The sequence below is a fragment of the Microvirga massiliensis genome (assembly GCF_001006805.1).
Classification (GTDB): Bacteria; Pseudomonadota; Alphaproteobacteria; order Rhizobiales; family Beijerinckiaceae; genus Microvirga; species Microvirga massiliensis.
This window is the reverse complement of sequence record NZ_LN811367.1, coordinates 39,426-95,857: the sequence shown is the minus strand read 5'-3', so window position 1 is coordinate 95,857 and position 56,432 is coordinate 39,426. Positions and strand designations below refer to the sequence as shown.

The window sequence follows — 56,432 nt, the reverse complement described above, 5'->3', positions numbered from 1 at the left end:
CAGCGGAACGGGCCCGGTCCGCTTCGATCTCGGCGGGGTCGGTTTCCGGGAATTCGAGATCCCTGAGAACCAGGGGCAGGCCGATGGTCGCCAGAACCAGCGACAGGATGATGACACCGGCCGCAAGGAAGATGGCGAGATCGCGCGCCGGGAACGGTGAGCCATCCGCCAGAGCCAGGGGAAGCGTCAGGATGCCGGCGAGCGTAATCGCACCCTTGACGCCGGCGAGCGAAGTCGCTCCGACGAGTTTCCAGCTTGGTCGTCGCTCGGGCTGGCTGGCTCGGAAGCTCGTGAACCGGAGCGATACCCACACCCAAGCGAAACGTGCGGCAGCGAGGGCAAAAGTGATTGCCGTGAGATAGACGGCGAGCCACAGCGGGTTGTCATGAGATCCGGTTTGCTGAATCGTCTCGACCGCTCCGGAAAAAATGCCGGGGAGCTGCTCGCCGAGGAGAACGAAGATTGTGCCCTTGGCGGCAAACTGGATCATATCCCACACGACAGTGCGCCTCATGCGGGTCGATGCCGGGGCGCGGAGTGGATCCTCGACGTAGCTCATGGTGATCCCCGCCGCGACCGCCGCAAGGATGCCCGAGCAGTCGAAGTGCTCGGCAAGGAGGTAAGCCCCGAACGGGATCAGCAGACTCGTCAGGATCGAGGAGCCTGCATCATCGCCGTATCGGTCGGCTACCCACTGCTGCAAACGGCCGGCGCACCACGCGACCGCAGCACCGATTGCGAGACCACCCAGGGCGAGCCAGAGGAAGGTTGCGACGGCTTCGGACAGCGAGAACGTTCCGGTGAGAACTGCAGCAATAGCAAAGCGCAGGCAAACGAGGCCGGACGCATCGTTCAGAAGCGACTCTCCTTCGAGAATGTGCATCAAACGCTTCGGTACCGGAACCCGCTTGGCGATCGCGGCGACTGCGATCGGGTCCGTCGGCGACAGGACCGCGGCCAGCGCGAAGGCGACCGCGAGCGGCATGGCGGGGATCAGCCAATGGATGAAAAAACCCATGCCGATGACGGTGAACACGACCAGGCCGACCGCCAACTCCACGACGGTACCGGCATCGTGGAACAGGCTGTCCTTCGGGATACGCCATCCATCCAGAAACAGAAGTGGCGGAAGGAACAGAAGGAAAAACACTTTCGGGTCGAGCTTGATGCCGATGTCCAACATCCAGGCGATGACGGCGCCAAAGGCGATCTGAACGAGCGGCAGGGGGAGAGGCAGCGGAATCATGCGGCCGACGGCGCGGCTCACCAGCACGGCCACGAGCAGCACGAGCACGATTGCTATGCTTTCCACCTGCAGTTGCTCCTTGTCCCGTTATACCCAGTGGCGCTCGCGCAAGCGCCGGAACCGCATTTCAAGGCGGCAAGCCGATCGGCGGAAAGTCTGGCAATCCATGCGATCCGCCGCTGGCGGAGCCGGCTTTCGGCCCTTCATGAGCTTCCGGCCGGATTCATCCGCCATCCTGCAGACATCCTGAATAGCGGTCCTGATGCGAACGCTCTTCTGTGACGAGGTTTCCCGGCTCGCAGGCTCGGAGGCCAACCTGTCATGCCGCGGTCGATGCATCGAATGATGTGACGCTCACATCAAACCTACCAATGGAAGCCCGTTCATCCGACAGGAGCGCCCCCGAAGGATACCCGGATCATATCTCCATCCACGAGACGCGATGAGGAGGTCGAGCGGCTCTCGCCAGGAGCGGATTCGACGTCCTGCATGCCCGACACGGCACCGCGACGAGGAGCCTTGAAAGCTGGACGACAGATTCCCGACCGGATGGCCATAGATCCGGCCGGGAACCCGGGCAGTGTTCGATGCTCAAAAGGTTCGCTGTTGCGAGCGGTGAGTGCCTCGCCCGTACGGAACCGGATCTCTGACGGCTAGAGTGGGCCTGAGCCAAGGTCCTCCATCAGATGCCGGCCGGAATATTGCGTCATAGCGGAGCCGTGCAGGCTTGCGGCCCATTCTGGTTCCGTACCCCTGTCGACGGAGACCTTGGCCCCTCTTGACGATCGGCGGATTCATTGCTTTTCCGCAACGCGTCTTACGACGTGCTGGCAGCCGTACTCTGGGGAGGCGCCGCACTCTGGGGAGTCGACGTCTGCTGCGAGATCGCAGCTTGAAGCTTGGCTTCCTGTTCGGGCGAGAGAGAGGTGCGCAGAATGCGCCCCTTGATCCCCTTCAGCTCGGCCAGGACCTTCTCGGGTTGGGCCTTGCGGACCAGCACGAACAGGGCCGACGTGTTCGGCTGCAGCGTATCGGCAAGCGACCGGATGAAGTTGTCGTCGATGCCATAGTCGACGAGCGACCCCGAAAGCGCTCCACTGCCGGCTCCTACTAGGCCTCCGACCGCCATGCCGGCAAGCGGGTTCAGGAACAACAGCCCGACGAGCGTGCCCCAGAAGGCTCCGGACAGGCCCCCGGAGGCTGCTCCTACTCCGATGAGATTGATGCTCTGCTTGAGTTGCACCTTGCCGTCCGGCTGACGGATGGCGACGACCGCATCCTCCAGATCGATCAGGTATTCCTTTTGCATACGAGCGAGCTCGGTGAGAACGTGATCCGCCTCGTGCGGATCGTCGAAAGCGACAGCCACCAGTTCCGACATGATGCTCCTCCAGTTCAATGGACAGGGAACAGGGAACTCACTCACGCAGCACACGGCTGCGCCGCCGCTCCCGGGATCCGGCCGCCCTTTGTTTACTCGCCCGGGAGCCTACTCTCGCTGGCAACCTAGCCGGCCTCCAGGCATTGTGATGCGCAGCATCGCGAATTCAATGCCCCGGCTATACAGATCCGGCCGGTACGCCGCACCACGGGAGCTCTTGCCGTTGCAATCCATCGAACAGCAGGATCCGTTTCTCGAACGTGCCTTTGCCCGAATCTCGGAAAGCGAGCGGCATCCAGGCAATGCAGTGCGGCTCCTGAAGGATGCAGCCGAGAACTATCCGGCCTGGCTCGATGCCATCCGGACAGCGGAATCCAGCATCCTCTTCGAGAACTACATCATCGCGGATGACGGGATCGGACGAGCCTTCGCCGAGGCGCTCGCCGAGCGAGCCCGCCAGGGAGTCCGCGTTCACTTCCTCCATGACTGGTTCGGCTGCCTGGGCCGAGCGTCCTCGCGCTTCTGGAGCGAGCTTGCCGAAGCCGGGGTCGAGATCCGGGTCTTCAATCCGCCGAGAATCGGCTCACCGTTGGCATGGCTGCGACGGGACCATCGCAAGGTTCTCGTCGTCGACAACCGCATCGGGTTCGTCTCGGGCCTGTGCATTGCCTGCGAATGGCAGGGCAATCCGGCGAAGGGGGTAGAAGCTTGGCGCGACACGGGCGTCGAGCTTCGAGGTCCGGTCCTTGCCGATCTGATCCGGGCCTTCGCGGATACCTGGGCCCTGACCGGGCCGCCCCTGCCCCCATCCGAGCTGCCGACGACAGGGGAGATCGCCGCCGCGGGAGAGGTGTCGGCGCGGATCATCGCGGGGCAGCCCGGGAGCCTCATCACCTATCGCCTCGACCAGTTCGTCGCTTCCGCGGCGCGCCGGTTCCTGTGGCTGACCGATGCCTATTTCGTGGCGACGACGGCCTATGTGCAAGCCTTGACCGGAGCGGCCCGCGACGGCGTCGATGTTCGGCTTCTCGTCCCCCGGACGAGCGACGTCCCGATCGTCAAGCCGGTGGCACGCGCCGGCTATCGTCCCCTTCTCGAAGCGGGCATTCGGATTTTCGAGTGGAACGGGCCGATGCTGCACGCCAAGACGGCGGTCGCGGACGGCATCTGGTCGCGCATCGGGTCGACCAATCTCAACCTGGCGAGCTGGCTCACGAACTGGGAGCTCGACGTCACGATTACCGACCGGGCGTTCGCCGAGCGCATGATGGAGACCTACATGAGCGATCTCCGGAACGCGACGGAGATCGTGCTGGACGTCGGCAAGGCCGTTCCGCTGGCCGTGCAGAAACGACGCAAGGTCGGACCGCGCAGGGGAAGCACGTCGAAGTTCGCGGCCGGGGCGGTCAGCCTCGGGAACACGGCGGGCGCTGCCATGATGGCCGCCCGCACATTGTCGTCGACGGAGGCTAAAGCCGTCGGGAGCATCGGGTTGGTTCTGGTCGCGCTCGCGGCTGTTGCGGCCATCTTCCCTCGCGTCTTCGTGCTGCCCTTCATCCTTATCATGGGCTGGATCGGGTTCGGCCTTCTGGCCCGGGCCTGGAGGCTGCGTCGGGAAGCACGGGACCGAAGGCGGAATGCATTGGATCGACCAGCCCCGCCGGCCGGCCTGTCCGATGGCGGGGTGTAGAAGCGGTGTACGAGGCGAAGCTCGGATCATCGGATCCCGCTGCATCGCACGCCCATTCGACCATGGTTCGTCATGGCGTCGGGCCGTCCACACCCTTTCGAAGCCGGAGGCGCATCTGGGCGAAGGGCAAGCTTGACGTCACTGCGCCAAAGTATTTTCAGGCGCGACGAAAACGACATGGCACTTGTGGAGCGCGATCGCGTTAACCAGTCCTGAGAGAATGGAGACGCCCTCCCAACCGGTCCGGGAGGCATCCGGTGCGCCCCTGCCGAGGCAGGCTGTCGGACAGGCTACGGACCACGCGCAGGCGATGTTCTCCTACCTGCCATGTGCGACGTAACACAGCTGAAATGCGCTTCCGGTACTAGATTAGGCGGACGAAGGATTTGACGATGCATGCCTCCCCCATTGCCCTGCTGCTCGGGGTCGCCGGGCTGTTTGCCACCTCCGGCGCATTCGGGGAAACGCTGCGCGCCCGCACCGCAACCTTGCCGTTCGACCAGTGCCTCGAGATCATCAACGAGGTGTCGGCGGAGTTCGACGCAAAGCCGTTTGGGCTCGTCAACACCGAGAATGAGCGCACCGTCCGCTTCAAGGCGGATGATGGCTATGTGACCGTGTCGTGCAACCGTGCCGACAACAAGATTGTGCTCTCTACAGGGTCGATCTCTGCCCAGGCCGGACTCCAACCGGCGCAGGACCGGGCCAAGGATCCACGGTAGCGATCCACGACCATGGGTTGGGAGCGTGCGCTTCAGGCACCGCTTGAAAGCGTGCCTCGCCGGCTGGCCTGATCACCCGATCTGTCGGTCGATCGAGAGCGGAACCGCCCGCCTCCGATGACGATTGCAACATCCACCGCAGAATCCTAAAGCCCGGACGGGAGATCCCTACCCCCATCGAACCGCTGATCCGAGCCAGCATTGCCGGTGAGCAAGGCGGCTGGTGTGCTCCTGCGGACGTTGCGATCGGTTCGGAGCCATCCTAATCGTCGGGACATCGAACTCGCCCGAACTCCTGCGCAACTAACGAGTGTTTCGTGCCTGAAATCTACCACATCGAGATCATCGGGGCCGAGGCGCAGGGAAGCACGATTCTTCAGAGGCTGTCGGTTCGGACGAATTCCTTCGAAGCCGCAAAAGAACGCGCCTTGCGCCTGTTCAGACGCGCCCGTGTTCCGCAGTCGCGTGGGTCCGACGTCGAAGCGGTCCGCGTGCTGAACGGCGCCGGCTACGAGCTCTTCTCGCTCAGCGTTCGGGATTGAGACTGCGCATCGCCTAGCGCATCGTGCGGAAAAGTGGGCCCACTTTTCCGCGTCGGACGATGCGCCGCAAGGACCGAAGCATCGGACCCAAAAGTGGAATCCACTTGCGGGTCCGATGCTATAGAGCGAGACGTCCATCATGGTCCGGTTACCCTTGAATCCGTGGTCAAGGCTACGCATGTGAATCCGGCTGGGGACTTTGCACGGAGACCATGGAGACCCTTATGTCATCGTCTGCCTCTACCGCCGCCTGGAACGCTGGCGCTTCGGAAAAGCGCTGCGGACCCTTCTCGCGCCGCGGTTGGGAGATCGTCGCGATCATCCTCGGTTTCATCTTCGCTTGGCCGGTGGCGCTTGCCTATGTGGTCTGGAAGATCGCGGGCTATCCCCTGCCGAATGAGTGGCGGTCCTATGCCGAAAGACATTTCGGCTGGACTTTCCCTTCCCGCAACGGAGCGCCTCGCTTCAGGAGCTCGTACAACACCGGAAATCTCGCCTTCGAGGAGTACCGTCGGAGCGAGCTGGAGCGGCTGGAGGCGGAGCGCCGTCGTCTCGACGAGGAGAGCCGGGCCTTTGCCGAGTTCGTCGAGGAATTGAAGCGCGCCAAGGATCGCGAGGAGTTCGACGCGTTCATGGCGAAGCGCCGCTCCGGCGGCCCGACGACCGCCTGATCTCTCATCCGGCTCGATGATGAATTCGCCCCACGGCCGTCGCGGCCGTGGGGTTTTTCATGCCCAGCCGGCGGGAATCGGTATCGCCACGCTGAAACGCTGAACGGACGACGCAGTTACCTCAGGCAAGCGACCGCGAGCAGCGGTCGCGCATCCGAAACGGACTGAGGAGTTTGACATGCGCAGCCTGAAGATCGCTTTCGCAGCGACCTTGCTGACCATTCCGACATTCGCCCTGGCGGAAACCGGTGGGGCCGCGGCCGGCGCCGCTGCGGGCGGCGCGGCTGGCGCCGTGGTCGGGGGACCCGTCGGAGCTGCGGTCGGCGCCGGCGTGGGTGGCGCGGCTGGCGATGCCGCGACAGGTCCCGACAGCCGGACCAACGTGATCATCGAGAAGAACGGGCCGGCCGCGACAGGCAGCACCGGCTGCTCTTCGACGACGACCCAGCGCACCGACATCACGGGCGAAACGACGACGAAGCAACGGACCGACTGCTGACCATGCGCTTCGACCGGCGGCGCCTGCGCCGCCGGTCTATGAGAGCCGCAGCATGGCCCTCCAGGCCCGCGGCACGACAATGTCCGTGAGACCGAGCCAGTTCGCCATTATGCGGAGTTCCTCCGCGAGTTCGGGCGCGATGAATTCCGGCGCGAACCCCGCTTCCGGATGGATCGCGTGCACGACCAAGCGGCCAGTCGCTCGGTCGGCCTTCAGGTCGGTGCGCGCGACGATCCTGTCACCGAGCAGAAACGGCAGACAATAATAGCCGAACTGCCGCTTGTCCGCGGGCGTGTAGATCTCGATGCGATAATGGAAGTCGAAGAGGCGCTCGGCCCGGCTTCTTTCCCACACGACCGGATCGAAGGGCGACAAGAGGGCGCGTGCCTCCACCCGGCGGGGAATTCGCGCCGACGGATCGAGATAGGCTGGGCTCGGCCAGCCTTCGACCGAAACGGGAAGCAGCTCCCCGGCCTCCACGAGTTCCGAAATGCGCGCCTTGGCGTCGGCGGAGTCGAGGCGGAAATAATCCCGCAGGCAGCGCTCTCCCGCGATGCCGAGCGCGCGGCTCGCAAAACGCAGGAGCTGGCGCTGCGCATCCTCCGGAGAGGGTGTGGGTGCACCCAGAATGTCCGGCGGAAGGACCCGTTCGGGGAGATCGTAGACCCGCTCGAAATTGCGCCGTGTCGCGGCCGTGACGAGGCCGGCCCAGAACAGCCATTCGAGAGCCCGCTTGCTATCGCTCCAGCCCCACCAGGAGCCTTGCCCGCGTGTGCCGTTGTCGAGTTCGCCGGCCGTGACTGCGCCTCGCTCGACCACGGCGCGATGGATGGCCTCGATGAAATTGCGGCGCTCCCGTCCGAAGCGCGTCAGGCCTCCATAGATCCCGATTCCTGCCGCAGCCCGCTCCATCCGCCACCGGAAGAGAGGCTGCAGATCGACCCGGATCAGGGAGGCCTCGTGGCCCCAATATTCGAACAGACGCTTTCTGGATCCCCAGGCGAGCTTCTCGAGAAGCTCGCGGTCGTAGGGCCCGAGCCTCGAAAAGAGCGGCATGTAGTGGGCGCGCACGAGCACATTGACCGAATCGATCTGGAGAAGCGCGGAGCGGTCGAGCACCCGCGTGAGTTGTCGTAGGCCAGGAGAGTTAGGGCGCGGCTCTGTGAAGCCCTGAGCGGCCAGCGCCACCCGCCGGGTCTCGGCCCTCGTAAGACGGGTGCGGGAAGCAGCCATGGCTGGCGAACCTTGCGGTAAGGCCGGCTTCGAGGCAAGCCGCGGGATACCCGTCATCCACCGGTGCAGGGTGGAACCCGGACAGGCTGTTGGGCCTTCGTCTACCCAAGCAGAGACATGGCTGCCCTGCATCCGAACGTGGGACGAGCTTCCAATTCGTGCGTTAGCGTCTCGCCACGGGGAGAACCATGGACCAATCGACCGGAGAGGCTCTGCGCGGGGCGAAAATGAGCCCGAAGGACATCAGGGTGGTGCTGGTTGGCACCCTGCTCGCGATGTTCCTGGCCGCGCTCGACCAGACGATCATCGCGACGGCTTTGCCGACGATCGGCCGCGAGCTCGGCGATGCCGAGCACCTGACCTGGATCGCAACGGTCTATCTCCTGACCGCGACGGCGGTGACGCCTCTCTACGGGAAGTTCAGCGACTCGCACGGGCGGCGGATCACGTTGCTCGTGGCGATCGTGATTTTCATCCTGGGCTCCGTCGCCTGTGCGCTCGCGCCCGGCATGATCGCGCTGATCGTGGCCCGCGCCGTTCAAGGCCTCGGTGGCGGCGGGCTGATCGCGCTCGGCCAGACCATCGCCGCCGACATGATGACGCCGCGCGAGCGGGCCCGCTATCAGGTGTATTTCGCGAGCATGTTCATGACCGCGAGCCTGCTCGGGCCGGTGCTCGGCGGCTTCTTCGCGGAGCACTTCCACTGGAGCCTGATCTTCTGGATCAACCTGCCGCTTGGTGTCCTGGCGTTCGTGATTTCCGCCAATGCGCTGCGCCGCCTTCCGCGATTCGAGCGCCCCCACCGGCCGGATCTCCTTGGGGCGGTGCTCCTCGTGGCCGCGACGGTCGCATCGCTGCTCCTCCTGAGCTGGGGTGGGACGCGGTTCCCGTGGCTGTCGATGCCGATGGGTGGGCTCTTCCTGCTAGCGCTTGCGCTCTGGTGGCTCTTCTCTTTTCGCCTCGGCCGGGCCGCAGAGCCGCTGATTCCACCCGGCGTTCTCCACAATCCGGTCGTGCGGATGGGAACGCTCGCGGCCTGTTTCGGGATGGGGACCTATATCGGGCTGACCATCTTTCTCCCCGTCTATTTCGAGACCGTGCGCGGCCTCTCGGCGACGGATTCGGGGCTCGCCCTGCTGCCCCTGATGGGCGGAACCGTCGTGGGCGCGACGCTGTCCGGGCGCGTACTGATCCATGTGCGCCACTACAAGCGGCTTCCCCTGGCCGGGCTGCTCATGGCGAGCGTCGCGATCGCGATCCTCGCCCTCGAGATCCGGAGCTTGGCCATGCCATTCGTCGAGATTCTCCTTGCCCTGGTTTCGATCGGCCTCGGCACGCTCCTCCCGGTCTCGACGCTCTCGATTCAGAATGCCGTCGCGCCCCACGAGCTCGGAACCGCCACGGCGGTAGCGAACTTCTTCCGTTCTCTCGGAGGGGCCCTCATCGTCGCGGTTTTCGGAGCGATCCTTCTCGGAGCGACCGGGCTCGGCGGCGAGGGGATGCTTACGGAGAATCTGGCGTCGAGCGCTGCCCGAAACGGCGTGGATCTCGCGAACGCCTTCCGGCTCGTCTTCGCGGCAGCCTCGCTGGGCTTCCTGGCGGCCTGGAGCTTCCTGTGGCGCATGGAAGAGAGGCCCCTCACCGGGAGAGCGCCGCCTGCGACGAGCCATGGCGAATAGGAGTCTGCGGTCCCTCGACGCGGCTCGAATCTGTGGAGCACGGCGGACCAGCGGTCCAAGTGCCTTCCGGGCCATGTTAGTACCCAACCAATGACCACGAGGGCGCTGACGGACGCGGTCACTTGCGAGGTCTCGGCGCGGCGGCCCCACCACCGCGATCACCGGGAGCCATGATGACCGGCCTGTCCAGTGCCGCCCTGCCTCTTGAATGCACCGTCACCTTGTTGAGCCGGGAGGGCCGATGACGATCGGCATCGAGATGGGCCTCGGCCCGGATGGAACGCCGGTGCTTCTCGACCTTGAGGAGCTGCTCGCCACGCGTCTGCTCGTCCAGGGCAATTCCGGCTCCGGAAAGTCGCATCTCCTGCGCCGGCTCCTCGAGCAGAGTGCCGGGCAGGTTCAGCAGGTAGTGGTCGATCCCGAGGGCGATTTCGTTACGCTCGCGGACGCCTTCGGGCACGTGGTCGTGGATGCCGCCCGGAGCGATGTCGACCTGCAGCTGATCGCCCAACGGGTGCGCCAGCATCGCGTGTCGGTGGTCCTCGACCTTGAAGGGCTCGATGCCGAGGGGCAGATGCGGGCCGCGGCGGCATTCCTCGGCGGGCTCTTCGATGCTGAGCGTGACCTCTGGTATCCGGTGCTCGTCGTCGTCGACGAGGCGCAGCTCTTCGCGCCCACGGCCGCGGGAGAGGTCTCCGATGAGGCCCGGAAGGTCTCCCTCGGCGCGATGACGAACCTGATGTGCCGCGGGCGCAAGCGCGGGCTCGCGGGCGTGATCGCGACGCAGCGCCTCGCGAAGCTCGCCAAGAACGTCGCCGCGGAGGCCTCAAACTTCCTGATGGGACGCACCTTTCTCGACATCGACATGGCGCGCGCTGCGGATCTCCTCGGGATGGAGCGCCGCCAGGCGGAGATGTTCCGCGACCTCGGCCGAGGCCAGTTCGTGGCGCTCGGGCCGGCGCTCTCCCGGCGGCCGCTTCCGTTGAAGATCGGCGCCGTTGCCACGGCCGGGCGCGGCGCCGGGCCGAAGCTCCTGCCATTGCCACCTGCGCCCGAGGCGGCGCGGGACCTCATCCTGGCACCGGGCCCCGAGCTGGCCGCGCCTCCGGCGCGACGGACACCCGTCCCGCCGCCGCCGGACATCCTCGCCGCCCTGGCGCGAGCGCGTCCGCCCGCTCCGGAGAGCCCTGCCATGCCTGAAATGAGCGAGGCGGAGCTGGAGGCCTGCCTCGAGGAGGCGCTCAGCGAGATCCTCGAGGATCCCGAGGCACCCTTTCGGAACGTTGCGGTTCTCTACCAGGATTTCGTGGTCCGCTGCCGCATGAAGCGGGTCGGCGCCGCGATCCCCGCGCTTCCCGAGTTCCGGCGGCGCCTAGCGGTCGCCCGGGCCGGCGGAGATCCATCGACCTCGGGTCCCACATGGGACAGGGCGATGGCGCTCGCCGCGGACCTGCCCGAAGAGCTGTCCGGGGTGTTTCTGCTCCTTGCCCGCGCCGCGATCGAGGGGACGCCCTGTCCGGACGACCTCGAACTCGCGAAGGCCTGTGGGAGCCGCTCACCTGGGCGTGCGCGACGGCTCCTTGCCTATCTTGAGAGCCGCGACGTGGTCGTGGTTCGGCAGGATCGAGCGGGCGGGCGCATCGTGGCGGTGCCGGATCTCTCCTGTGAGACGGCGCCCGGGGAGGTTGCTCACGAGGCCCGCAGAATGGGGGCCGGTCTCTTCGCGGCGAGCTGATTTCCGCGATCTCAGCTCTCTGCCGCCGGAAGCCAGCGGCCCAGCGCGGTGAGGAGCTCGGCGCGACGGAACGGCTTGCCGATGTGATCGTTCATGCCGGCTTCCCGACAGGCCTGCACCTGGGCGGGCAGCACGTTGGCGGTCATCGCGACGATCGGGAGCCGACCGGCGCGACCAGGCAGTTCCCGGATCCGGCGGGTCGCGGTCAGCCCGTCCATGCCGGGCATCTGCATGTCCATGAGAATGAGACCGAAGGCATCCGGTTCGGCCTCGAGCGCCTCGAGCGCCTCGTGGCCTCCGGACGCCACCACCACGTTGAAGCCGGCTCGGCGCAGCACGGCCGACGCGATCTCCTGATTGATATCGTTATCCTCCACGAGAAGGATGGTCGATTGGGTCGGCAAGGGTGAGGCTGGTGCCTCGGCCGAGGCACCAGCCTCACCCTTGCCGGCCGGTGGCATCACGATACTGAACGAGAAGATAGTCCCCTGGCCGGGAGTGCTCTCGACTGCGATCGCGCCGCCCATCAACTCGACGAGTCGCCTGGAAATCGCGAGACCGAGGCCCGTCCCGCCGAATTCCCGGCTCGTCGTGGAATCCACCTGGCTGAAACGATCGAAGATCAGTGCCTGCTTGTCCACGGGAATGCCGATCCCGGTATCCTCCACCCGGAATGCGATGCGGTCCGGGTCGTCGTCCGATCCTGCCCAGTTTACCGAGAGGGAGACCCGTCCCGCGGGAGTGAACTTGATGGCGTTGTTGAGCAGGTTGAGGAGAATCTGGCGCAGGCGGCTTTCGTCCCCGACGACGCGGGCTGGCGCCCGCTCGTCGATGGTGAAGTCGAGCAGCAATCCCTTGCGTTCGGCAAGCTGCCGGACGATCGCGAAGACATTGTCGACGAGGTGGTGGATCGCAAAGGGACGTGGCTCCAGATCGACGCGCCCGGCCTCGATGCGGGACAGGTCGAGGATATCGTTCACGATCGTGAGGAGCGCGTCCCCTGCACTCTGAATGCGCTCGAGGTGCCGACGCTGGGCCGGCGCCAGCGTCCTGTCCTCGAGGAGAAGATCGGCGTGGCCGAGCACGCCGTTCAGGGGAGTCCGGATCTCGTGGGACATGGTGGCGAGGAACTGCGTCTTGGCCTCGCTGGCCTGCTCGGCGGCGTCCTTGGCGGCCTTGAGCTCCTCTGCCTGGCGCTGCCGCTCGGTGACGTCACGCCCGGATGCGATCACGATCGGCGAACCGTCCTTCGCCCTCGTCCACCGATAGAGCACCTCGACCCAGACCTCGTGGCCCTTCGCATGCATCATGCGATGGAGGCTCAGGCCGGTCGGGTTTTCGGGGCCGAGCGTCTCGAAGAGGGCCTCCACCCGCGGCCGGTCCTCCGGGTGGATGAGCTCGGCGATGGACCGGTTTGCGAATTGCATGGGCGAATAGCCGAGAATCTGCTGCACGGCCGGGGAGATGTAGGTCTGTTCTTGCGGTCCCCGTTGCAGCATGATCATGTCGGAGGTGCTCTCAGCGAGGAGCCGGTAACGGGCCTCGCTTGCCTGCAGGGCGTCCTCCACGGCCTTTCGGACGGAGATGTCACGAACGACGGACACGATTTCGAGGGGCTCTCCATCGGGGCGGCGGATGAGCCGGCGGCGGGACTCCAGCCAGATGTCATGGCCGTCCTTGCGGCGAAACCTGTAGGTTGCGATCTGCCGCTCGATCTCGCCTCGACTGATCCGCGTGAGGGCCTCCTGCGCCGCCGCGCGGTCGTCGGGGTGCACGGAGTCGATGACGCGGGCACCTACGAGCTCTTCCTGCTCGTAGCCCGTGATCTCGCGTGACGCGGGAGAGACATAACGCCTGATGCCGTCGAGGCCAGTCCGCACGATCATGTCGGTCGCGTTCTCCGCGAGGAGACGGTAGAGTGCCTCACTCTCGCGCACGGCGTGCTCGGCCTCCCGTCGCGCCGTGATGTCGGTGTAGATCCGGACCGTCCCGCCCTCGGCCGTGGTGACCGTCTGCACCTCGATGACCTGACCATTGGGCCGGCGCCGTTCGTAGACGGGCTTGTCGGGGGAGAGGCCTCCGGAGGAGACCCACTCGCGAAATTCCTCGCTGGCGCTCGCGTATTCGCCCTGATCGAGCAAGCGACGCCTGACATCGGTGTAATGGGGGCGTGACGCGAGGTATTCGGCGGGAAGGCCGAGGATTTCCTCGGCGCGGCGATTGGCAACGACGACCGTGCCATCGATGTCGATCATCACGAGGCCCTGGTCGATGCTCTCGAGGGTCGAATCGAGCAAGGCTTTCTGCCGCAAGAGAGTGCCCCCATCCTGCTGCACATCCTGGCTGCGCTCGGGAAGCCGCAGGCATCCGGCGATGAGTGCCGCGAAGTCGGAGAGCCGAAGCCGCTCGTCCGGCGTGTAGAAACGCGGATTTGTTCCAAGAATGCAGAGCACGCCTGCTGCACCGGGAATGGCCGAGCTCGGAAGCAGCACTGCGAGACCGGCGGCACGCGCAGACGGATCGCGCCCGTCCTCAATGGCCGGCGAGAGGATCGGGAGGGGTTCGCAGGGTCGGGGATCTCCATATGGAAGTGCCGCCAGGATTGTCGGATCCGGGGCCGCACCCGCCAGGGCGGCAATCTCCAGCCATCCTCTGCCCTCGACGGCGACAAAGGCCGAAGCGGCACCGAACACTTCGCGGATCAGGGTGAGCGTGCGGAGCAGCAGGCCATCGGCCGAGGGCTCGCGGGAATCGGGGCCGCTCTGCGAGGGACGGCGAGGCCGGAGCGGATACATCGAGGCGCAGGGCCCATCGGGCTCGTTCCCTGCCAGGAAACGGGCTCGCGCAAGGGAAGGTCTGGAATCCGTCATGTCGGCCGTTTATCGAGCGCCACCTTATCAGAATACCAGATCGTTGCCGCTGGTGTTCCATCGAGGCCGAGTTTGCGGGTTGGATCCCCGGCTCCGGGCAGTGCGCGCCGACGAGGCCCGCCCGGAATCGAAGGCTCAGGATCTCAGCTCCTTGCCGTGCAGCCGCTGATAGCCTTCCTTCCGGCCGGCCGGCCTCCGGCCCTCAATCCCGGAACAGGCTATCGCCCTGCTCGTCGATGATCTGTTTCGCCTTGATGACGGCGAAACTCGCGGCCGCATCGATGCTCGGATGGGTTTCCGCGCGAATGAAACGGTGCTCTCGCGCCGGTTCCGCCAGGCTCCGGATCACACCTGCGGTCTGGTATTGCCCATTCGACGGGTAGGGGCTCGGCGTGATCCGATAGCCCTTGTACTCGACGCTCGGTTGCTCGACGGGACCGGACGGTTCCGCCTTGCCGAAGAGGCGGGATAAAAGGCCTTTCACCATGCGGAACCTTCCGTCACCTTCGCTTCCATAGTGAACCGCGTTGCCTCAGACCGACATTGCCGTCAACTCCACGGCGCGGGCCAGGGTGAGCGCCGGCTGGCAATGGTCGCTCGACCCCAGTAGGTATCGGAACCTCAGCCGGAATGGCGCGCCGGTGGCCCGCGAGCTACGATCCGGAGTCCACATCGGGCGAGAGAACCGCTAAGACGCAGAGGCTGCGCCGGACCGTTTTCCCGGCCATCCCGAAGGATCATGCAGATCAGCCCCTCCGAAAATCTCGCCATCGACGAGGTCTCGCCGCTCGCGCTCCTGCTCGACGCGGCCACGGACTTTGCAATCTTCATGCTCGACGTCGATGGCCGGATTGTCCGCGCAAACCTGGGAGCCGAGCGGATCACGGGCTGGCGGCGGGACGAAATCGTTGGGCAGAACATCTCGATCCTCTACACGCCGGAGGACGTCGCTGCCGGAAAGCCCGAGGAAGTGCTCGAGACCGTCCGGGGCACCGGCCGGCGCGAGGAGCAGGGCGATCGCCTGCGGAAGGACGGCAGCCGCTTCGTGGCCCATGCCAAGACGACGCTCCTGACCGAACCCGGCGGCCGCCTACTGGGCTTTGCAAAAGTCACACAGGACGTGACTGACCGGGTTGCGGCTGAAGACGCGCTCAGGGCGAGCGAGGCGCATCTGCGCTCGATCCTCGAGACGGTGCCGGACGCGATGATCGTCATCGACGAGCAGGCGTCCATTCAATCCTTCAGTGCGACGGCCGAGCGTCTCTTCGGCTACGGAGCGTCGGAAGTGATCGGGCGCAACGTCGCTATGCTGATGCCCTCGCCCTATCGCGAGCAGCACGACGGATATTTGGCGCGCTATCTAGCAACGGGAGAGCGCCGCATCATCGGCATCGGACGGGTCGTCGTCGGGCAGCGCAAGGACGGTTCGACCTTCCCGATGGAGCTTTCCGTCGGAGAGATGCATTCGCGCGACACGCGCTACTTCACGGGTTTCATCCGGGATCTCACGGAGCGGCAGCGGACCGAGGCGCGGCTTCAGGATCTGCAATCCGAGCTCGTGCATATGTCACGCTTCACGGCTCTCGGCGAAATGGCATCCGCGCTCGCGCACGAGATCAATCAACCGCTCACCGCAATCGCAAATTACCTCAAGGGGTGCCGCCGCATCCTGGAGCGCATGCAGGGCGAGTCCGTGCCGATGCTATCGGACGCTGTCGGCCAAGCGGCCGAGCAGGCCTTGCGGGCAGGCCGCATCATCCGCCACCTGCGTGAATTCGTGGCGCGCGGCGAGAGCGAGCGCCACATCGAAAACCTTCCGAAGCTCATCGAGGAGGCGAGCGCGCTTGCTCTCGTCGGCGCCAAGGAGAAAGGAATCAGAGTCGTCTATCGTCTTGACTCCAACGCCGAACATGTCCTCGCCGACCGGATTCAGGTTCAGCAGGTGCTGCTCAATCTCGTTCGCAATGCCATCGAGGCGATGCTGGACACCGAGAACCGGAATCTGGTCATCGGCACGACTGCTCGCGACGATGGAATGGTCGAGATTACCGTTACCGACACGGGCACGGGCCTCGCACCCGAGGTCACGGCGCAACTCTTTCAGCCCTTCGTGACGACGAAGCCGCACGGCATGGGGGTAGGCCTCTCCATCTGCCGCACGATCGTCGAATCTCACGGCGGGAAGATCTGGGTCGAGTCGCAACCGGACGTCGGAACGATCTTCCATTTCACCCTGCGCACCGTATCGGACGAAGAGATCGAAATCGGATGAGCGACACGGTTCATCATGTCTATGAGCTTATGCAGCAGCGCAGCAAGGTTGTCGCATGGCGCCCGGTCGGAGCGGCACGGCGGGTCGATCGAAAACCGGTTTCGGGATCATTGCGCAATTCGGGCGATGCCGCTGGACAGGGGGGATGTCGCATATGAGCCATGAGCAGGTCGTCCATATCGTCGATGACGACATGGCGGTTCGTCAGTCGCTCGCTTTCCTGCTGGGTTCGGCCGGCCTCTCGGTCAGGCTCTACGACTCGGCGCTCTCTTTCCTGTCAGCACTTCCGAGCTTGGCCCATGGGTGCATCGTCACCGACATCCGTATGCCGGAAATGGACGGTCTCGAACTGCAACGGCATCTGCATAACCGGGGCATCGATCTTCCCGTGATCGTCATCACCGGACACGCCGATGTCCCGATGGCGGTCGAGGCCATGAAGGCCGGCGCCGTCGACTTCATCGAGAAGCCCTTCGATGACGAAGCATTGCTGTCGGCAATTCGTACCGCCCTCGATACGCAAGTCCGCGATGCCCAGAAGGGATCGCGAAACACGGAAATCGTCCGTCGCATTGCTTCCCTTTCGGAACGGGAGCGCCAAGTGCTCGATGGGCTCGTCGCAGGCAAAGCCAACAAGGTCATTGCCTATGATCTCGGCATTTCGCCACGCACGGTCGAGATCTATCGGGCCAATGTCATGACGAAGATGCAGGCCGCGAGTCTGTCCGAACTCGTCCGCATGGCTCTCATGGCAGGACACTCGCCGGTCTGACCGGGCGCAGGTCGCGGCTCACAGCCGATCATCGCCGAAGCGCAGCGGTATTGCTCCGTGACCCGATCCTCCAGACCTTCGGGACGGGCGGGTTTTGAGATGGATCAAAATCCGGCCAAGCGGGATCGGCTAAGAACGGGCATTGCCAGTGGGAAAACGGTTCGATGCCCGTTTCGTCCGGACCGGTGCTCGTCGTCGACGATGACGCTGCCGTCCGTCAGTCGTTGAAATTTGCCCTCGGTCTCGAGGGGCTGGATGTGCGCGTCTACGCGAGTGCTCAGGATCTCCTGGCGGAGTCCGAGATCCCACTTCATGCGTGCCTCGTGGTCGACTACGAAATGCCGACGATGAACGGGCTCGAGCTCGTCAGCGAACTGCGAAGCCGGCATGTCGCGTTTCCGGCTATCCTGATCGCCGGCGGCCTCAATCAGAATCTGCGCCGCCGGGCCCTCGATGCCGGGATCACCGCGGTCCTCGAGAAGCCCTTGTCGGACAGTTCTCTCGTCGACAGGATCCGGAGTGCCCTGGCATCTTCCGCCTGACGGGTGCCTGCCCGACTCCCGCGCCGGGTGCCTCCGGGAAATCCCTTAGGGTCCACATCTGAATTTCGGCTGTCATCTGCCCGGAATACCGTGAAGCCATGTTCGGTTCCGCCGATGTGAGGGGCTTCCATGCAGACGATCTCTCCGACCCCCGCCGCAACCTTGCTCTTCAGGCAGCAGCCGCGGAGGCACACGGATGGCGTGGGGCATGTGCCGAGCGCCGGCACGGTCCGGCGCTACGCCAAGGACGAGGAGATTTTCGGCGAGGGGGATCGCACGGCCTACTACTACAAGGTCGTGGAGGGGACCGTCCGGACGTCCAAGCTCCTGAGCGACGGCCGGCGGCAGATCGGCGCCTTCTACCTGCCCGGTGACCTCTTTGGAATCGAGGCTGGGGACGAGCACCGATTTTCCGCCGAGGCCGTAGGGGAGGCCAAGGTCGTGTCCTACAAGCGCTGCGGCCTCGAGGGCCTCGCGGCGAATGACAACGATTTCGCGGTCGCCATCGTCGAGGCTCTGATGCAGGCGCTGGCGCGTGCGCAGGATCATATGCTCCTGCTCGGGCGGAAATCGGCCATCGAGAAGATCGCGACCTTCCTGCTCGACATCTCCGAACGGCTCAACGAGGACAGCTTTGAGCTCACCATGTCGCGGACAGACATTGCCGATCATCTCGGCCTGACGATCGAGACCGTCTCCCGGTCTCTGACCCAGCTCGAGCGGAAGGGCTACATTGCCCTCCCGTCGACGCGACGCGTCGAGCTGCGTGACAAGCCCGCTCTCGCCCAGCTCGTCGGATAACGAGTTTGCGATCGAGCCCCCGGCGGACGCCACGAGGGGCGCCAAGCCGGCAAAGCATTGTGCGGTGCCGCACAGCGCGCGCCGGCTGGTAGCGCTAAAAGCCCCGGTTTTCACGGACGCTCCTCGGGAGCGCCTTGCCATGCGCCGGGGAGAACAAGAATGAGAATGGTTCGGAGTGCTCTGCTGGCGCTTTCGATGCTCGCTGCAGGCACGGTGCCGGGCGCCGCCGATCCGGTGCCGGTCTCGGGCGAGGCATCCCTGCCGGTTCAGGACATCGACCGCGCCGTCACCTGGTACCGGGCCATGCTCGGCTTCATTCGTATCGAAGATCGCCTGGAGGGGGGCGTCCGCGTCGTGACGCTGGCACGCCGTTTCGACGCCATCGAGCTGCGTTCGGCTGAAGACGCGACGGGCAGTCTCAAGACCTCCCGCGAGCCGGTGACGCTTATCGTCAAGAATGTCGACACCCTCGTGGATCGCATGGCCGAATCTGACGCTCTCATCGAGCGGGAGCCGCGTGACGACGAGAATGGCGTCTATCGCGTCGCCGTCGTACGCGATCCGGACGGTCACGCTCTCGAGTTGCGTGAGCCGCTTGACGACCGTCCTCGCACACGCCGCTCCAAGAGGCTCTGAGCACCCGGCGTATATCGGCCCAAAGGGCGGACAGGAGCCACTCCCGGAGAAGTGCGTGCCTCGACGAAAAGTCGTCTTGCCATGCGGGCGGCACAAAGCGAGTCTAGGCGAAGCGAGTGCAAACAGAGTGTTCTATTTTCATGATCGATGACACGCCGGAAATCCGTGAGCAGCTTTCCGATCACTGGCAGAAGATCAGTCTGGAGCTGATCAAGCGTGGCTTTCAGGCGCAGTCCGTCTTCGAGTCCCTGTTGACCGTCGGTCTTGCCGGCCATGTCGAGGTGCATGGCAAGGAGATGACGGCGCTGAAGATTGCCGCCATCGCGCGTCAGCTTTCCGAGCAGGTGCGGCATGAAGCCGAAGCCGTCGCGGAGGCGCAGGCCGCGACCAAGAACTGACAGAGGGTCGGGTACATTTACGCGCCCTTCTCGTCACCACGAGCGCAGCGAAGTGATCAGAGATTGCTTCGCCTATGATTCGCCATAACGGCAGTGGGTCCGGCCTTCACGCGCCTGTCATTGCGAACGAAGTGAAGCAATCCAGTCGCGCATCGGTCGACGGGTAGATTGCTTCACCTGCGGCTCGCAAAGACGAAGTGGTTCTCGGACGGGCCGTAATCAGCGTCCGGTCACCAGAATTATCTTCCCGAGATGGGCGCTCGACTCCATGAGCTCATGCGCTTTTTGCGCCTCTTCGAGCGGGAATGTGGCATGCACCAGAGGCTTGACGGCGCCGCGATCGAGCATCGGCCAGATGTTGGCCTTCAGCCCTTCGGCAATGGCCGCCTTGAGCTGCGTGGAACGGGGGCGGAGCGTCGAGCCCGTGTAGGTGAGCCGCTTGACCATGATCGGCAGCAGGTTGAGTTCCTCGACCTTACTGGATTGCTGGAACGCGATCTGGACGAGGCGTCCCTCCACCGCGAGAGCCGAGAAGTTCCGCTGGACGTAGGAGCCGCCAATCATGTCGAGAATGACGTCGACACCTCGTTTATCGGTCATCTGCTTGATCTCGGCCACGAAATCCTGCCGCCGGTAGTCGATGGCGGCCGTGGCGCCGAGACTCAGGCAGAACTCGCATTTTTCCTGCGAGCCGGCCGTCGCGTACACGGTTGCGCCGGCCTGGCGGGCAAGCTGGATGGCCGTCGAGCCGATCCCGCTCGACCCGCCGTGCACGAGAAAGCTCTCACCCGCCTTGAGACGTCCGCGCGTGAAAACGTTGTCGTAGACCGTGAAGTAGGTCTCCGGCACGCCCGCGGCCTCGATCAAGGAAAGAGGTTTCGGGCGCGGCAGGCACAGAGCGGCATCAGCAACACAGAATTCGGCATAGCCGCCGCTGACCACGAGCGCGCAGACCTCGTCGCCGACCTTCGGCCAGGAGACGTCGTCCGCGACCGAGACCACGCGTCCCGCCACCTCGAGGCCAGGGATTTCGGTTGCTCCAGGGGGTGGAGGATAGCGCCCGGCCCGTTGCTGGCAGTCGGGCCGGTTGACGCCGGCCGCCACGACTTCGATGAGAACCTGCCCGGGGCCGGGACGGGGCGTTTCGGCGGTTTCGATCTTGATGACCTCCGGACCGCCTGCTCCAGCGAAGCGAATCTGCCGCATGGTTGCGGGCGGTGCCGTCATCTGCCTTCTCCCGGGTTGTCATGTGGCGCTGCATCTCGTGCCTACGCCGCCCTTCTTCGCCGGGCAACCTAGGGGGCTGCTGCCCGCGAGGCAACCGCAAATCGGCCTGGGATCGGCGCTGGCACGCTGTCGTACGGACCTCGCGAGAGCGTGTGCACCGGGCCTGCAACGAAGGGGACCATTGTCGCGTTTTCCTGCCGGATGGGCGGTTCGTGACGGCTGCCCGCACGGTCCCAACGGGGAGATGGCCCCATGGCAACGCCGATCGACAAAGACAGAATGGAACGCCTCGTGGCCCTGGGAAAGAGACAGGGCGGGGAACTCTCGATCGACGATCTCCGGCGCGCGCTGCCGATCGACTCGATGGACACGGACGAGATCGCGCTGGTCGTCAAGCACCTCGAAGAGCAAGGAGTGGATGTCGGGCTCGAGGGTGAGTTTCTGCTCGGGCGTGATGCTGCACGCCATCCCGTGCGCCTGCCGCCCGCCGACCCGGCGCTGGCCGGCGGGGACACGACCGGGCCAGCCGAGCGGTCATCATCGTCGCTGACGTGGGATTCGGTCGCGCCGCATGGTTCGGCGTCGTCGGCGCTCCTCGGAGGGGATCCTCTCGCCGAGCGTGCCATCATGATCGCGGGGCTCTTCGTCGTCGTGGTGCTTGGCCTCGTGATTGCGATTACCGCCTGACAAGACAGGCCGGATTGGTTGTCGTCCTTGCATGAACGCCCGGGATTACGGGACATTGGCCGGGGCGCCGCTGAACCGGCGCGACCGACTCCGTTTCAGAGGGCCGCATGCGTGACGCCTCCGAGGAGCAAATAGATCGGCTCCCGATTGCGGAGTTCAGAACTTGGATCGTGCTCGGGCTGGCGCTGGTCTTCGTGCTGATCGGCGCGCTTTTCATCCTGGTGCCGATCGCGGGGGCTGCCCTTTTTGGCATTCCGGCGCCCGAAGGAATTGGCCAGTCCTATCTGCGGGCGATCGGATTTCGAGATCTGGCGCTCGGACTCTATATCGCGGGGCTGACGCTCTTTGCGACGCGTAGTGCAGTCGTGATCGTCCTTGCGGTCACCGTGCTGATCCCGCTCTGCGATATTGTCCTCGTGGCGATTGCGCGGGGCCTGTCCTCGCCCGGCCATCTGCTCCTTCACGCTGGCAGCGCGCTCTGCTTTGCCGCTCTTGCGATCTGGGTGGCGCGCGCAGAAACATGAGCCTGCTACACTCGGGCTTTGGCAGCAGGTCGCGCGAGCGTCGCGCGCGTTGGCGCGCGACGCTCGCGAAGCGAATGCTCCGCCGCGATCAGAACGCGACTCGATCAGAACGCGACTCGATCCGCACCCTTAAGCGCGAGGATCTCGCGCGCGTCGTCGGGTGTCGCGATCTCGAGGCCGAGACCTTCGATGATCTGACGCGCCAGACGAACCTGCTCTGCATTCGATTCCGCCAGCTTGCCGGGCCCGATCCACAGAGAGTCCTCGAGCCCGACGCGCACATTGCCCCCCATCGACGCCGCCATGGCGGCGATCGGAAGCTGATTGCGGCCGGCGCCGAGCACGGACCAGCGATACTGGTCCCCGAACAATCGGTCGGCCGTGCGCTTCATGTGCATGACGTCCTCTGGGTGCGGGCCGATGCCGCCGAGAATTCCGAACACGCTTTGAACGAAGAAGGGCGGCTTGATCACGCCGCGATCGGCGAAATGGGCGAGCGTGTAGAGATGGCCGATGTCGTAGCACTCGACCTCGAAACGCGTGCCGTTCTCGGCGCAGCTCGTGAGGATGTGCTCGATATCGGCAAAAGTGTTCCGGAAGATCCGGTCGCGCGAGCCCTCGAGATAGGGCCGCTCCCAATCGTGCTTGAACTCCTTGAACCGGCTGAGCATCGGGTAGAGGCCGAAATTCATAGACCCCATGTTGAGAGAGGCAACCTCCGGCTTGAAGGTCGCGGCCGGACGCAGTCGCTCCTCGATCGCCATCGTCGGTGCGCCGCCGGTGGTGATGTTCACGACGCAGTTCGAGCGCTGCTTGATGACGCCGAGGAACGGCGCAAAGGCCTCGGGGTTCTGGTCGGGTTGCCCGGTCTGTGGGTTGCGCGCGTGGAGATGCACGATTGCAGCGCCCGCCTCGGCAGCGCCGATCGCGGCATCGGCGATCTCCTGGGGCGTGACCGGCAGATGCGGCGACATCGAGGGTGTATGGATCGCGCCCGTTACTGCGCAGGTGATGATGACTTTACGGTTCTTCGCCATGGCTCTGGTCCTTCCGGTTGTCAGGTGTCGGGTTGTGATTTCTTGTGCGCCTTGAGCGCGGTCAGGCGCCGGTCGCGCCAGGCGGTCCGTTCGGCGATCTCTTCGCGCGAGGGCGATCGATTCCAGGCCGCCATGACGCGATCGATATTGGCTTGATCCCACACGGTTGCGCTCGGGCGGTCGGCCATGTAGCGGCGGAAGAAAGGCGTGTAGCGCGCACAGTAATCGGGGATTCCACCCGGAGCGTTCAGTTCGATCGTCTGGAACGGCCCCATAAAGGACCAGCGCAGCCCGAGACCTTCGGCGACCGTCTTGTCGAGATCCGTCGGCGAGACGATGCCTTCGCCGACGAGACGGAAGGCCTCCGAGAGCAGCGCCACCTGCAGGCGATTGAGCACGAAGCCTTCGATCTCGCGATGAACCGTGATCGGCGCCTGCCCGACGCTCTCGTAGAACCGGCGTGCCGTCTCGATCACTTCGGGAGCCGTCCAGGGCGCGCCGCAGAGCTCCACGATCGGCACGAGATGCGGCGGATTCACGGGATGGGCGACGAGGCAGCGTGCCCGGCCTTTCAGTTCCTCCGTGAACAGCGACGCCACAATCGCGGAGGTCGAGGAGGCGAGGATCGCGTGCGGCGGTGCGGCAGCGTCGAGCTCGGCGAAGATCCGGCGCTTCGCCTCGAGATCCTCGGGTCCGTTCTCTTGCACGAAGTCGACACCCTGCACGGCTTCGGCCGGCGAGGAGGCGACGGAGACGCGCGCTGCCGCCGCATCGACATCTTCGACGAGCTGGTATTCCGCCAATTCCTCAAGGGCGCGCCTGATCAGCCCCGGCGCGGCTGCTAGCGTCTCCGCGCTCGGATCGGTCAATCGTACATCCCACCCGCCGCGGGCGAAGACGGTGGCCCAGGAGCGCCCGATCAGGCCGGCTCCCACAATGGCAATCGATGGCATCTGCTGATCTCCGTTCTGAAGCGGCTGTCTCACTTATCCACCGAGCGGTGTGCCATCACGGATGGTTCGGGCTCGCAGTTACGGCCGAAGCACCGGCCAGGCAATGACTGTCTCGCCCGAACGCGCCTCGTCACAGCCACAGAACTCGACGCCGCAAGGCGAGGTCGTCGCGCAGGTCCTTGGACGGGCCGGTATAGATCACGCGGCCACGTTCGAGCGCAATAGTCCGGTCCGACAGTGCCAGCGCGAGGTCGAGGTGGTGGTCGACGATGATGATCGAGACCTCGTGCCGGAGCTTGTCGAAGCTTTCGAAGAGTTGCTCGACGACAGCCGGAGCGAGGCCTTCGAAAGGCTCGTCGAGAAGAAGCACGCGGACGTCGCCCGAGAGCGCGCGTGCGACCGCGACCATCTGCTGCTCGCCGCCCGAGAGGAGATCGGCCGGCGTGTCGAGCCGCTCGCGGATCCGCGGGAAATATTCGAAGATCCGCTCGAGATCCCAGCGCACGCCGCGTCCGGTCTCGCGCTTGAGGCGTCCGAGCTCGAGGTTCTGCGCCACCGTCATCCCGGCGAAGAGGCCTCGCCCCTGCGGCACATAGCCGATGCCGAGGCGCGCGATCTCGGCCGAGGGCCTTCCTGCGATGTCCTGTCCGTCGAGCACGATCCGGCCGGAGGCCGGCGGCGCGATGCCGATCAGCGTCTTGAGCAGCGTCGACTTGCCGGCGCCGTTGCGGCCGAGAACGGCGACGATCTCGTGCTGGTGCACGTCGAAGGAGACGTCGGCGAGGATATGGCTCTTGCCGTAGAAGGTGTTCACGTCGGTGACGGACAGCACTGTCGCGGGTTCGGCTGCGCTCTCACGGGGCTTGGCGGCGAGCGTTGCTGCACCGGAGCCGATATAGATCTCCTGAACCTTCGTGCTGGAGCGTGCATCTTCGACGGTTCCGTCGACCAGGACTTGGCCTTCGTTCATCACCGTCACGGCATCCGCGATCTGGAAGACGCGGTCGATGTCGTGCTCGACGAGGAGCATCGGGATATCCGAGGAGACGCGCTTGATGATGTCGCCGATGCGCTGCCTCTCGGCAGCGGAGAGGCCGGCAAGCGGCTCGTCGAGGAGAAGAATCCGCGGCTTCGTCGCGAGCGCGAGGCCCATGTCGAGGAGGCGCTGGCCGCCATAGGAGAGCGTACCGGCTTCAGCGGCCTCGATGCCGGCGACACCGAGATAACGGATCACCGCCGCGGTCTGGGTTTCGATCTCGCCGATCGAGTGCGCGGATACCCAGGGATTGAAACGCTGCGGGTGGCGAGCCTGCACGGCAAGGCGGACGTTCTCCTCTACCGTCAGATCCGGGAACAGGTTGGTGATCTGGAAGGAGCGCCCGATTCCGGCTTCGGTGATCGCCTCGGGCGCGAGCCCCGCGATGGAGCGGCCGCGCAGGAGAACGTCACCCTCGTCGGGCGTGTAGAGTCCGGAGATCAGGTTGAATGCCGTCGTCTTGCCGGCGCCGTTCGGACCGATCAGCGCATGAAGGCTGCGATCACGCACGGAAATGTTGACGTGCTGCACGGCCTTGAGGCCTCGGAAGCTCTTCGAGATCCCACGCGCTTCGAGGATCACGCCGTCGATGTGATCGGTGGGCTTCAGGAAGGACGGCAGCGGCTCGTCCGAGACCGTGCGGCCCGCCATTGCAGCCTCTTCGGTCACCTTCGTACGGAACGGCGCCAGGATTCTCTGCGCGACGCCGACGAGACCGCTCGGCGAGAACACGATGAAGCCGACGAAGAGCAGGCCGAAATAGAGCAGCCAGTGCGGTGTCCAGATCGACAGGAACTCGCGGAACAGAATGTAGAACAGGGCCCCGAGCGCCGGCCCGAGGAAGCTGCGCATTCCGCCGATCACCACCATCGCGATGAGCTCGCCCGAGAAGGCGACTGCGAGCGGTTCGGCCGAAGCGAAGCGGTGATTGAAGACCGAGAGAGTGCCGGCAATCCCCACCACTGTTGCGGAGATCACGAATCCGAGGAGCTTGTAGCGGTTCGTCGGATAACCGACGAACCGGGCGCGCTGCTCGTTCTCGCGGATCGCGACCAGCACGCTGCCTGCGGGTGAGCTGTGAAAGCGCCAGAGGAAGAAACAGACCGCGAAGCCGGCCACTGCGACGAGCCAGTAATAGGTCCAGTCCTCCCTCAGATCGAGGCCGAGCAGCGTGCCGCGTGTGATGCCGCCGAGGCCGCTTTCGCCGCCGGTGAAATCCGTCCAGCGATAGGCGATCGCGAACAGCATCGCGGTCAGGGCGAGCGTCAGGAGGGAGAAATAGACGCCGCGCCGACGCAGGATCAAGGCACCGAGGAGCGCAGACACTACGGCGATGAACACGACCGTGAAGAGCGTCGGCAGAACAAATCCATCCGGAAACCAGTAACGCTGGCTAAGCGCCGCCGCATAGGCGCCCATGCCGAACCACGCGCCATGACCGAACGATACAAGCCCGGTATGGCCGACGAGGACGTTGAGACCCATGCAGGCGATCGCGAACACCACCACGTCGATGGACGAGCGCAGCGGCAATCCGGCCAGATCGAGCGCGAAAGGCAGGATGGCGAGCGAGAGTGCCGCAATCAGAAGCGGCCAGTAAGTCTTGCGCATGCGTCCTACTCGAACCTCTGAATGCGTTCGCCGAGAAGGCCACGCGGGCGTACGAGCAGCACGAGCGCCATCAGCAGATACATCGAGGCTTCACCGGCGGGCGGGAAGAAGTAGATCGTGATCCCGCGGACGATGCCGACGAGCACCGCTGCGGCGATCACGCCCCAGAACGAGCCGAGACCGCCGATCACGACGACGACGAAGGCTGCGGTAAGGATCTCGGCACCCATCGCGGGATGCACGCCGGAGATCGGCGCCAGCAGCACGCCCGCAAGGCCGGCAAGGCCGAGCCCCAGGGCGGAGATCGCCGTCATGTAGGGCTGCAGCGAGATGCCGAGCGCGCCGACCATGTCGGGGTTCTGCACGCCCGCGCGCACGACACGGCCGAAGGAGGTGCGATAGACCAGGAACCATGTTGCGGCGACGGCTGCGGCAGCGACGCCGAAGATGATGATGCGATAGCGGGGGTAGAGGAAGTCCCCGATAAAGATCTGGCCGCGCAAGGCCGGTGGAATCGAGAAGGGTTGTGGGGCCGCGCCGAAGATCATCCTCAGGCTCTGCTCGATGATCATCGCGAGGCCAAAGGTCAGAAGCAGGCTGAGGATCGGGTCCGCACGATAGAAGCGGCGAAACAGAAGGCGTTCGACGACGACGCCGAGCAGGCCGACGAGAATGGGAGATGCAACGAACGCGCCGCCGAAGCCGATCTGCGGCGCGAGGAGCACGGCGAGATATGCACCGATGGCGTAGAAGCCGCCATGGGCGAGGTTCACGATCCCGCCCAGCGAGAAGATCAGCGAGAGGCCGAGTGCGATGAGAAGATAATAGGCGCCGACGAGGAGCCCGTTCAGCACCTGTTCGAGGAGGAAGATGAGCGCCAAGCCTGAATCCTTTTCCGATCTTTCCCGAAACAGGATGTGAAAGCCACGGCGGAGAAACCCGTCGTCGGATATGCGCCCGGACGATCGATGCTGCCCGGGCGCAAAAATGCGTGGATCATGCAGACATCTTGCAGCTGCCGTCCTTCGGCGGCGCCAGGACCTCGAGATCCTGATCCGGCGCCGGAACCGTCCCGAGCGGATCGTAGATATCCCACTTGTCCTTCATCTTGCCGGGGTCCTTCGCCTGAACCGCGTACATCTCCTGGACCATCTGATTGTCATAGGCCCGGAAATAGCCTTCGCGGCTCTTCAAGACGTCGAACTTGGCACCCTTGCGGAGATGCTCGGCGAGCTTCTGCGGATCGGCCGACTTCAGCTCCGTAAAGGATTGGGCGACGATTTTGAGCGAGTTGTAATCACCCCAGGACTGATTCTCCGGCGGCTTGCCGTATTTCTTCGTGAAGGCCTCGACGTATTTCTTCGATGAAGGCGTGTCCACGAGGTGGTGCCAGATCAGCGGCCAGATGCCCGCGAAGTTGCCCTGGCCTGCACCCCAGGCGACGGCCGTGTCAAAGCCGAAGCCGGTGATCGGATACTGCAATCCGAATTCGGCATATTGCTTGATGAAGTTCGTGATCTGGTTGCCGGCGAGATTGGACGCGACGATGTCGGGCCGCGCCTGCCTTATCTTGAGGAGATACGGGCTGAAGTCGGTGGCGTCCGTGGGCACGAGATCCTCGCCCGCGACCTGCCCGCCATTCTCGGTCACGAACTTGCGCGCGACCCTCAGGAGGTCGTGGCCGAAAGCATAATCCGCGGTGAGGAAGTACCACTTCTTTCCGTCGACCATCTTCTCTCTCTTGAGATAATTGCCGACAGTCTGAACCATCATCGAGTTCGCGGCCTCGATGTGAAACATGAAGGGATTGCAGCTCTCGCCCCGCAAAGCGTCCGAGTTGGCGCCCGTGTTGATGAATACCGTCTTGGTGCGGTTCGCGACCTGGCCGATTGCGAGTGCCGAAGCCGAGGAAATTTCGCCGATGATCATCGCGACCTTGTCGCGCTCGATCAGACGCTCCGCTTTCGCTGAGGCGGTCTGCGGGTTGACCGAGTCCTCCAGCACGAGTTCGATCTTGCGTCCCAGCACACCCCCGGCCGCATTGATCTCCTCGGCGGCGAGCTGCACGCCCATCTGCGCGTATTCGCCGAGCGGGCCCAGGAAGCCGGTAATCGGCGTGAGGTGCCCGATTCGGATGACGTCCGACTGCGCCTGGACAATGGCGGGCATGCCGAGCCCGACGAGCGCCGTCGTGCCGGCAGCGCTCTTCAGGAGCGTGCGGCGAGTCAAATCCTTCGAATGAGACATGGCGGTATCCTTCCCGAACATCACTTCTTACATCGCTTGCGGCGATCTGTGATCACAGTTAGGCTGCTGCAAAATGAGCGCCTTGTCGAGTCCCGAGTGACGAAACTTGAAGTCGTGCCCCCTTCGGTCGACCGCCTGGAGCGCGTGAGCCTCGGCGACCGTGTCCATACCGCGCTCCGCGACCGCCTGATGGGAGGCGAGCTGGCGCCCGGCCAGAAGATGTCCCTGCGCAGCGTCGCCGAATCGCTCGGGGTCTCCATGATGCCTGTCCGCGAGGCGGTCGCGCGCCTCGTCGCTGATCAATCTCTCGAGGTGCTCCCGAACCGCGCCGTCCGCGTTCCCCTGATGACCAAGGCGCGCTTCCGGGAACTCACCCGCGTGCGGCTCGTCGTAGAGGGATTCGCGGCCGAGGAGGCTGCCCGCAGCCGGCAGGACTCGGATGTTGCCGCGATGCGGGACTGCGAGGAGGCGTTCGAGGCCGAAGCCCGGAAAGCTGCGCCGCAGGCGGAGCTGGCCGTGCGGAGCAACAAGGAACTGCACTTCGCGGTCTATCGCGCGACCGGCCTTCCGACGCTCGTCGGGATCATCGAGGGCCTGTGGCTGCAGATCGGCCCGGTTCTGAACCTGGATCTCAAGCTCTCCCCGGACCGGCTGCAGACCGGAGGCGCAGCCGAGCAGCATCGCCGCCTCGTCGCCGCCGTAGAGGCCGGTGATGCCGCAACGGCCCGTGATGCCCTCGTCAAGGATATCGAAGGAGCCGCCCGCTTCATCGAGAGTACCGGACGCCTGCTGGATTAGCCGATGCGTGCTCACGAATTCTCGTTGCACCCATTGATGGCCCTTTCGGCAGACAGAATTTTCGGAGCGTCCAGACAGCTCCATGCAGGGAGGACAGAGAGATGAACCTTGACATTGCGGGTCTGCGCGTACTCGTCACCGCAGGCGCGGGCGGCATCGGACTCGAGATCGCGCGCGCTTTCGTGCGCGAGAAGGCGCTCATGCATGTCTGCGACGTCGATCGCGACGCTCTTGCGGCACTGGCCAAGACCGATCCTCAAATGACGTCTTCCTACGGTGACGTCGCGGACCGAGATGGTATCGCAAAGGTTTTCGAGGAGGCGCTCGCCGCTCTCGGGGGACTCGACGCGCTCATCAACAATGCCGGGATTGCAGGACCGACCGGGGGCGTGGAGGAGATCAACCCGGAGGATTGGGACCGCTGCCTCGACGTGTGCATCACCGGTCAATTCAACTGTACGCGTCTCGCGGTGCCGCACCTGCGGCAGAGCAAGAATGCCTCGATCGTCAACCTGTCCTCCGCCGCCGGCCGCTTCGGCTTTCCCCTGCGAACTCCCTATGCTGCGGCCAAATGGGCCGTGATTGGATTCACGAAATCGCTCTCGCGGGAACTCGGCGAGGAAGGCATCCGCGTGAATGCTATCCTGCCCGGAATTGTCTCCGGCGACCGTCAGCGCCGCGTCCTGCAGGCGAAGGCCCAGCAGCGCGGAGTGTCCTATGAGGAGATGGAGAGCTCGGCCCTCGCAAACGCTTCGCTCAAGGAATACGTGACGCCGCAGCAGCTCGCCGATCAGATCGTGTTCCTATGCTCGCCCCGCGGCCGCACGATCTCGGGACAGGCGATCGCGATCGACGGAGATCTGCAGATGCTCGCGTGATGGGCGGTTTCCGCCGGTCGGGAGTACCGGCAGCGGCATGTATCGTATGCCTCTGCCGCTGACCGCGACCGTACGGAGACACGACCGGGTTCCCGTCTGCTACGATAGGGGCGATCGAGGAAGGTCGTCATGAACATGCGGATGGTCCAGACCGTTGCGCTGCTGCTGCTCGGGATCGGTCTCCTGGTCTGGCTGTCGGAGCGCCAGGAGGTCCGGCTTGCCGAGATCCGCAATCAGGCGAGGATTGCCCTGATGGATCTCATGTCGCGCGGAGGAAACGGTGATGCGAACCCGCTCGACCTCTTCAAGTCGTCGATTGCAGATCCGACGCATGCGAAAGCCACGCTCCGCCGAACCGTCTATGTTCCGGCCTACTCGGCGATACGGGTGATGAGCGGGCGCACCCGCGTCGAGCTCGCCACCACTCTCAGCATCCACAATACCTCAAAAGAGAAACCGCTGCTGCTGGAGCGGGTCGACTATCACAACACGGAAGGCGAGCTCGTTCAGGCTCACCTGAGCGAGCCGGTTGCTCTCAAACCACTTGGTACCATCGAGATCTTCGTCGCGCACGAGGATGTGCGCGGCGGGACGGGCGCCAATTTCATTGTAGAATGGGCCGGCGACAATCTGATCAGCGAACCCATCATGGAAGCCGTCATGGTCGGCTCGCTCGGGACGACGAGCTACTCGTTCGTGAGCCAGGGGCGCACGACACGCTCCGTCGAGCTGCCTGAATGAAGAACGCAGGTGGACATGCGCTGTGCCGCAACAGACGGATTTGCTTCGCTTCGCTTGCAACAACGATGAGGCGCTGACACGTTCTCCCGTCATTGCGAGCCGCAGGCGCGATGCACTGCCCTTCCAATTGCACTGCCGTCCTTGCGAGCCGCAGGCGAAGCAATCTACCCGCCGACGGACGCGCTCCTGGATTGCTTCGCTCTGCTCGCAATGACGAAGAGGGCGTGAGAGCGTGAAGAGCACTTCAGGAAGCAGAAAGAAGTGCCGGATTCACTGCCGTCATTGCGAACGAAGTGAAGCAATCCAGCTCAGAGCCATGACGTCGATCATACCGCTTCGCGTGTAGCCATCTCTGCAGCCTCCTCGAGTGCGAGCGCCGCTGCATTGGCAGCGACACGTTCGGCGGCCACGGCCTCGATCCGTTGGCGAATGTCGGGATGCTCCGCCAGGAAACTCCTGAAGGCGCGCGCATCGAGGCGCAGCAGGGAGCAGTAGCCGATCGCGTAGACATCGGTCGCGCGCGGCTGCCCGGTGAGGAGCGCAATCTCGCCCACGAAGTCACCCCGGCCGAGCCGCAACTTGCGGTTCGAGGCGACGACCTCGAGCGCGCCCGATGCGATGATGTAGAGGGCATCGCCGCGGTCGCCGCGGCGGATGAGCCGCTCACCGGGAACCGCAAAATAGGACCGCAGCAGCCTCACGACCGCCCCGAGCTCGTCCCCGGAGAGCCCGGAGAACAGCGGCATCTGCCCAACGAGCTCCTGCGGATTCATGGTCAGATCGAGCCGGGGCCGGACATCTGCGCGCTTGCGTTGCTCGTCCACGCCCCGGCGCAGCGACCCGTGAAGCTCGGGGCCGATTAGCCCATCGCCGAAAAGCACATCGTATTCGAGTTCCTCCTGCCGGAGAGCGGCCTTGTGGAGCAGCCGGCGCTCGAGGGCTTCCGCATAGCTCGGATATTGCAGGCGCACGGCGTCGAGCGCGGTGTCGAGCGCCTCGCGCCGCCGACCGATGATCTCCTGCAGGATCTCGCCGGCACGCAATCCGAGGATCGGCGAGATCTTTCTGTCGATGAACGGGATCATCGCCTCGATAAGAATCCGCGTCGTGTACAGCATCTCGAAGCGATGGGCGAGCAGACGCGCCAGATAACCCTCGATCTTCAGGTGCCGATGGAGCCATTGGGCGAGCTGGAAGCGCCAGCCGAATTCGAGCGTCTGCTTTGCAGCGCGCTGGTATTCCGTGCGCCCGCCGCCTCGCGCACGCTCGAGGAGCAGAGTCGCATTCGCGAGAAGGGGCTCGACGAGCGCGACCGAGATCGTCCGCTCCCGGTAATGTTCCAGGATCAGATCACGCTCGCGCCCGGCGAGCGTCACGAGCGCGAGCGCGAGACGATCGCGCTCCACGAGTTCCTGGCCGCGCTCGGTCTGGGCTGCCGCCTTGTCGATGCGTTCCGCATACCGTCGCGCCTCCGCCAAGGCTGTCTTCGAGCTCACCTTGTAGAGCTCGGCGAGCGATTCGACCCCCTCCCGAACATTCTGGAGCGCGACGCCGAGGACCTGAGCGCGCAACGCGACGTCGCGGCGGGACAGCCGGTCGAGGCCGAGGGCCCGGATGAGCGATTGCATCGTCGTGCCCTGGACGAGAAGAGTGAACAGCACGAAGCCGGTGGCAAGGATCGCCACGAAGCGCTGTACCTCGGCGGGAAGGGCCCGGTTTTCGGTGACGGCGAGCGCCAGGGCCAAAGTCACTGCGCCTCTGAGGCCACCCCAGAGGATCACGAGACGATAACGCCCGCTGACCGCGGGCGACAGCTTCAACGCCGTCAGAAGCGGCAGGATTCCGAACAGGACGACGACGCGCGCCGCCAGCGCGGCGACGATGACGACGACGATCAGGAGAAGATCCGCCCACGTAACATCTGCGAGAAGGCGTGGGACGAGCATCGCGGCGAGAACGAAGACCAGCGAGCTCGCCCAGAAGGCCATCTGCTCCCAGACCTCCTTGAGGTACTGCCAGCCATCGGGCGAGGCGCGGGAGGGACCGAGGACGTTGAGCGTAATGCCAGCGACGACGACGCCGATGACGCCGGAGACGTGCAGGGCCTGTTCCGCGAAGATGTAGACGAGATAAGGCAGCGCGAAGCTGATCGAGACTTTGGCCGGCCGGTAATCACGGACCACGCCGAGCAGCATGGCCGCCCCGCGCGCGCCGACATATCCGACAAGTGTGCCGCCTATGAGCGTCCGCAGGAAATCGAGGCTCGCCTCCATGACATCGAGTGGCTGCGACGCGAGCAGGAGTGCCAGAAAGACGCTGAACAGCGTGATCGCCGCCGCATCGTTCAGCAGGCTCTCGCCCTCGACCAGGATTCCGAGGCGGGCCGGGGCGCCGATATCCCGGAAGATGCCGACGACAGCGATCGGATCCGTCGTCGCGACGATCGCCCCGAGGAGAAGGCAGACGACGAGGGGCTGGCTGGAAACGGGAAAGAGGGCCAAGCCGATAATAACGGTGGCGATCAATACGGCAAAGACGGCGAGCACCAGGATGGGCACCCAATCCGCCGTCATCCGGCGCACGTCGAGCGTGAGCGATGTCTGGAAGAGCAGGGTAGGGAGAAAGACGTAAAGGAAGACCGTCGACCCGATCGGCAGGCCGAGAATGGCGCTGGCCATTTCATTGAAGACGTTCGTGTAGTCCGTGTACAAGAAGAACGTCGCCGCGACGCCGATCACGAGACCGATGACGGCGAGCAGGACGCTGAACGGAACCCTGACGACGCTGGCCAGCGGCTGGGCCAGGCTGATGATCACCAGGAGGACGGCGAACACCGACAGGACGATGGGTAGTTCCACAGGAGGCTCCCGCTTGGTACCTTTGGGTGAGCGCAGGCCGGAGCGTTTTACGGGACCATGTCCGGCATCGTCCAGCCGGCAAGCGGGACCCGCGATCGCGCTGGCTCGACCGATCCGGCGCCCTGGAGACATTGAGGAGAGATGCCATGACCATGACATATCGTCGGCTCGGCCGTTCGGGCCTGACCGTCTCCCGGCTGGTGCTTGGGGCCATGATGTTCGGCGGCCGCACCGAGGAGGCCGACGCACGCCGGATCATCGACGATGCCTTCGCGAGCGGCGTGAATTTCATCGACACGGCCGACGCCTACAACGAGGGCCGTTCCGAGGAGATCGTTGGGCGAGCCATCCGCGATCGCCGATACGACTGGGTGCTCGCGACGAAGCTCGCCAATCCGATGGGGGAGGGGCCGCACTGGCGAGGCTTGTCGCGGCGCTGGATCGTCGAGGGAACGCACCAATCTCTCAAGCGGCTCGGCACGGACTACATCGACATCCTCTACCTCCACAAGGAGGATCTGGAGACGCCGCTCGCCGAGACCGTGCGCGCCGTCGCCGACCTGCAGCGCGCCGGCGCGATCCGGTATTTCGGAGTCTCGAACCACCGCTCCTGGCGCGTTGCCGCGATCTGCGCGCTCTGCGACGAGATCGGCATCGACCGTCCGGTCGTGTGCCAGCTCTACTACCACGCCCTCAACCGTACGGCAGAAGTCGAGCTTCTGCCCGCATGTCACACTTTTGGCATCGGAACCGTCGCCTACAGCCCTCTGGCCCGCGGTGTGCTCACGGGCAAGTACCGGGAGGGTGAGGCGCCGGAGGGCAGTCGTGCCTCGACGGGCGACAGGCGGATCCTCGAGACGGAATTCCATCCCGCCAACCTGGCCGCTGCCCAGGAGCTGCAGCGCCATGCCGATGCCCGCCGGGTGAGCCTCGGGGCTCTCGCGGGGGCCTGGGTGTTAGCGAACCCGCTGATGACCGGCCTCGTTGCCGGCCCGCGCACGATGGAGCAGTGGCGCTCCTACCTCGAGGCCTTGAATGTGACGATATCCGAGGAGGACGAGCGGGCCGTTGATGCCGTAGCCCCGCCCGGCACTACGGCCATCCCGCGCTACACCGATCCGGCTTACCCGATCGAAGGCCGGCCCGTCGCTCCGGGGGCCTGAAGCGCCGGGCTGTTCCGTCCGATCAGAAGATCCCGTCAAAGACGTTGAGGTGGCTGGTCCAGGACCACGCCTGCTCGAGCGAGTTTTCGACGGCCACGGCGGATGGCGAGAAGGGATCCACCCCGGATTGGGCGATATGCTGGAAGGCCTCTCCGCTGAAATCCAGCGCCTCGTTCGGCGTCAGCTTTTCAGGGTGGTGTTGCCGAACCGCGATGTCGCCTATCATCGCCAGGATTGCGGCTCCCGCCCAAAGATGACCTTCCGGTGTCAGTGTATCGCTATTGAGCTGCCGGATCCCCTCGATCAGGGCGAGATCGGCATCAGCTCTCCCGGCAGAAGTAGGTGCGCCCGACCAGATATCGTGCTGACGAAAGAGAGCGTCGAGATTATCGATTGGCGGGACGTCGTAATTGGGCTGCTGGCCCGGAAGCACGAAAACGCCACCCGAGTAATCCGGGCCGCCGTAGTTCCCGTATGTCGGGACGAAATCCTGAAGGAGTCCTGTGATCGACATGCCATCTCTCCCGAGAGGTGAGCCAAGGCGCAAGAACGAAGGCGAGTTCGGTCAGGCACTGCCAATGGCGAACCTGTCTGCAGGTGCAAGATTTCGCTCGAACTATGACGGAAAGAGGGCTCGGACAGCTCTGTCCCGTCATAGCAGGCCGCAGCCGATATCGCACGGCCCGTTGCGCCGCCCTCACCGTCATTGCGAACGCAGTGAAGCAATCCAGGAGCGCATCCGTCGACGGGTAAATTGCTTCGCCTCCGGCTCGCAAGGACGATGTGGATCCGCGTCAGGCTGGACGACTGCGGCTTGTAATGATGGACATAGGCTCTCTTAGCGTGACTGCGCCTCCGATGACTTCCTGTGCCGCTCTTACGGCCTAAACGAGCCGCAGAATCCGTACTTCCTTCCTGGCGACCAGGTGCGCAGACGCGGTATCGAAACTCTTGAAATGATCCGCCTGGCAATGCGCCTGAAACGCCGCCTCGTCGTCATAGATTTCGTAGAGGAAGCAGCGATCCGGTGCATGAGGATCGAGACACACGTCGAATCTCCGGCAGCCGGGCTCGTCCGCGATCGATCGCCGTGCGTTCTCCCGGATGAGCGGCAGAAGCTCGTCCATTCGCGACGGCAGGATGTCGAACCAGACGATTACCACGAACATCAGTGGTCTCTCCGCGTGTCGGATGCCCGATGAGTACAGTTCTTGCCGTTACGCACGTCCCGATGTCTCGATGGCGTCGAGGACTGCGCCCGCTACCTCTTTCGTTCCCGTGTCACCGCCGAACTCGCAGGTGAGGAGGCGTCCGCCGCGGAAAGCGTCATCGACCGCCCGCGTGATGAGCCGCCCAGCTTCCACCGCTCCGGCGACCTCGTGCCGGCGCCCCAGCCAGTCGAGCATCATGGCCGCTGAGAGGAACATGGCGGTCGGATTCGCCTTTCCCTGTCCCATGATGTCCGGCGCGGTACCGTGAGAGGGCTGGAACACGGCATGCTCGTCACCGACATCGGCCGAGGGTGCATAACCCATGCCACCGACGAGCCCGGCGCCGAGGTCCGACAGGATGTCGCCGAACATGTTCTCGGTGACGATGACGTCGAACTCCCATGGTTTCAGGACCAGCATGAGTGCCGTGGCATCGATGTAGACATGATCGGCCGTGAGATCGCGGAATCCCTGTTTGCGCTCGTCGAAGATCTGCCGGAAGAAGGCGAACGACTTGAACACGTTCGCCTTGTCGACGCAGGTCACACGTCCCGGGCGCCCGTTCGCTTTCCGTTGTGCGCCGAGCCGGAACGAGAAATCGAAAAGGCGCTCGCAGACACCGCGCGTGATCACGAGGGTGTCACGGGCCTCCCTGTCATTCTCGATCACGCCCTTGCCGCGTGACGCGAACAGTCCTTCGGTCGACTCGCGAATGATCACCAGATCGATGTCGCCGGCGCGTGGGCTCTTGAGGAGGCTCGGCACGCCCGGAATCGCGCGGATCGGGCGAACGCCTGCATAGAGGTCGAGATCGAATCGCAGGTCGAGCTGCGGCGCGATCTCGGTTCCGTCCGGGTAGCGGATATGCGGCATGCCCATCGCACCGAGCAGGATCGCATCGGCCCGCTTGCAAGCTTCGAAGGTGGATGTCGGCAAGGCGTTCCCGGTCTGCCGGTAGGTATCGGCTCCAGCCTCGAGCCACTCGTAGCGCAGCTCGAAGTTCCCGGTGCGCCGCACGGCGGCGTCAATGACGTCGATGCAGGGCTGCATCACTTCATGGCCGATGCCGTCACCGGGAAGCACGGCAACGCGGAAACTCGTGGATGGTGTCATGAGTGCGATGCTTTCTGCTGCAGCCAAGCGGTGGGAGGAAGCCCCGCAATGGGGTTCTCGAAGGAAGTGATCGAGTCGCGGCGAAGGCAGCCGAAATAGGCCGTCCTCGTGTCAGACCGCCCGAAGGCCCGACTCGAGACGTTTCTCAGGCAGCGGCTCGCGAATTTATTGAGCGGCCGGGTGTGACCGGAGCCTTGGAGCATCAGGTGGAACAAGTCCGGCATGGAGCTCGTGTTGACGCATCGAGAATTTACGTATACGCAAACGAATACTGGATCTCGGGGAATAATCAATAGGCCCACCACACGAGTCGGGCCGCGATCCAACCGAGAACAGGGAGGAAACGATGCGGCTCGTGACCACTCTCACGGACTTGATCCTGTGTTCGGCGCTCGGCCGGCACACTCCTGCGGATCGCGTCCTAGGCCTCAGCGAGGCTATGATCTCCCGTGCGTTCTGAGCCTTTCAGGCGCTTGCCCTTGCGGGCTTAACGTATACGCTTGCGGATCATGCGCTCGCTGCAAATGCACGCCCCTGCTCCCGAGCCGCCCCGAACGAAGCGGATCGAGCGGTCGACCGATCTCGCTTACCAGTGCCTGAAGCAGCGCATTCTCGACAACGAATATGCTCCGGGAACACAGGTGCTCGAGCAGGATCTCGCCTCGGATCTCGGCCTCTCTCGAACCCCGGTGCGCGAAGCGCTGATCCGGCTGCAGCAGGAGGGGCTGGTCGAGGTGGTGCCCCGTCACGGCATGCGGGTTCTGCCGCTGTCGCCGCGTGACATGCGCGAGATCTACACGGTCCTCACAAGTCTGGAGCCGACGGCAGCGGAACTGCTGGCAGCGCGTCGGCCATCCGCACAGGAAATCGCACCGCTCGTCGATGCCTGCACGGCCATGGAGACGGCGCTGGCCGACGATGATCGGCTCGCCTGGGCTAAGGCGGACGAGACATTCCACCGGGTGCTGGTCGAGCTTTGTGGAAACCGGCGTCTTGCTTCCATGGTCATGACGGTCTGGGAGCAGTCTCACCGCGCCCGGATGTTCACGCTCAAGCTGCGCCCGCTGCCGGTGGAGTCGACGCGGGAGCACAGAGCCGCGCTCGAGGCTATCCTCGCGGGCGATGCAATGCGTGCCCGTGACATCTATCGGGCTCATCGGGAGCGCGCGCGCGACAGCCTCATGGCGATCATCGAGCAGTACGGGTTGAGCCAGTTGTGACCGACGCTGTCCCGCTCAGGATCGTGCAGCCGATACTTGGCACCGAACTGGCCGATTCTGGCGGGTGTCACAGAGAGGAGGTGTGATGCCGGTCCTGCTCGATGTCCGAGGCGTGACTCTCCAGTACAAGACGCCGCAACATCTCGTCACTGCGACCTACAAGGTGGACTTCGAGGTGCACGAGAGCGATCGCTACGTGATCCTCGGCCCATCGGGATGCGGCAAGTCCACCTTGCTGAAGGCCATCGGCGGATTCATGCGGCCCGTCGAGGGCACGATCCGTATTCGCGGACGGACCGTCGAGGGGCCGGGCCCGGACCGGATGATGGTCTTCCAGGAATTCGAGCAATTGATGCCTTGGAAGACCGTGCTCCAGAACGTTCTTTTCCCCATGCGGGTGACGGGCAAGTTCAACTCGCGTGAGTCGGAGGAACGGGCGCTCGCCGCGATCGATAAGGTGAAACTGACGAAGTTTCACGACGTATATCCGCACATGCTCTCCGGCGGCATGAAGATGCGGGTGGCCATTGCCCGCGCCATGGCGCTCGAACCGGATGTTCTGCTGATGGACGAGCCCTTCGCGGCCCTCGATGCTCTCACCCGCCGCAAGATGCAGGAAGAACTCCTCGGTCTTTGGGATCAGCTGCGGTTCACGGTTCTGTTCGTGACTCACTCGATCGAGGAAGCCGTTATCATCGGCTCGCGAATCCTCGTTCTCTCGCCTCATCCGGGACGGGTGCGGGCGGAACTTGCTGCCGATCATCTGCTCGCCGGTGACATCGACAAGCCTGCCTTCGGACTCTTGTCCAAGCGCATTCACGGGCTCCTCTTCGAGGAGGAGATCGAGCCGGCCGAGGAGGTGGAGGCGTGAGCGTCACGGAGCTACCGCAGCCCGCCGCAGCGATGCGGACGGACCGCCCCGAATTCGAGCGCGAGCCAATCGATGCCCGAGGCGTCGGCGAGGTGGAACGGCCGCTCTCCCTGATGGAACGGCTGGCGAACAATGACGGAGTCCGTAAGGTCGCGATCATCGTCGTTCTCGCGCTGGTCTGGGAGATCTATGCACGCTGGCTCGGCAATCCCCTTCTGTTCCCGACGGCCAGCGATACCTTCACGGTCTTCTGGGAGGATCTTCGCGCCGGGATCTTGCCGGAGCGGATGCTCACCTCCATCCAGGTTCTGGTGATGGGCTATGCGGCGGGTCTGGTCCTCGCCGGATTGTTCACGACCGTTGCGGTCTCCACGCGGGTCGGTTCGGACCTGCTCTCTACGCTGACGGCGATGTTCAATCCGCTGCCGGCCATCGCGCTGCTGCCGTTGGCCTTGATCTGGTTCGGCCTCGGCAAGCCGTCGCTGGTTTTCGTCATCGTTCACTCGGTGCTGTGGGCCGTGGCTCTGAATACGCTGACGGGCTTCCGTTCGGTGCCCGAGACGCTGCGCATGAGCGGCCGCAATCTGGGGCTGAAGGGCGCGCGATACGTAGCCCTCATCCTGATCCCAGCCGCCTTCCCGGCGATCCTAGCCGGGCTGAAGATCGGCTGGGCTTTCGCGTGGCGAACTCTCATCGCCGCCGAACTCGTCTTCGGCGTTTCGTCCCGTTCGGGTGGCCTCGGCTGGTACATTTTCGAAGCCCGCTCGGAACTCGAGACTGCCAGGGTCTTCGCCGGACTCCTGACCGTCATCGTCATCGGGCTTCTGGTCGAATCCGTGATCTTCCGCGGAATCGAGCGCCGCACGGTGCTCCGCTGGGGCATGCAGCGCTGAACATGAATGTGTCGGCGGGACTCGATTTCGCCGGCAGGAGGTGCAGGCAAGCACAAAGGGAGGAAACCATCATGCGCCATTTCAGTGTTCGAATGATCGCGGCTGCGGCCGCAACGGTTCTGGCGAGCAGCGCTGCGCTCGCCGAGACCGATACGCTCCGCGCCGCGAAGCAGTATGGTCTCGGCTATCTTCAGCTGATGATTATGGAAGACCAGAAGCTCGTCGAGAAACATGCGAAAGAGGCCGGGCTCGGCGACGTGAAGGTCGAGTGGTCGACATTCCGCTCCAGCGACGTGATGAACGACGCACTGATCTCCGGCAATGTCGACTTCGTCAGCCTCGGCGTGCCGGGACTTTCGATCATCTGGTCGAAGACGCGCGGCAGTTACGACGTCCGCGCCGCGGCGGGCCTCAATGCCTTGCCGCTGTTCCTGAACGTCCGCGATGCGTCCATCACGTCCGTCAAGGATTTCAAGGACAGCCATCGCATCGCCGTGCCGGCGGTCAAAGTCTCGATGCAGGCCTTGCTGCTGCAAATGGCCTCCGCCAAGGAATGGGGCATCGAGAATTACCAGAAGCTCGATCCGCTCACCGTGTCGCTCGCTCATCCGGATGCCACGGCCATGATGATCGGCGGCAAGAGCGAGATCGTCGCGAACTTTTCCTCGGCGCCGTTCCAGTTCCGCCAGCTCAAGGAGCCGGAGATCAAGAAGATCTCGAGCTCGGTCGATATTCTCGGCGGGCCATCATCCTTCAACGTGATCGCGACGACGAAAAAGTTCCGGGAAGAGAATCCCAAGCTCTATGGTGCCTTCCTGGCGGCGCTGCAGGACGCCACCGACCTCATCAACAAGGACAAGGCCTGGGCCGTCGGCATCTATAAGAAGATGAGCAGCGACAAGTCGCCGGACGCGGAGATCCTCGATATCATGAACGACCCGAGCACCCGGTTCACGACCGAGGTCTTCAACCTCGGCGTCTTCACGGATTTCATGGGCAAGGTCGGCACGCTCAAGAATCCGCCGAAGGACTGGAAGACCGAGATGGTGTTCCCGGAAGCCAAGGTGGCCAGCAACTGAGACTGTATCGTCACAGGGGGCCGTCCACGGCCCGGGTGAGATCACCCGGGCCGCTGCACTCCGATTCGTGGCGCTATCGAAGAGTGTAAGACAGATTTCGGGCTGTTCCCGGAGAGCATGAACATGTCGAGCGGCGACGACACATCGAGAGGAATGCGGAAGGGTCTGACGAGCTACGGGGATGCCCGCTTCTCGCTCTTTCTGCGCAAGGCCTTCATCAAGGGGATGGGCTACAGCGACGACGCGCTGGACCGGCCGATCATCGGCATCGCCAATACCGCGAGCGGCTACAACGCCTGCCACGCCAATGTTCCGGATCTCGTGGAGGCCGTGAAGCGCGGGATCATGCTGTCGGGCGCGCTGCCGATCGATTTCCCGACGATCTCCATCCACGAATCCTTCGCGCATCCGACCAGCATGTTCCTGCGCAACCTGATGGCGATGGACACGGAGGAACTGGTCCGCGCCCAGCCGATGGATGCGGTCGTCCTGATCGGTGGATGTGACAAGACGGTTCCGGCGCAACTGATGGGCGCCGCCAGCGCGAACGTGCCTGCAATCCAGCTCGTGACCGGCCCGATGCTGACCGGCAGCCATCGCGGCGAGCGCGTCGGAGCCTGCACCGATTGCCGCCGGTTCTGGGCCCGTTATCGTGCCGGCGAGATCGACGACGCGGAAATTTCGGAGGTCAATGACCAGCTCGTGCCCGGCGCCGGGACCTGCGGCGTGATGGGAACGGCGAGCACGATGGCGATGGTCGTCGAGGCGCTCGGCATGATGCTGCCGGGCGGCGCGGCTGCGCCCGCCGTCTCGGCGGACCGCAGGCGCATCGCCGAGGCGACCGGCGCCTGCGCGGTCCGGCTCGCAGCAGAGAAGCTGACGCCGGACAGGATCATGACCGCCAAGGCCTTCGAGAACGCACTGACCGTGCTCCTCGCGATCGGCGGTTCGACGAATGGCATCGTCCACCTCACCGCCATGGCCGGACGTCTGGGGCTGGAGCTCGACCTCGATGGCTTCGACCGGATCGGACGCCAGGTGCCGGTGCTCGTCGACCTGAAGCCGTCTGGCCAGCACTACATGGAGGATCTGCACGATGCCGGCGGTCTCCCGACCGTTCTGCGCGAATTGCGCGATTGCCTGCATCTCGATTGCCTGACGGTGACAGGGCGGGCGCTCGGTGAAGAGATTGAGGCAGCTCCGAAGCCGTGGAAGCAGGAAATCGTCGCGCCGCTCTCGAAACCCGTCTATCCGACTGGAGGCATGGCCGTCCTGCGCGGCAATCTCGCGCCGCGCGGCGCCATCATCAAGCAGTCGGCGGCAAGCGAGAGTCTTCTCGCACACAAGGGGAGGGCCATCGTTTTCTCGTCCATCGAGGATCTGACGGCGCGCATCGACGACCCGGATCTCGATGTAAGGCCGGATGACATCCTCGTTCTGCAGAATGCAGGGCCGAAGGGTGCGCCGGGCATGCCGGAGGCCGGCTACATGCCGATCCCGAGAAAGCTCGCCGCGCAGGGCGTGAAGGACATGGTCCGAATCTCGGATGCACGCATGAGCGGCACGGCGAGCGGCACCATCGTGCTGCACATCACTCCGGAATCCGCGGAGGGAGGTCCGCTCGCGCTCGTGCGCACCGGAGACATTATCGAACTCGACGTTCCCAACCGACGCATCGAGCTTCTCGTCGAGGGGGCCGTTCTCGCAAAGCGGAGGAGTGAGTTCACGCCGCCATCGCATACCGGCTCGGATCGCGGTTACAAAAAGCTGTTCCTCGACACCGTCCTGCAAGCCGACCGCGGCTGCGATTTCGATTTCCTGGTGCCGGAGTCAGTCGGGGTGACGCCCGACAGAAGTTGAGGCTGAATGTCTCCTCGCCGACACCAGAGTCCTCACCGTCCTTGCGAGCCGCCGTCATCCAGCCTGATACGGATCTGCATCGCCGTTGCGCGCCGCAGGCGCGATGCACTGCCCCTACCGCCGCACTTCCGTCCTTGCGGGCCGCAGGCGCGACGCACTGCCGCCTGTCGTTGCACTGCCGTCTTTGCGAGCCGGAGGCGAAGCAATCTACCCGTCGACGGATGCGCTCCCGGATTGCCTCACGCCGCTCACGATGACGGGAGGGCGTGAGAACGCGAGGAGCACGGCCGGGAACGGAGAGTGGCGACGGATCCACCTCGTCATTGCGAGCCGGAGGCGAAGCAATCCGGAAGGCGAGCGCAGACCCCGATCGCTCCGCGCACGACGAGGAAGAAACACGCGGGAGCCGCAACGGAAAAATCCCGCCGAACCCCCTCAATGCGATAGGAACAGCACCGCGGCTATGACGATCGCCGCCAAGCTGGCCAGGATCATGCTGCTCAGGCGCAAGGCGCCCGCGCGATAGAGGATCACCGCCATCACGAGGATCATCGGCGTGACGATCAGGAGCCCGATCTGTGCGTCTCTCATGCGTCGGCTCTGGCCGATTCCCCTCAGGTCCCGATAGCGACCAGGATGACAACGATAGCAGCCGGCCATGCTAATTTTGCGGCGGCAGCCGAGGCGGGCACCCCCGGTGCGCAGATCCGCGCGGGGTGCACGCTCAGCTCTCGCCTTTCTCGGGATCGCCGACGTGCTTCTGCGCATAGAGCTGCACGCCGAGCTGGTTGATGAGCTCGAGTTGCGTCTCGAGAAAATCGATGTGACCCTCTTCGTCGGCCATCAACTCCTCGAACAAATCCTTGGACACGCGATCGCCTACTGACACGCAATAGGCAGCGGCCTTCTCGTAGAGGTTGCGGGCCTCGTATTCGAGGGCCAGGTCGTTCTGGATGACCTTCTCGACATTCTCGCCGATCCGCAGCGCATTCAGTTCCTGCAGATTGGGAAAGCCCTCCAGGAACAGAATGCGTTCCACGAATCGGTCCGCATGTTCCATTTCCTCAATGGATTCCTTGCGCCACTTCCTGGCGAGCTCGTTATAGCCCCAGTTATCGAAGAAGCGGTAGTGCAGCCAGAACTGGTTCACGGCGGTCAGCTCATGCCGTAGCCCCTGGTTCAGATACTCGATGACCTTCGCATCTCCCTTCATGACCCGTCCTCTTGGCGTGAGGAATAGAGAGTAGCGCTGTGCGGCGGACGCTCAAGCAGCAGTACGCTCCTCCATATCGTCTTCCTGGCGCAAGCAGCACGATGCGGCACAGGTGCTCCCGCAGGCTTGGGTCTGGGCAAGAGCCTGATCCATGAGCGTGCGGATCGTGGTGGCGCAGCGCCCGCATTTCGGGCCGCAACCGAGGCAGCGATAGACCTGGGCCGGGGTCCTGGGGCAGTCCGGGCCCGGGTTGAGACAGGCATGCACATCGCGATCCGAGAAGACATTGCACGAGCAGACGATCACGGAAGCCCCGCAGTTTGGAATCGTTCAAAACAACATTTGTTGTCAAACACTTAGCCCGATTCTTCAGTTTCGGCCAGCCCCGAACTGCGCAGCGAAAGGGCGCAGGATGCAAATGTGTCAAGACGTGAGTGACCGAAGCGAGCAGGGGTTTCAAAAGAAATCCCGAAACTAAAAATTGGAAGAGTTCGAAGGATCGACCGTTTTTATTCGATCTCAATGGCTTGCGACAAAGATTAGACTCCATCTGATCTTTGTCGATGAACTTGATCGATAGCCACGCTGCTGGCTATTCTCGCTAATGCGCCAGTCATGGCGTGCGATGCGGATGCCTATCCTGTCTGGAGAGGTTTTATGTGCCGAAAGGATCACAACATGCTCCCGCACCTCACCAGTGTGTGTGCAGACGATGCCGAGGTGCTGGCGCTCTCGGTTCTGCGTTTCGTCGCGGCCGGCTACATGACCAGCGATGTTGCATGCTGGGATGCCGCCTATGACGGCGTCGAACAGGTCCTCGGCCCTCTTGAAGGACCGAAGTTTATTGCCGCGATGGCGGGAATCATGCGCGCGATTCGCTGCGAGCGTCAGGATGACTGGCGCTTCATGCCTGCGACCTGCTGCCGTGTTACGGAGGATGAGCATCAACTCATTACCCTCATTGCGCTCGCGCGGCAGCGCCGTCGCCCGGAGGAGGTTGAGGCGCAGGCGGCGCGCCTCGTAAAGGCCTTCGAAGCGCCGCGTCTGACAGCATCGGTGTGGGCCGCTGCCGAGGTGCTTGGCGCAGTGAAGTCGCAGCTCATCCCGGAAGTCACCGCGTCCAGCCGTGCAGGTCTCCATTAGCGCCCTCTTTCAGACCGGGACTGCATTCCTGCACGGCCGAAGGAGTTCGGCCCTCAACGGCCCTCAAGGCTTCCGAGCGGTGAGGATGAACCGTGTGTGGAGCCAAGTCCGCAGCCAATCGTGCCGACCCGCGATGCGGCGCTGCGCACGGGCGATCGGGTGATAGCTGCCGCGGGTGATCTCCGTGAAGCCAACTTCCTCGACGAGCCCACTCAATGTCTCGAAGGTGAGGCCTTTGCGGAAGGGCAGGCGCGACAGGATGGCGTTGTGCTCGGAGGTCAGGGACGAGTCGCGATGGGAGGAGACAGTGGTCCAACGCTCCAGGATTGCCATGGCCTGTTTCGCAAGCCGCCCTTGCCAGGCCAGATTCACAAAATCACCATCGAAGATCACGAGCCGACCGCCAGGCTTCAGCAAGCGGGCCCAGTCCTGGAGAGCCGCTTTCGGATCGGTGAGCGTCCAGACGAGATGGCGACACACGACGGCATCATAAGCGGCCTCGGGCTCCATGGTGTTCTCGGCGTCTCCCAACACGAAGCGTGCTCGCGGATGACCACGGTGCTTCGCCCGTGAGCGCTCGATCATCGACTCCGAGAAGTCGATGCCGGTCACCCGATGACCGAGCGAGAGCAGCACCTTCGTCACTTCTCCGGTGCCTGACGCGAGCTCCAGCACGTCGATCGGCTGCGGGCCAAGTCTCTCCCGCAGAACGGCGGCCCATGCGTCGTGCTCGGGGCCTGGAAGAATGCGGTGGCCGAAGGCATCGTCGAAGGTTGCGGCGCGTTTGGACCAATACGCCCTGATCTCCTCCTTCAGAGACCAGTTCGGTGCAGGCTGGATCGTGCTCGTCATTCGGCTGCTCTCATAACGGGAAGATACGGATCGACCAGGAGCGTGCCGCGGCGCGATCGCTCGACCTGGATGCCGATGCCGTAGGTTTCGGCCAGGGCCGAGTGGGAGAGCACCACATCCGGGTTGCCCTCCTCAACAATGCAACCGTCCCTGAGGACGAGAAGGCGATCGGCAAAGCGCGCAGCAAGGGCGAGGTCATGCATCGCTGCGATGGTGACGATCGCGCGCTCCCGCGTGACCTCGCGGATGATCTGCATCACCTCGAGCTGGCGACGCACGTCGAGCGCACTCGTGGGTTCGTCGAGGAGAAGGATGTCTGGCTCGCGCACGAGCGCCTGAGCGATGCCGACGAGCTGGCGCTGGCCGCCCGAGAGATCGGTGATCGGGCGTCCGCTGAGGGCCGCGAGGCCAAGATCATCGAGCGTATGCTGGACCGCGCGCAAGTCGCACAGCCCTGCCCGCAACCCGAGGCCGCCCTGTAGGCTCTTGCGAGCGAGGAGCACCACCTCGAACACGGTGAGCGCCGCACGGGCACTGAGGTCTTGCGAGAGGTGGAACACTCGCCGTGCCCTGTCCCGCGGCCGCAGCGCACCGAGATCACGGTCGTCGAGACGGGCCTGACCACGCTGCGGCCTGGCCGATCCGGAAAGACAGCGAAACAGGGTCGACTTGCCGGACCCGTTGGGGCCGACGAGGGCCGTGACCGCCCCGCGTTCGAGAGGTCCGGCCGAAAGATGCTCCAGCACCAAGGTTCTGCCGTAGGCAAAGCTCAGATCATCGATCACAAGCGACACGGCCTAAGCTCCTCGGTGACGGATCGACAGGATCAGGCTGACGAAGAAGGGGACGCCGATGAAAGCCGTGATCATGCCGATCGGATAGATCACACCCGGCGTGATCGCTTTCGAGAGTGTTGAGGCGAGCGACAGGATGACAGCGCTTGCGAGCGCCGCGGTGGGCAGGAAGAACCGCTGGTCCTCGCCGACGATCAGGCGTGCGATGTGCGGGCCGACCAGCCCCACGAAGCCGATCGTGCCCGCAAAGGCCACCGCGATGGCGGCAAGCAATGAGACGACAGCCAGCACCTCGAGCCGCAAGCGATCCACCTTGACGCCGAGACTCTCGGCCCGTTCGTCGCCCAAGCGCAGCGCGGTCAGCAGCCAACCACGGGCGAGCATCCAGGGCAGGGCAATCCCGAGCGCTGCGGTGCAGACGAGGATCTTGTCGAAGCTCGCGCGGCCGAGACTGCCCATCATCCAGAAGACGATCTGCTGGAGCTGCGTTTCATTGGAGCGATACTGAATCAGGGCGAGCAGCGCATTGCTCGTGAACAGGAGTGCAATGCCGACGAGAATCATCGTCTCGGCACTCACGCCGCGCATCTTGGTGAGGGCAAAGAGCACAAGAGATGCCGCCAGGGCAAAGGCAAAGGCATTGGCCGTGACGATCAACGGGCCGGCACCAGGGATTACGGCCCAGCCGAACGCGATCGCGAGAGAGGCGCCGACGCTGGCGGCTGCCGAGACGCCGAGCGTGAACGGGTCTGCCAGCGGATTGCCGAGGATGGTCTGCATTCCCGCTCCGGACAATCCGAGCATGGCGCCGATGAGGACAGCAAGCAGTGCGATCGGCAGGCGCAGATCGAAGACGACAACCTCGAGCCGAGCGTCGGCACTTCCCGGGCTCACGAGAGCGCCGACGACATCCGCGAAGGATGCGGGCCCGGGACCAATCGACAGGTCGAGAAGAAAGGTCACGCCGAGCAGCCCGATGCCAAGGGTAACGAGCCACAACCAGCGAAGCGTGCTCCGCCGATAGTCGGCTGCCAGCGGCAGCACGAGGCTCGTCATTGCAGGGTTGCCCAGAACAGGCCCGAGGGCGTGACGGGCAGGAACTTGGCATGCAATTCCTCCCAGGTCGCCTTTGGATCGACGTCCTTGAACCGCTCCGGGTGGAGCATCTTGGCGATCGCCTGTACCGCGACGAAGGAATAGGGCGAGTTGTAGAACTGGTGGTAGAGCACCATCACGCGCTTTTCGCGCGTCGCTCGGAGCAGGGAAAGGCCGGAGCGCTCCATCAGTGCCTTGAGACGGGTTTGCACCTTCTCGGGCGTGGCCTCGTAGCCCATCGGCACAGCCGTACTGTTTGGGTTGGCCTCGCCCCAGTTTGCGCCCGTCATGAGATAGAAGTCGGGATCCTCCGCGACGATCTTCTCGACGTTCACGTCGCCGCCGCTCGTAGTGCTGAAGAAGCGGCTGCCCCAATTGCGGCCGCCTGCCTCCTCGACGAACTTGCCGAAGTTGGTGGCGCCCCAGGTCGAGCAGCAATTGTTCGGATTGAAGCCCGCGGCCCGCTCCATGAACACGAGCGGCCGATCCTTGTCCTTGAGATTGCCGGCCCGCGTGTAGACGAGCCGCATTTGCCGCAGGTAGAAATCCGCGAAGGCAAGCGCCTCCTTCTCGCGATCCATGATGCGTCCGAGGAGGATGAGGCTCGGCAGCGTGTTCTGGCTCGGGTCCTCGCGCCAGTCGATGAACACCACCGGGATGTTCACCTTCTCGAGCTTCTCGATGAGGCCCGTTTCCTTCGCCTTGAAGTAGTTGCCGAGATCCAGAACGACCACGTCCGCGTTCAGCGCGATGACCTTTTCGAGGCTGAACTCGCCGGCATACGGGTTGCCGAGATCGGCGATCTGCTCCGCATGCGGGAACTTCGCCTTAGCCGACAATCCGCCTGAACGGGTCATCACGATCGAGGACCGCAAGGCCGTAGAGCTGACGACCCTCGCCCAGGATCATGCGGCTTACGCCCTTCTTCACACGGACGATGCGCCCGGCGAGATCGGTCACCTCGACTGTCTCGACGATGCCTGCCGCCTGGGCTGGCGCGGCACGTACCGGAACAACGAAGACGAGGAACGAAACGTAGGCAATGATCGCCACGAGAACGATTTCTACGCGAGCGATGAAGTATAGGCCGGAGCGGGGTACGAATGGCAGCATGGAATCCTCAACGGTTCAGGGGTCAAGGCCCTGCTAAGGGGAGTGCACGGGGCAGTTCCATGGCTAAAACAGGAAAGAGCCAGAAAGCAATGCTGGTTTAGAAACTTAGAATATTTCTTAGTGTGGCCTTTTCTGGAATGGTTCCAGGCTATATTTCTTGCATTGCAGTTGAGAATTTCTCCAATGAACATGTTTCATGCTGGTAGAACAACGATCTGACCAGCCATTTTGGACGGGTTCAGTCCAGCACCGCACTTGAGCACAGGAGCCCAATCGGACAAGGATCATTCCGGTGATCTTGCCCGGGAGGATGCCGCATCGGAGGTGGTCGCCCTCAGGATCGTCCCCGACGGTGCAGAGCTAGCCTGGTGCTTGCGCGCTTCACCAGATTCTACTGGGGCAGGTAAGAGCGTGCTGCGGTTGATCGTCAGGGCAGTGTGGTCGTACCCTCGACGAATGCAGTGCCTCGCTGCTGCATGCGGTAACAAGCGAGTTCGGTATCGGCATCTCAGGAGGATCGTGGCCATCACGGATGCCATGCTGATCGCTTGGCAACGGATGCCGGCGCGATTCGAGAGATCCTTGAAGGACTGTTACCCTGTGCACGTCCGCTACAACCGCTCACCCTCAATGTTGCTGCTCTGCTACATAAGCGAAAGCTATGAATTTCCGGTAGTTGTTGCCGAAATTCGCTAGCGACCTCTGCAATCGGCAAGGATAGTCGCGTCCGGCCCATCCCGGAGCTAACCCGATGCGTCTCGTCCTGACCTCGACCGCCGTTGCACTGTTTCTTGCCCTTCCGGCTTACGCCGATGATCGCGCAGCGTGTCTTGCCGGCATCGAGCGACTGCGCACCGAAGTCACTTCACAAGCAAGATCCGGGGATCTGGATGACTTGCAGCGCACCTTGCGCCGGGCCGAGCGGGAACTCGGAGAACGCCAGTTCGACGAATGCGTGGAGATCCTCAACGCCGCCGCTGGGGATAACAGGGATGACGACAAGGGGCCGGAGACCGACGACATGTTCGGCTTCACGCAGGGAACCGACGTGCCGGATCCGGGAGAGTTCGAAATCTCGGGCGAGGCGGATGGCGCCTTCGGCAAGCGCTTCGGCCGTTATCGTGCGGGCACCTTCACGAGCGCTTTCGAATTCGCGCCCATGAAGGGGTTGAGCGCTGAGTTCGGCGTAACGGCCAGCGGCGTCTCGACCCGGAACGTACTGGATCTGGAGAACGAGCGCAGCGGGGGTTGGGGCAGCCTCTCCGCCGAGCTGAAGTGGCAGGCTCTCGAGCGGGGGCCATCCTCTCCCGTGGGCCTCACCTTCATCATCGAGCCGGAGGTCGCGTTTCGTGACGAGGACGAGGGAGAGCGGGGGAGTGGCATGGGCCTGGAGGCGCGACTGGCTCTCGATACGGCTCTCGTCCCGGATCGCGTGTTTGCGGCCGTGAACCTCAGTTACGAGATCGAGAAGTTCCGCCCGCGTGGTCTGGTGCTCTTCAACGGCGAAGGTGAAGAACTGGAGGGGCTTCCAGCCGGGCCCTGCCTGACGAATGCCGAGGACGAGGCGTTAGAAAACTGTGTCGGCTCCGCCCGCCGTGCCTCCGCGGAGCGTTCTTCGATGTTCGGCCTCTCGGGGGCGCTTGCCATCCAGGCGGTTCCGAACGTCTTCGTCGGCGCCGAACTGCGCTACTTGCGTGCGTATGACGGGCTCGGGCTCAACCGCTTCGAAGGGCACGCGCTGTTCCTCGGCCCGACCTTCTACACCAAGCTCACTGACCAGCTTTCGATTTCGGCCGCGTTCTCCACGCAGATCGCAGGACGTGCGGAGGATACTCCCGGCCGATGGCTCGATCTGGACAATTTTTCGCGTCATGAAGCCAAGCTGAAAATCTCCTACCAGTTCTGACAGGGACGGTGGGACAAGCATTTTGCCGGATTAGATTGCCTCGCCTGCGGCTCCTAATGACGGCAGTGGGTCCGGCGTCTACTGCCATCTCCGGCAGGGCACCGTACGTTTTCACGCCCTCCTCGTCATTGCGAACGAAGTGAAGCAATCCAGGCCACCGTCTCAGGATGAAGTACTTCGTCTACAGGTCGCTATGACGAATTGGCAGAAAATGCATCGTACCTGACCCTCTGCACCAGGGCGACACCTTTGACCTGCGCGTGCACGAGCATCCCTTCGGCGAGATCGAGCTGATCCCAGGAGCGCCGCGTCACGCGCGCCAGAAGTCGTTCGCCTGATCCGTCGGAGCCGAGGCCGAGCACGACGACGATCTCGTGCTCTCTGAGCCGCGTTGTCGACAGAATGCGCGCCGGCAAGTCGTTGAGAATCGTGCTTGCTTGAGACGGAACGCGTGCGAGGCTCACGTCACCGGCGAAAACGCGCAGGCGGTGCCGGCTCCCGATGGTATCCGGTGGGGCCGGAACGAGAAAGCGTCCGCCCCGAACTGCCAGTGTCATCAATCCATAGGTGCCGTCATAGCCCTCGACGACGGCATCGAGGCTCACGGCGGCGTCCCTTGCTGTCGCGAGAGGCAACGATGGATCGCTCTGCAATTCGTTCAGCGGTCCTGCCGCGACGACTCGCCCGGCCTTCATGAGCACGAGATGATCTGCCAGGCGCTCGACCTCGGTAATGTCGTGGCTGACATAGAGGACTGGTAGGGACAACCGATCGTGCAGGCGCTCCAGGAACGGAAGGATCTCTTCCTTCGTCAGGCGGTCCAGGGCTGACAGCGGCTCGTCCATCAGCAACAACTTGGGCCGGGACAACAAGGCCCGGCCGACGGCAACGCGCTGGCGCTCACCGCCCGAGAGATTTCGTGGCGAACGATCGAGCAGCTTCGCAAGGCCGAGCAGGTCGACGATCTCGTCGAAATCGATTTCCTCCTGTCCGCGAGCTGAACGCCTGTCTCGCGCACCGTAGAGGAGGTTGCCCCTAACCGAGAGATGCGGGAACAGGCTCGCTTCTTGGAAGACATAGCCGATCGGACGCCGATAGGTCGGCCGGAACGACGCTCCATCCTGCCAGACATCACCATCAATGGCGCAATAGCCCTCCGGGAGATGCTGAAGTCCCGCGATCGCGCGCAGGACGGTGGTCTTGCCGCATCCGGAGGGGCCGAACAGAGCGGTGATCCCTCTCGCGGGCGCCGTGAAAGCGGCATCGAGCTCAAAGCGTCCGAGCGAGCCCTTGAACGCGACTTGGATCGTTTTCGCCGCGCTCATTCACCGACCCGCGCGACACGCTTCTCGATCAGGATCATCGTGAGAATGACCGCGAAGGCGAATATCACCATGCCGCCCGAGAGAATGCTGGCTTCGTACCACCGCGAGGTCTCGACATAATCATAGATGGCGACCGACAGGACCTTGGTTTCTCCTGGAATGTTGCCGCCGATCATCAGCACGATGCCGAACTCGCCGACGGTGTGGGCGAAGCCCAGGACGGCGCCCGTCAGGAATCCCGGCCGCGCCAGCGGCACCGCGACCGTCCAGAAGGCGCGTGTGGGGGACGCGCGCAGCGTCGCTGCAACCTCGAGCGGCCGGTCGCCGACCGCCTCGAAGGCGTTGCGGATCGGCTGTACCACGAATGGCATCGAGTAGAAGATCGACCCGATGACCAGACCCTCGAACGTGAAGGCGAGCGTGTGCGCACCCCAGAGCGTTGCGAGAAGGCCACCGGGTCCGCTGGGGCCAAGTGCTACGAGTAGGTAGAAGCCGAGAACCGTCGGCGGCAGGACGAGAGGCAGGGCCACGATCGTGGCCACGCCCTCTTTCCACCAAGCGCGCGAGCGCGCCAGCCACCACGCGATCGGAGTGCCGATCATCAGAAGGATCACCGTCGTGATGGCGGCAAGCTCGATGGTGAGGCGGGTCGTAATCCAGATGTCGGGCGGCAACCACTCCACGGCTTCAGAACTCGCTGTCGAGGACGTAGCCGTATTTTTCAATGATCGCCTGCGCCTCTGGGCCTTTCAGAAAAGCCATGAAGGCGGTAGCCGCCTCGTTCGTGGCACCCTTGTTCAGGAGAACGGCATCCTGACGGATCGGCTCGTAGAGGTTCTGAGGAACGAGCCAGCGCGAACCCGTGTCGTTTCCGACGATCTGAGAAAGAGCCACGAAGCCGAGTTCGGCATTTCCGGTATCGACGAACTGGAAGGCCTGCGCGATGTTGGCGCCTTCGACGAATTTCGGCCGCAGCGTGTCGTAGAGCCTCAGTGATTTCATGGTCTCGATGGCCGCTGCTCCGTAGGGCGCTGCCACCGGATTGGAGATCGACAGCTTCGAGAATGCGTTGCTCTTCAACGTCTCCTCGCCCTTCACGAATTCCGGGTTCTTGCTCCACAGGACGAGCTTCCCGATCGCATAGGTGAAGCGGCTGTCGGCGACACCGAGGCCATCGTCGACTACCTTCTTGGGACGCTCGCTATCGGCCGACAGGAAGATCTGGAACGGCGCATGCTGCGTGATCTGCGTATGGAATTGGCCGGAGGAGCCGAAGCTCAAGACCGCTTCATGCCCGGTCTTCGCCTTGAAGGCTGCCGCGATCTCCTTGGCCGGGTCCGTGAAGTTGGCCGCGACCGCAACATTCGTCTGCGCGGCCGATGCCTCTCCCGCAAGCGAGAGGGCGGCGATGAGGCCGAGGGCGGCCGTCAGTGTCGTCAAGGTTTTCACGGATGCTCTCCGGATGCTCAGTCGATGGCGATGATCACGTGTGCCGCGTCGAAAAGGGCGCAGACCGGCTTTCCCGGCTCCAGGCTCAGGTCTTTTGCGCTTTGCGCGGTGATGGTCGCGGCGAGGGTCTTGCTATCACCGATGTCGAGCACGACTTCGGCGCTGACGGCAGACGTTTCGCACCGCCGGACCGTGCCCCGGATGCAGTTGCGCACGGAAACCTTCGGAGGGTCCTCGCCGGCGGCGATGACCACGAAGGGCGCCTTGATGAGGACGATCGCCTCGCGCCCAGTGCAGAGGCCGAGCTCGCGCAAGCTCTCGTTCGTCACCAAAGCGTAAATGGTCGTATCATTGGAGACCGAGACTGCGACTTCCGCCGCGAGTGCATCTGACACGATGTTCGTGATCATCCCACGCAGCGCATTGCGCGCGCTCGTCTTCATGAGCAGCCCCGAAACGAGATTGAATGCCGAAATGCCAGTTCCGGCGAGGTCGGGTTCGACAGCCCGCATCACGCGCACCATCTCGGCTTCGAGCCGGTGGAAGGCCTGGATGACCCGGAGGCCCATCGGGGTCAGGCGGGCGCCGCCGCCCGCCCGGCCGCCTGTGCGTGTTTCGAGGAGCGCCTGTCCGAACAGGTTCGCCATGCCGTCGAGTGCGTCCCAGGCTGCCTTATAGGTCAGACCGGCCGCCTTCGCCGCGGCCGTGATGCTATGTTCCCGCGCGACGGCCTCGAGCAACCGGATGCGCTCGCGCCCGATCGCGGGTGCATCGCCGGACTTCAGGGACACCAGGGCTTCGATCATCGCTCAGCGCTCGACCCGCGTCATATAGCGGAACTATATAACGGTGCTCGCGGTTGGATGGAAGCTCAATAGGGACTCATCATGGAGATCGGCGCTCGTGCTCAGCTGACAGGGAAATCAGCGACGAGATCGAAGGCATTATGACTTTACATGCGAAGTTTCAGGAACCCTGACAGAGCCTGATCTAGAGGCTGTTACGGACTGGGTTGGAATCCCACACTGTGGGCATGAGTTGTGTTCGCCAATCCTATGACAGTGACGTGAGCGACGAGGAGTGGGCCTTCGTTCCTTCCTATTTGACCCTTCTGCCCGAAGAGGCCGGCCAACGTTTCCATCCCTTGCGGGAGGTCTTCAATGCTCTGCGCTGGCGCGCGCGCGGGGGCGCCTTAGCGGCTTCTCCCGCACGACTTCCCGCCCTGGCATGCGGTCTACGACCGGACGCAGCGCTGGATCCGGGCCGGCTGCTTTGAAGCCATCGTGCATGACCTGCGGGCGATCCTGCGCCTCGCGGCCGGCCGCGCGCCCGCGCCTACGGCGGTGATCCTCGGCAGCCGCACCCTGCAAAGCACGCCCGAGAGCAGGCACCGGGCCGGGTACGACGGGGCCAAGCGCAAGAAGGGCTCCAAGATCCACATCGCGGTGGACACGCTCGGACACCTGCTCGCGGCGCACGTCACTCCCGCCACCGAGCAGGACCGGGCCCAGGTCGCGGCGCTCGCTGCCGCCGTGCAGGAGGTCACCGGCGCGAGTGTCGAACTGGCCTATGTCGACCAGGGTTACACCGGCGAGGAGCCGGCCGAGGTGGCTGACGCGCACGGCATCTGGCTCGAGGTGATCAAGTTGCCCGGGGCCCGGCGCGGCTTTGTTCTGTTGCCGCGCCGTTGGGTCATGGAGCGCTCGTTAACGTGGTCGAGCCGCTTCCGCCGCCTCGCGCGCGACTACGAGCGCCTGCCCGAAACCGTCGCCGGCCTGCACTTCGTCGCCTTTCTGAATCATGCTGCAACGCTCAGGCCTCACCCTCAGTCCGTAACAGCCTCTAG

The 56,432-nt window shown here is 64.2% G+C and carries 53 protein-coding genes and 1 pseudogene (1 of these 54 only partly in view); 27 read left to right on the top strand and 27 right to left on the bottom strand.

Annotated features, from left to right (window positions below; all coding sequences use genetic code 11):
* Together BN1233_RS37200 and BN1233_RS37190 are read right to left on the bottom strand one after the other, a co-directional pair.
* Positions 1–1,312: the 5' portion of a Na+/H+ antiporter gene (locus BN1233_RS37200; RefSeq protein WP_046868703.1), read on the bottom strand. Its footprint begins 320 nt before the window's first position; the window shows 1,312 of its 1,632 coding nt (coding positions 1–1,312); its start codon is at positions 1,310–1,312; the stop codon falls past the left edge of the window.
* Between the two features lie 751 nt (positions 1,313–2,063).
* Positions 2,064–2,627 (bottom strand): DUF1269 domain-containing protein, encoded by a 564-nt coding sequence (locus tag BN1233_RS37190; RefSeq protein ID WP_046868701.1) that lies wholly within the window; start codon positions 2,625–2,627, stop codon positions 2,064–2,066.
* Positions 2,628–2,850: 223 nt separating this feature from the next.
* Here BN1233_RS37190 and BN1233_RS37185 point away from each other — a divergent pair, with 223 nt between their 5' ends.
* The 5 genes from BN1233_RS37185 to BN1233_RS47790 all read left to right on the top strand — a co-directional run bounded on the left by BN1233_RS37185 (position 2,851) and on the right by BN1233_RS47790 (position 6,751).
* The gene (locus BN1233_RS37185; protein WP_052764097.1) at positions 2,851–4,317 is read left to right on the top strand and encodes a phospholipase D-like domain-containing protein; all 1,467 of its coding nucleotides are present in this window, start codon (positions 2,851–2,853) and stop codon (positions 4,315–4,317) included.
* A 392-nt stretch (positions 4,318–4,709) separates the two neighbouring features.
* Positions 4,710–5,039 (top strand): hypothetical protein, encoded by a 330-nt coding sequence (locus tag BN1233_RS37180; RefSeq protein ID WP_046868700.1) that lies wholly within the window; start codon positions 4,710–4,712, stop codon positions 5,037–5,039.
* 317 nt (positions 5,040–5,356) lie between these two features.
* Positions 5,357–5,581 carry a hypothetical protein gene (locus tag BN1233_RS37175; RefSeq protein WP_046868699.1) on the top strand — a complete coding sequence of 75 codons (225 nt, stop codon included), beginning with the start codon at positions 5,357–5,359 and terminating at the stop codon, positions 5,579–5,581.
* Between the two features lie 224 nt (positions 5,582–5,805).
* Positions 5,806–6,252 (top strand): DUF2852 domain-containing protein, encoded by a 447-nt coding sequence (locus BN1233_RS37170; RefSeq protein WP_046868698.1) that lies wholly within the window; start codon positions 5,806–5,808, stop codon positions 6,250–6,252.
* A gap of 178 nt (positions 6,253–6,430) precedes the next feature.
* Positions 6,431–6,751: a hypothetical protein gene (locus BN1233_RS47790; protein WP_046868697.1), complete on the top strand. Its 321-nt coding sequence runs from the start codon at positions 6,431–6,433 to the stop codon at positions 6,749–6,751.
* A gap of 36 nt (positions 6,752–6,787) precedes the next feature.
* On the opposite strand, the gene BN1233_RS37160 is transcribed toward BN1233_RS47790, so the two are convergent.
* Positions 6,788–7,984, bottom strand: coding sequence for a winged helix-turn-helix domain-containing protein (locus tag BN1233_RS37160; RefSeq protein WP_046868696.1), 1,197 nt, complete (start codon positions 7,982–7,984; stop codon positions 6,788–6,790).
* 188 nt (positions 7,985–8,172) lie between these two features.
* Here BN1233_RS37160 and BN1233_RS37155 point away from each other — a divergent pair, with 188 nt between their 5' ends.
* Positions 8,173–9,663, top strand: coding sequence for an MDR family MFS transporter (locus tag BN1233_RS37155; protein ID WP_046868695.1), 1,491 nt, complete (start codon positions 8,173–8,175; stop codon positions 9,661–9,663).
* A gap of 241 nt (positions 9,664–9,904) precedes the next feature.
* Positions 9,905–11,398, top strand: a complete 1,494-nt coding sequence (locus tag BN1233_RS37150; protein WP_046868694.1) for a helicase HerA domain-containing protein — start codon at positions 9,905–9,907, stop codon at positions 11,396–11,398.
* Between the two features lie 11 nt (positions 11,399–11,409).
* Here the strand turns inward: BN1233_RS37150 and BN1233_RS43805 are convergent, their stop codons facing one another.
* Together BN1233_RS43805 and BN1233_RS37140 are read right to left on the bottom strand one after the other, a co-directional pair.
* Positions 11,410–14,268 (bottom strand): PAS domain S-box protein, encoded by a 2,859-nt coding sequence (locus BN1233_RS43805; RefSeq protein ID WP_082145876.1) that lies wholly within the window; start codon positions 14,266–14,268, stop codon positions 11,410–11,412.
* Positions 14,269–14,470: 202 nt separating this feature from the next.
* Positions 14,471–14,755, bottom strand: coding sequence for an HlyU family transcriptional regulator (locus BN1233_RS37140; RefSeq protein WP_046868693.1), 285 nt, complete (start codon positions 14,753–14,755; stop codon positions 14,471–14,473).
* Positions 14,756–15,007: 252 nt separating this feature from the next.
* Here BN1233_RS37140 and BN1233_RS37135 point away from each other — a divergent pair, with 252 nt between their 5' ends.
* The 6 genes from BN1233_RS37135 to BN1233_RS37110 all read left to right on the top strand — a co-directional run bounded on the left by BN1233_RS37135 (position 15,008) and on the right by BN1233_RS37110 (position 19,689).
* Entirely contained in the window at positions 15,008–16,540 is a 1,533-nt protein-coding gene (locus BN1233_RS37135; protein WP_046868692.1) for a PAS domain-containing sensor histidine kinase, read from the top strand.
* A gap of 154 nt (positions 16,541–16,694) precedes the next feature.
* Positions 16,695–17,312 (top strand): response regulator FixJ, encoded by a 618-nt coding sequence (gene fixJ, locus BN1233_RS37130; protein ID WP_046868691.1) that lies wholly within the window; start codon positions 16,695–16,697, stop codon positions 17,310–17,312.
* A 164-nt stretch (positions 17,313–17,476) separates the two neighbouring features.
* Positions 17,477–17,854 carry a response regulator transcription factor gene (locus tag BN1233_RS37125; RefSeq protein ID WP_046868690.1) on the top strand — a complete coding sequence of 126 codons (378 nt, stop codon included), beginning with the start codon at positions 17,477–17,479 and terminating at the stop codon, positions 17,852–17,854.
* A 129-nt stretch (positions 17,855–17,983) separates the two neighbouring features.
* Positions 17,984–18,655 (top strand): helix-turn-helix domain-containing protein, encoded by a 672-nt coding sequence (locus BN1233_RS37120; RefSeq protein ID WP_052764096.1) that lies wholly within the window; start codon positions 17,984–17,986, stop codon positions 18,653–18,655.
* 159 nt (positions 18,656–18,814) lie between these two features.
* Positions 18,815–19,291 (top strand): VOC family protein, encoded by a 477-nt coding sequence (locus tag BN1233_RS37115; RefSeq protein ID WP_048709057.1) that lies wholly within the window; start codon positions 18,815–18,817, stop codon positions 19,289–19,291.
* A 140-nt stretch (positions 19,292–19,431) separates the two neighbouring features.
* Entirely contained in the window at positions 19,432–19,689 is a 258-nt protein-coding gene (locus BN1233_RS37110) for a hypothetical protein (RefSeq protein WP_046868688.1), read from the top strand.
* 219 nt (positions 19,690–19,908) lie between these two features.
* Here the strand turns inward: BN1233_RS37110 and BN1233_RS37105 are convergent, their stop codons facing one another.
* On the bottom strand, positions 19,909–20,916 hold the full coding sequence (locus tag BN1233_RS37105) for an NAD(P)H-quinone oxidoreductase (protein ID WP_046868687.1): 1,008 nt from the start codon (positions 20,914–20,916) through the stop codon (positions 19,909–19,911).
* 252 nt (positions 20,917–21,168) lie between these two features.
* On the opposite strand from BN1233_RS37105, the gene BN1233_RS37100 reads away from it, so the two are divergent.
* Both BN1233_RS37100 and BN1233_RS37095 read left to right on the top strand, forming a co-directional pair.
* Positions 21,169–21,603, top strand: a complete 435-nt coding sequence (locus BN1233_RS37100; protein WP_046868686.1) for an RNA polymerase sigma factor region1.1 domain-containing protein — start codon at positions 21,169–21,171, stop codon at positions 21,601–21,603.
* 107 nt (positions 21,604–21,710) lie between these two features.
* Complete coding sequence (locus BN1233_RS37095; protein ID WP_046868685.1) at positions 21,711–22,127, top strand: DUF4267 domain-containing protein; 417 nt, start codon at positions 21,711–21,713, stop codon at positions 22,125–22,127.
* A gap of 104 nt (positions 22,128–22,231) precedes the next feature.
* Here the strand turns inward: BN1233_RS37095 and kce are convergent, their stop codons facing one another.
* From kce to BN1233_RS37070, 5 genes are all read right to left on the bottom strand, one after another.
* Positions 22,232–23,164: a 3,5-dioxohexanoate:acetyl-CoA acetone transferase gene (gene kce, locus BN1233_RS37090; protein ID WP_046868684.1), complete on the bottom strand. Its 933-nt coding sequence runs from the start codon at positions 23,162–23,164 to the stop codon at positions 22,232–22,234.
* Positions 23,165–23,184: 20 nt separating this feature from the next.
* Positions 23,185–24,117 carry a 3-hydroxyacyl-CoA dehydrogenase gene (locus BN1233_RS37085; protein WP_046868683.1) on the bottom strand — a complete coding sequence of 311 codons (933 nt, stop codon included), beginning with the start codon at positions 24,115–24,117 and terminating at the stop codon, positions 23,185–23,187.
* A gap of 130 nt (positions 24,118–24,247) precedes the next feature.
* The gene (locus tag BN1233_RS37080) at positions 24,248–26,764 is read right to left on the bottom strand and encodes a branched-chain amino acid ABC transporter ATP-binding protein/permease (RefSeq protein ID WP_046868682.1); all 2,517 of its coding nucleotides are present in this window, start codon (positions 26,762–26,764) and stop codon (positions 24,248–24,250) included.
* Positions 26,765–26,769: 5 nt separating this feature from the next.
* Positions 26,770–27,645, bottom strand: a complete 876-nt coding sequence (locus tag BN1233_RS37075; RefSeq protein WP_046868681.1) for a branched-chain amino acid ABC transporter permease — start codon at positions 27,643–27,645, stop codon at positions 26,770–26,772.
* Positions 27,646–27,760: 115 nt separating this feature from the next.
* On the bottom strand, positions 27,761–29,011 hold the full coding sequence (locus tag BN1233_RS37070) for an ABC transporter substrate-binding protein (protein ID WP_046868759.1): 1,251 nt from the start codon (positions 29,009–29,011) through the stop codon (positions 27,761–27,763).
* Between the two features lie 96 nt (positions 29,012–29,107).
* Here BN1233_RS37070 and BN1233_RS37065 point away from each other — a divergent pair, with 96 nt between their 5' ends.
* The 3 genes from BN1233_RS37065 to BN1233_RS37055 all read left to right on the top strand — a co-directional run bounded on the left by BN1233_RS37065 (position 29,108) and on the right by BN1233_RS37055 (position 31,428).
* Positions 29,108–29,809 (top strand): GntR family transcriptional regulator, encoded by a 702-nt coding sequence (locus tag BN1233_RS37065; protein ID WP_046868680.1) that lies wholly within the window; start codon positions 29,108–29,110, stop codon positions 29,807–29,809.
* Positions 29,810–29,910: 101 nt separating this feature from the next.
* Complete coding sequence (locus BN1233_RS37060; protein WP_046868679.1) at positions 29,911–30,687, top strand: SDR family oxidoreductase; 777 nt, start codon at positions 29,911–29,913, stop codon at positions 30,685–30,687.
* A gap of 129 nt (positions 30,688–30,816) precedes the next feature.
* On the top strand, positions 30,817–31,428 hold the full coding sequence (locus BN1233_RS37055; RefSeq protein WP_052764095.1) for a DUF3124 domain-containing protein: 612 nt from the start codon (positions 30,817–30,819) through the stop codon (positions 31,426–31,428).
* A gap of 326 nt (positions 31,429–31,754) precedes the next feature.
* On the opposite strand, the gene BN1233_RS37050 is transcribed toward BN1233_RS37055, so the two are convergent.
* Positions 31,755–34,286 carry a cation:proton antiporter gene (locus tag BN1233_RS37050; RefSeq protein WP_046868678.1) on the bottom strand — a complete coding sequence of 844 codons (2,532 nt, stop codon included), beginning with the start codon at positions 34,284–34,286 and terminating at the stop codon, positions 31,755–31,757.
* A 152-nt stretch (positions 34,287–34,438) separates the two neighbouring features.
* Between BN1233_RS37050 and BN1233_RS37045 the strand changes: the two genes are divergently transcribed.
* The gene (locus BN1233_RS37045; RefSeq protein WP_046868757.1) at positions 34,439–35,449 is read left to right on the top strand and encodes an aldo/keto reductase; all 1,011 of its coding nucleotides are present in this window, start codon (positions 34,439–34,441) and stop codon (positions 35,447–35,449) included.
* Positions 35,450–35,471: 22 nt separating this feature from the next.
* Here BN1233_RS37045 and BN1233_RS37040 read toward each other — a convergent pair whose 3' ends face one another.
* From BN1233_RS37040 to BN1233_RS37030, 3 genes are all read right to left on the bottom strand, one after another.
* Positions 35,472–35,963 (bottom strand): phospholipase A2 family protein, encoded by a 492-nt coding sequence (locus BN1233_RS37040; protein ID WP_046868677.1) that lies wholly within the window; start codon positions 35,961–35,963, stop codon positions 35,472–35,474.
* Positions 35,964–36,333: 370 nt separating this feature from the next.
* A complete protein-coding gene (locus tag BN1233_RS37035; RefSeq protein ID WP_046868676.1) occupies positions 36,334–36,618 on the bottom strand; it encodes a putative quinol monooxygenase in 285 nt (94 codons plus the stop codon).
* Between the two features lie 48 nt (positions 36,619–36,666).
* Complete coding sequence (locus BN1233_RS37030) at positions 36,667–37,773, bottom strand: isocitrate/isopropylmalate dehydrogenase family protein (protein ID WP_046868675.1); 1,107 nt, start codon at positions 37,771–37,773, stop codon at positions 36,667–36,669.
* Positions 37,774–38,282: 509 nt separating this feature from the next.
* Here BN1233_RS37030 and BN1233_RS37020 point away from each other — a divergent pair.
* From BN1233_RS37020 to BN1233_RS37000, 5 genes are all read left to right on the top strand, one after another.
* Positions 38,283–38,993, top strand: a complete 711-nt coding sequence (locus tag BN1233_RS37020; protein WP_244470886.1) for a GntR family transcriptional regulator — start codon at positions 38,283–38,285, stop codon at positions 38,991–38,993.
* Between the two features lie 85 nt (positions 38,994–39,078).
* Positions 39,079–39,864: an ABC transporter ATP-binding protein gene (locus tag BN1233_RS37015; protein WP_046868672.1), complete on the top strand. Its 786-nt coding sequence runs from the start codon at positions 39,079–39,081 to the stop codon at positions 39,862–39,864.
* 32 nt (positions 39,865–39,896) lie between these two features.
* Positions 39,897–40,757: an ABC transporter permease gene (locus tag BN1233_RS37010; RefSeq protein WP_046868756.1), complete on the top strand. Its 861-nt coding sequence runs from the start codon at positions 39,897–39,899 to the stop codon at positions 40,755–40,757.
* Between the two features lie 71 nt (positions 40,758–40,828).
* Positions 40,829–41,836 carry an ABC transporter substrate-binding protein gene (locus BN1233_RS37005; protein ID WP_048709067.1) on the top strand — a complete coding sequence of 336 codons (1,008 nt, stop codon included), beginning with the start codon at positions 40,829–40,831 and terminating at the stop codon, positions 41,834–41,836.
* A 117-nt stretch (positions 41,837–41,953) separates the two neighbouring features.
* A complete protein-coding gene (locus tag BN1233_RS37000) occupies positions 41,954–43,696 on the top strand; it encodes an IlvD/Edd family dehydratase (RefSeq protein WP_244470887.1) in 1,743 nt (580 codons plus the stop codon).
* A 435-nt stretch (positions 43,697–44,131) separates the two neighbouring features.
* On the opposite strand, the gene BN1233_RS48825 is transcribed toward BN1233_RS37000, so the two are convergent.
* The 3 genes from BN1233_RS48825 to BN1233_RS50255 form a co-directional block, all read right to left on the bottom strand.
* Positions 44,132–44,287, bottom strand: a complete 156-nt coding sequence (locus BN1233_RS48825; RefSeq protein ID WP_187144461.1) for a hypothetical protein — start codon at positions 44,285–44,287, stop codon at positions 44,132–44,134.
* Positions 44,288–44,420: 133 nt separating this feature from the next.
* Positions 44,421–44,909 carry a bacterioferritin gene (gene bfr, locus BN1233_RS36990; protein ID WP_046868669.1) on the bottom strand — a complete coding sequence of 163 codons (489 nt, stop codon included), beginning with the start codon at positions 44,907–44,909 and terminating at the stop codon, positions 44,421–44,423.
* Between the two features lie 51 nt (positions 44,910–44,960).
* A complete protein-coding gene (locus tag BN1233_RS50255; RefSeq protein ID WP_074078451.1) occupies positions 44,961–45,215 on the bottom strand; it encodes a (2Fe-2S)-binding protein in 255 nt (84 codons plus the stop codon).
* Positions 45,216–45,587: 372 nt separating this feature from the next.
* On the opposite strand from BN1233_RS50255, the gene BN1233_RS36985 reads away from it, so the two are divergent.
* On the top strand, positions 45,588–46,052 hold the full coding sequence (locus tag BN1233_RS36985; protein ID WP_147707751.1) for a hypothetical protein: 465 nt from the start codon (positions 45,588–45,590) through the stop codon (positions 46,050–46,052).
* 63 nt (positions 46,053–46,115) lie between these two features.
* On the opposite strand, the gene BN1233_RS36980 is transcribed toward BN1233_RS36985, so the two are convergent.
* The 5 genes from BN1233_RS36980 to BN1233_RS47785 are packed head-to-tail and all read right to left on the bottom strand — an operon-like array spanning position 46,116 to position 49,906.
* The gene (locus tag BN1233_RS36980; protein ID WP_046868667.1) at positions 46,116–46,904 is read right to left on the bottom strand and encodes a class I SAM-dependent methyltransferase; all 789 of its coding nucleotides are present in this window, start codon (positions 46,902–46,904) and stop codon (positions 46,116–46,118) included.
* Entirely contained in the window at positions 46,901–47,698 is a 798-nt protein-coding gene (locus tag BN1233_RS36975) for an ABC transporter ATP-binding protein (protein ID WP_046868666.1), read from the bottom strand. Before BN1233_RS36975 ends, BN1233_RS36980 begins: the two co-directional genes overlap by 4 nt.
* A 3-nt stretch (positions 47,699–47,701) precedes the next feature.
* Entirely contained in the window at positions 47,702–48,754 is a 1,053-nt protein-coding gene (locus tag BN1233_RS36970) for a FecCD family ABC transporter permease (protein WP_046868665.1), read from the bottom strand.
* Positions 48,751–49,650 (bottom strand): ABC transporter substrate-binding protein, encoded by a 900-nt coding sequence (locus BN1233_RS36965; protein ID WP_156312711.1) that lies wholly within the window; start codon positions 49,648–49,650, stop codon positions 48,751–48,753. The genes BN1233_RS36970 and BN1233_RS36965 overlap by 4 nt, the downstream gene beginning before the upstream one ends.
* Entirely contained in the window at positions 49,622–49,906 is a 285-nt protein-coding gene (locus BN1233_RS47785) for a hypothetical protein (RefSeq protein WP_147707749.1), read from the bottom strand. Before BN1233_RS47785 ends, BN1233_RS36965 begins: the two co-directional genes overlap by 29 nt.
* 751 nt (positions 49,907–50,657) lie before the next feature.
* Between BN1233_RS47785 and BN1233_RS36960 the strand changes: the two genes are divergently transcribed.
* Entirely contained in the window at positions 50,658–51,812 is a 1,155-nt protein-coding gene (locus BN1233_RS36960; protein WP_046868664.1) for a hypothetical protein, read from the top strand.
* A gap of 191 nt (positions 51,813–52,003) precedes the next feature.
* Here the strand turns inward: BN1233_RS36960 and modC are convergent, their stop codons facing one another.
* From modC to BN1233_RS36940, 4 genes are read right to left on the bottom strand one after another with little or no spacing between them, the layout of a single operon-like run.
* Positions 52,004–53,137 (bottom strand): molybdenum ABC transporter ATP-binding protein, encoded by a 1,134-nt coding sequence (gene modC, locus BN1233_RS36955; RefSeq protein WP_046868663.1) that lies wholly within the window; start codon positions 53,135–53,137, stop codon positions 52,004–52,006.
* Positions 53,134–53,820 carry a molybdate ABC transporter permease subunit gene (modB, locus tag BN1233_RS36950; protein ID WP_046868662.1) on the bottom strand — a complete coding sequence of 229 codons (687 nt, stop codon included), beginning with the start codon at positions 53,818–53,820 and terminating at the stop codon, positions 53,134–53,136. The genes modC and modB overlap by 4 nt, the downstream gene beginning before the upstream one ends.
* 4 nt (positions 53,821–53,824) lie before the next feature.
* A complete protein-coding gene (modA, locus tag BN1233_RS36945; RefSeq protein ID WP_046868661.1) occupies positions 53,825–54,586 on the bottom strand; it encodes a molybdate ABC transporter substrate-binding protein in 762 nt (253 codons plus the stop codon).
* Positions 54,587–54,603: 17 nt separating this feature from the next.
* Entirely contained in the window at positions 54,604–55,392 is a 789-nt protein-coding gene (locus BN1233_RS36940; protein ID WP_046868660.1) for a TOBE domain-containing protein, read from the bottom strand.
* Between the two features lie 227 nt (positions 55,393–55,619).
* Between BN1233_RS36940 and BN1233_RS36935 the strand changes: the two are divergent.
* Positions 55,620–56,432: pseudogene (locus BN1233_RS36935) on the top strand (IS5 family transposase); the annotation flags it as partial.

Bases quoted from the DNA above. Each gene is read 5' to 3' on its own strand.
- BN1233_RS37105 (WP_046868687.1), bottom strand. From the start codon at position 20,916: ATGACGGCACCGCCCGCAACCATGCGGCAGATTCGCTTCGCTGGAGCA.
- fixJ (WP_046868691.1), top strand. From the start codon at position 16,695: ATGAGCCATGAGCAGGTCGTCCATATCGTCGATGACGACATGGCGGTT.
- BN1233_RS37000 (WP_244470887.1), top strand. From the start codon at position 41,954: ATGAACATGTCGAGCGGCGACGACACATCGAGAGGAATGCGGAAGGGT.
- BN1233_RS37020 (WP_244470886.1), top strand. From the start codon at position 38,283: ATGCGCTCGCTGCAAATGCACGCCCCTGCTCCCGAGCCGCCCCGAACG.
- BN1233_RS37095 (WP_046868685.1), top strand. From the start codon at position 21,711: ATGCGTGACGCCTCCGAGGAGCAAATAGATCGGCTCCCGATTGCGGAG.
- BN1233_RS37060 (WP_046868679.1), top strand. From the start codon at position 29,911: ATGAACCTTGACATTGCGGGTCTGCGCGTACTCGTCACCGCAGGCGCG.
- BN1233_RS37140 (WP_046868693.1), bottom strand. From the start codon at position 14,755: ATGGTGAAAGGCCTTTTATCCCGCCTCTTCGGCAAGGCGGAACCGTCC.
- BN1233_RS37005 (WP_048709067.1), top strand. From the start codon at position 40,829: ATGCGCCATTTCAGTGTTCGAATGATCGCGGCTGCGGCCGCAACGGTT.
- BN1233_RS37115 (WP_048709057.1), top strand. From the start codon at position 18,815: ATGAGAATGGTTCGGAGTGCTCTGCTGGCGCTTTCGATGCTCGCTGCA.
- BN1233_RS43805 (WP_082145876.1), bottom strand. From the start codon at position 14,268: ATGACGGATTCCAGACCTTCCCTTGCGCGAGCCCGTTTCCTGGCAGGG.
- BN1233_RS37015 (WP_046868672.1), top strand. From the start codon at position 39,079: ATGCCGGTCCTGCTCGATGTCCGAGGCGTGACTCTCCAGTACAAGACG.
- BN1233_RS36970 (WP_046868665.1), bottom strand. From the start codon at position 48,754: ATGACGAGCCTCGTGCTGCCGCTGGCAGCCGACTATCGGCGGAGCACG.
- BN1233_RS36980 (WP_046868667.1), bottom strand. From the start codon at position 46,904: ATGACGAGCACGATCCAGCCTGCACCGAACTGGTCTCTGAAGGAGGAG.
- BN1233_RS37120 (WP_052764096.1), top strand. From the start codon at position 17,984: ATGCAGACGATCTCTCCGACCCCCGCCGCAACCTTGCTCTTCAGGCAG.
- BN1233_RS37180 (WP_046868700.1), top strand. From the start codon at position 4,710: ATGCATGCCTCCCCCATTGCCCTGCTGCTCGGGGTCGCCGGGCTGTTT.
- BN1233_RS37085 (WP_046868683.1), bottom strand. From the start codon at position 24,117: ATGCCATCGATTGCCATTGTGGGAGCCGGCCTGATCGGGCGCTCCTGG.
- BN1233_RS37040 (WP_046868677.1), bottom strand. From the start codon at position 35,963: ATGTCGATCACAGGACTCCTTCAGGATTTCGTCCCGACATACGGGAAC.
- BN1233_RS37155 (WP_046868695.1), top strand. From the start codon at position 8,173: ATGGACCAATCGACCGGAGAGGCTCTGCGCGGGGCGAAAATGAGCCCG.
- BN1233_RS37055 (WP_052764095.1), top strand. From the start codon at position 30,817: ATGAACATGCGGATGGTCCAGACCGTTGCGCTGCTGCTGCTCGGGATC.
- BN1233_RS37035 (WP_046868676.1), bottom strand. From the start codon at position 36,618: ATGTTCGTGGTAATCGTCTGGTTCGACATCCTGCCGTCGCGAATGGAC.
- BN1233_RS37190 (WP_046868701.1), bottom strand. From the start codon at position 2,627: ATGTCGGAACTGGTGGCTGTCGCTTTCGACGATCCGCACGAGGCGGAT.
- BN1233_RS48825 (WP_187144461.1), bottom strand. From the start codon at position 44,287: ATGAGAGACGCACAGATCGGGCTCCTGATCGTCACGCCGATGATCCTC.
- BN1233_RS37100 (WP_046868686.1), top strand. From the start codon at position 21,169: ATGGCAACGCCGATCGACAAAGACAGAATGGAACGCCTCGTGGCCCTG.
- BN1233_RS37030 (WP_046868675.1), bottom strand. From the start codon at position 37,773: ATGACACCATCCACGAGTTTCCGCGTTGCCGTGCTTCCCGGTGACGGC.
- BN1233_RS36940 (WP_046868660.1), bottom strand. From the start codon at position 55,392: ATGATCGAAGCCCTGGTGTCCCTGAAGTCCGGCGATGCACCCGCGATC.
- BN1233_RS37170 (WP_046868698.1), top strand. From the start codon at position 5,806: ATGTCATCGTCTGCCTCTACCGCCGCCTGGAACGCTGGCGCTTCGGAA.
- kce (WP_046868684.1), bottom strand. From the start codon at position 23,164: ATGGCGAAGAACCGTAAAGTCATCATCACCTGCGCAGTAACGGGCGCG.
- BN1233_RS37150 (WP_046868694.1), top strand. From the start codon at position 9,905: ATGACGATCGGCATCGAGATGGGCCTCGGCCCGGATGGAACGCCGGTG.
- BN1233_RS47790 (WP_046868697.1), top strand. From the start codon at position 6,431: ATGCGCAGCCTGAAGATCGCTTTCGCAGCGACCTTGCTGACCATTCCG.
- BN1233_RS47785 (WP_147707749.1), bottom strand. From the start codon at position 49,906: ATGCTGCCATTCGTACCCCGCTCCGGCCTATACTTCATCGCTCGCGTA.
- BN1233_RS37010 (WP_046868756.1), top strand. From the start codon at position 39,897: ATGCGGACGGACCGCCCCGAATTCGAGCGCGAGCCAATCGATGCCCGA.
- BN1233_RS36965 (WP_156312711.1), bottom strand. From the start codon at position 49,650: ATGACCCGTTCAGGCGGATTGTCGGCTAAGGCGAAGTTCCCGCATGCG.
- BN1233_RS37125 (WP_046868690.1), top strand. From the start codon at position 17,477: ATGCCCGTTTCGTCCGGACCGGTGCTCGTCGTCGACGATGACGCTGCC.
- BN1233_RS36985 (WP_147707751.1), top strand. From the start codon at position 45,588: ATGCTCCCGCACCTCACCAGTGTGTGTGCAGACGATGCCGAGGTGCTG.
- BN1233_RS36960 (WP_046868664.1), top strand. From the start codon at position 50,658: ATGCGTCTCGTCCTGACCTCGACCGCCGTTGCACTGTTTCTTGCCCTT.
- BN1233_RS37110 (WP_046868688.1), top strand. From the start codon at position 19,432: ATGATCGATGACACGCCGGAAATCCGTGAGCAGCTTTCCGATCACTGG.
- modC (WP_046868663.1), bottom strand. From the start codon at position 53,137: ATGAGCGCGGCGAAAACGATCCAAGTCGCGTTCAAGGGCTCGCTCGGA.
- BN1233_RS37045 (WP_046868757.1), top strand. From the start codon at position 34,439: ATGACATATCGTCGGCTCGGCCGTTCGGGCCTGACCGTCTCCCGGCTG.
- BN1233_RS37080 (WP_046868682.1), bottom strand. From the start codon at position 26,764: ATGCGCAAGACTTACTGGCCGCTTCTGATTGCGGCACTCTCGCTCGCC.
- bfr (WP_046868669.1), bottom strand. From the start codon at position 44,909: ATGAAGGGAGATGCGAAGGTCATCGAGTATCTGAACCAGGGGCTACGG.
- BN1233_RS37135 (WP_046868692.1), top strand. From the start codon at position 15,008: ATGCAGATCAGCCCCTCCGAAAATCTCGCCATCGACGAGGTCTCGCCG.
- BN1233_RS37070 (WP_046868759.1), bottom strand. From the start codon at position 29,011: ATGTCTCATTCGAAGGATTTGACTCGCCGCACGCTCCTGAAGAGCGCT.
- BN1233_RS37160 (WP_046868696.1), bottom strand. From the start codon at position 7,984: ATGGCTGCTTCCCGCACCCGTCTTACGAGGGCCGAGACCCGGCGGGTG.